Annotated in this window: 41 protein-coding genes and 2 tRNA genes (1 of these 43 cut by a window edge); 10 read left to right on the plus strand and 33 right to left on the minus strand. The window is 39.3% G+C overall.

Annotated features, from left to right (window positions below; genetic code table 11):
- Nucleotides 1-790 carry the 3' portion of a polyprenyl synthetase family protein gene (locus tag LI951_RS07705; protein ID WP_229441773.1) on the plus strand. Its footprint begins 191 nt before the window's first position, so 790 of the gene's 981 nt are visible here — the last part of the coding sequence; the start codon falls outside the window, past its left edge; the stop codon is at nt 788-790.
- A gap of 752 nt (nt 791-1,542) precedes the next feature.
- Here LI951_RS07705 and cydC read toward each other — a convergent pair.
- The 19 genes from cydC to LI951_RS07800 all read right to left on the minus strand — a co-directional run bounded on the left by cydC (nt 1,543) and on the right by LI951_RS07800 (nt 29,411).
- The gene (gene cydC / locus LI951_RS07710) at nt 1,543-3,288 is read right to left on the minus strand and encodes a thiol reductant ABC exporter subunit CydC (protein ID WP_229441774.1); all 1,746 of its coding nucleotides are present in this window, start codon (nt 3,286-3,288) and stop codon (nt 1,543-1,545) included.
- Nucleotides 3,269-5,011: a thiol reductant ABC exporter subunit CydD gene (cydD, locus tag LI951_RS07715; protein ID WP_229441775.1), complete on the minus strand. Its 1,743-nt coding sequence runs from the start codon at nt 5,009-5,011 to the stop codon at nt 3,269-3,271. Before cydD ends, cydC begins: the two co-directional genes overlap by 20 nt.
- Nucleotides 5,008-6,033 carry a cytochrome d ubiquinol oxidase subunit II gene (gene cydB, locus LI951_RS07720; protein ID WP_202067514.1) on the minus strand — a complete coding sequence of 342 codons (1,026 nt, stop codon included), beginning with the start codon at nt 6,031-6,033 and terminating at the stop codon, nt 5,008-5,010. The genes cydD and cydB overlap by 4 nt, the downstream gene beginning before the upstream one ends.
- Entirely contained in the window at nt 6,034-7,443 is a 1,410-nt protein-coding gene (locus tag LI951_RS07725; protein WP_229441776.1) for a cytochrome ubiquinol oxidase subunit I, read from the minus strand.
- Between the two features lie 221 nt (nt 7,444-7,664).
- On the minus strand, nt 7,665-10,226 hold the full coding sequence (locus tag LI951_RS07730; protein ID WP_229441777.1) for a cation-translocating P-type ATPase: 2,562 nt from the start codon (nt 10,224-10,226) through the stop codon (nt 7,665-7,667).
- Nucleotides 10,227-11,011: 785 nt separating this feature from the next.
- Nucleotides 11,012-12,979: a BglG family transcription antiterminator gene (locus tag LI951_RS07735; protein WP_202067517.1), complete on the minus strand. Its 1,968-nt coding sequence runs from the start codon at nt 12,977-12,979 to the stop codon at nt 11,012-11,014.
- 38 nt (nt 12,980-13,017) lie between these two features.
- Complete coding sequence (locus tag LI951_RS07740) at nt 13,018-13,842, minus strand: class II fructose-bisphosphate aldolase (RefSeq protein ID WP_229441778.1); 825 nt, start codon at nt 13,840-13,842, stop codon at nt 13,018-13,020.
- Nucleotides 13,843-13,856: 14 nt separating this feature from the next.
- Complete coding sequence (locus LI951_RS07745; protein WP_229441779.1) at nt 13,857-14,897, minus strand: PTS fructose transporter subunit IIC; 1,041 nt, start codon at nt 14,895-14,897, stop codon at nt 13,857-13,859.
- Between the two features lie 12 nt (nt 14,898-14,909).
- A complete protein-coding gene (locus LI951_RS07750) occupies nt 14,910-15,224 on the minus strand; it encodes a PTS fructose transporter subunit IIB (RefSeq protein ID WP_202067520.1) in 315 nt (104 codons plus the stop codon).
- Nucleotides 15,221-15,694, minus strand: a complete 474-nt coding sequence (locus LI951_RS07755; protein WP_229441780.1) for a PTS sugar transporter subunit IIA — start codon at nt 15,692-15,694, stop codon at nt 15,221-15,223. The genes LI951_RS07750 and LI951_RS07755 overlap by 4 nt, the downstream gene beginning before the upstream one ends.
- Before the next feature lie 729 nt (nt 15,695-16,423).
- The gene (locus tag LI951_RS07760) at nt 16,424-18,508 is read right to left on the minus strand and encodes a DNA topoisomerase III (protein WP_229441781.1); all 2,085 of its coding nucleotides are present in this window, start codon (nt 18,506-18,508) and stop codon (nt 16,424-16,426) included.
- Between the two features lie 211 nt (nt 18,509-18,719).
- The gene (locus tag LI951_RS07765; RefSeq protein WP_202067523.1) at nt 18,720-19,115 is read right to left on the minus strand and encodes a DUF1033 family protein; all 396 of its coding nucleotides are present in this window, start codon (nt 19,113-19,115) and stop codon (nt 18,720-18,722) included.
- Between the two features lie 201 nt (nt 19,116-19,316).
- Complete coding sequence (gene mnmA, locus LI951_RS07770) at nt 19,317-20,438, minus strand: tRNA 2-thiouridine(34) synthase MnmA (RefSeq protein ID WP_229441782.1); 1,122 nt, start codon at nt 20,436-20,438, stop codon at nt 19,317-19,319.
- A gap of 271 nt (nt 20,439-20,709) precedes the next feature.
- The gene (locus LI951_RS07775; protein ID WP_229441783.1) at nt 20,710-22,905 is read right to left on the minus strand and encodes a glycosyl hydrolase family 65 protein; all 2,196 of its coding nucleotides are present in this window, start codon (nt 22,903-22,905) and stop codon (nt 20,710-20,712) included.
- 165 nt (nt 22,906-23,070) lie between these two features.
- Nucleotides 23,071-25,377 carry a glycoside hydrolase family 65 protein gene (locus LI951_RS07780; protein WP_229441784.1) on the minus strand — a complete coding sequence of 769 codons (2,307 nt, stop codon included), beginning with the start codon at nt 25,375-25,377 and terminating at the stop codon, nt 23,071-23,073.
- A 365-nt stretch (nt 25,378-25,742) separates the two neighbouring features.
- A complete protein-coding gene (locus tag LI951_RS07785) occupies nt 25,743-26,084 on the minus strand; it encodes a DUF1831 domain-containing protein (RefSeq protein WP_202067532.1) in 342 nt (113 codons plus the stop codon).
- Nucleotides 26,085-26,166: 82 nt separating this feature from the next.
- The gene (locus tag LI951_RS07790) at nt 26,167-27,312 is read right to left on the minus strand and encodes a cysteine desulfurase family protein (RefSeq protein ID WP_229441785.1); all 1,146 of its coding nucleotides are present in this window, start codon (nt 27,310-27,312) and stop codon (nt 26,167-26,169) included.
- Between the two features lie 73 nt (nt 27,313-27,385).
- Nucleotides 27,386-28,285 (minus strand): EamA family transporter RarD, encoded by a 900-nt coding sequence (gene rarD / locus LI951_RS07795; protein WP_229441786.1) that lies wholly within the window; start codon nt 28,283-28,285, stop codon nt 27,386-27,388.
- 160 nt (nt 28,286-28,445) lie between these two features.
- Nucleotides 28,446-29,411, minus strand: coding sequence for a ribose-phosphate diphosphokinase (locus LI951_RS07800; RefSeq protein ID WP_202067536.1), 966 nt, complete (start codon nt 29,409-29,411; stop codon nt 28,446-28,448).
- 936 nt (nt 29,412-30,347) lie between these two features.
- On the opposite strand from LI951_RS07800, the gene LI951_RS07805 reads away from it, so the two are divergent.
- A tRNA-Thr gene (locus tag LI951_RS07805) sits at nt 30,348-30,418 on the plus strand.
- A 582-nt stretch (nt 30,419-31,000) separates the two neighbouring features.
- On the opposite strand, the gene LI951_RS07810 is transcribed toward LI951_RS07805, so the two are convergent.
- The 4 genes from LI951_RS07810 to chvE form a co-directional block, all read right to left on the minus strand.
- A complete protein-coding gene (locus tag LI951_RS07810) occupies nt 31,001-31,342 on the minus strand; it encodes a PTS sugar transporter subunit IIB (protein WP_202067537.1) in 342 nt (113 codons plus the stop codon).
- Nucleotides 31,343-31,357: 15 nt separating this feature from the next.
- Nucleotides 31,358-32,563, minus strand: a complete 1,206-nt coding sequence (mmsB, locus tag LI951_RS07815) for a multiple monosaccharide ABC transporter permease (protein ID WP_202067538.1) — start codon at nt 32,561-32,563, stop codon at nt 31,358-31,360.
- Between the two features lies 1 nt (nt 32,564).
- On the minus strand, nt 32,565-34,097 hold the full coding sequence (gene mmsA, locus LI951_RS07820; protein ID WP_202067581.1) for a multiple monosaccharide ABC transporter ATP-binding protein: 1,533 nt from the start codon (nt 34,095-34,097) through the stop codon (nt 32,565-32,567).
- Nucleotides 34,098-34,344: 247 nt separating this feature from the next.
- A complete protein-coding gene (chvE, locus tag LI951_RS07825) occupies nt 34,345-35,442 on the minus strand; it encodes a multiple monosaccharide ABC transporter substrate-binding protein (protein ID WP_229441787.1) in 1,098 nt (365 codons plus the stop codon).
- Between the two features lie 281 nt (nt 35,443-35,723).
- Here chvE and LI951_RS07830 point away from each other — a divergent pair, with 281 nt between their 5' ends.
- The 3 genes from LI951_RS07830 to LI951_RS07840 are packed head-to-tail and all read left to right on the plus strand — an operon-like array spanning nt 35,724 to nt 39,698.
- Nucleotides 35,724-36,698, plus strand: a complete 975-nt coding sequence (locus LI951_RS07830) for an ABC transporter substrate-binding protein (RefSeq protein WP_229441788.1) — start codon at nt 35,724-35,726, stop codon at nt 36,696-36,698.
- 11 nt (nt 36,699-36,709) lie between these two features.
- Nucleotides 36,710-38,149, plus strand: a complete 1,440-nt coding sequence (locus LI951_RS07835) for a sensor histidine kinase (protein WP_229441789.1) — start codon at nt 36,710-36,712, stop codon at nt 38,147-38,149.
- Nucleotides 38,142-39,698: a helix-turn-helix domain-containing protein gene (locus tag LI951_RS07840; protein WP_229441790.1), complete on the plus strand. Its 1,557-nt coding sequence runs from the start codon at nt 38,142-38,144 to the stop codon at nt 39,696-39,698. The genes LI951_RS07835 and LI951_RS07840 overlap by 8 nt, the downstream gene beginning before the upstream one ends.
- 1,052 nt (nt 39,699-40,750) lie before the next feature.
- Here LI951_RS07840 and araA read toward each other — a convergent pair.
- The 5 genes from araA to rpoN form a co-directional block, all read right to left on the minus strand.
- Nucleotides 40,751-42,175, minus strand: coding sequence for an L-arabinose isomerase (araA, locus tag LI951_RS07845; protein WP_229441791.1), 1,425 nt, complete (start codon nt 42,173-42,175; stop codon nt 40,751-40,753).
- A gap of 151 nt (nt 42,176-42,326) precedes the next feature.
- The gene (locus tag LI951_RS07850) at nt 42,327-43,022 is read right to left on the minus strand and encodes an L-ribulose-5-phosphate 4-epimerase (protein WP_229441792.1); all 696 of its coding nucleotides are present in this window, start codon (nt 43,020-43,022) and stop codon (nt 42,327-42,329) included.
- Between the two features lie 46 nt (nt 43,023-43,068).
- A complete protein-coding gene (locus tag LI951_RS07855; protein ID WP_229441793.1) occupies nt 43,069-44,670 on the minus strand; it encodes a xylulokinase in 1,602 nt (533 codons plus the stop codon).
- Between the two features lie 232 nt (nt 44,671-44,902).
- Complete coding sequence (locus LI951_RS07860) at nt 44,903-45,988, minus strand: GntR family transcriptional regulator (RefSeq protein WP_229441808.1); 1,086 nt, start codon at nt 45,986-45,988, stop codon at nt 44,903-44,905.
- 194 nt (nt 45,989-46,182) lie between these two features.
- Nucleotides 46,183-47,514, minus strand: a complete 1,332-nt coding sequence (rpoN, locus tag LI951_RS07865; RefSeq protein WP_229441794.1) for an RNA polymerase factor sigma-54 — start codon at nt 47,512-47,514, stop codon at nt 46,183-46,185.
- A gap of 59 nt (nt 47,515-47,573) precedes the next feature.
- Here rpoN and LI951_RS07870 point away from each other — a divergent pair.
- Nucleotides 47,574-47,645: transfer RNA gene (locus LI951_RS07870), tRNA-Arg, on the plus strand.
- Nucleotides 47,646-47,898: 253 nt separating this feature from the next.
- Here LI951_RS07870 and LI951_RS07875 read toward each other — a convergent pair.
- Both LI951_RS07875 and fabI read right to left on the minus strand, forming a co-directional pair.
- On the minus strand, nt 47,899-48,675 hold the full coding sequence (locus LI951_RS07875; protein ID WP_202067547.1) for a nitroreductase family protein: 777 nt from the start codon (nt 48,673-48,675) through the stop codon (nt 47,899-47,901).
- Between the two features lie 655 nt (nt 48,676-49,330).
- The gene (gene fabI / locus LI951_RS07880; protein WP_229441795.1) at nt 49,331-50,083 is read right to left on the minus strand and encodes an enoyl-ACP reductase FabI; all 753 of its coding nucleotides are present in this window, start codon (nt 50,081-50,083) and stop codon (nt 49,331-49,333) included.
- 303 nt (nt 50,084-50,386) lie between these two features.
- Between fabI and fabF the strand changes: the two genes are divergently transcribed.
- Nucleotides 50,387-51,625 carry a beta-ketoacyl-ACP synthase II gene (gene fabF, locus LI951_RS07885; RefSeq protein ID WP_229441796.1) on the plus strand — a complete coding sequence of 413 codons (1,239 nt, stop codon included), beginning with the start codon at nt 50,387-50,389 and terminating at the stop codon, nt 51,623-51,625.
- Nucleotide 51,626: 1 nt separating this feature from the next.
- On the plus strand, nt 51,627-52,061 hold the full coding sequence (gene fabZ / locus LI951_RS07890) for a 3-hydroxyacyl-ACP dehydratase FabZ (protein ID WP_202067551.1): 435 nt from the start codon (nt 51,627-51,629) through the stop codon (nt 52,059-52,061).
- A 737-nt stretch (nt 52,062-52,798) separates the two neighbouring features.
- Here fabZ and LI951_RS07895 read toward each other — a convergent pair.
- From LI951_RS07895 to LI951_RS07905, 3 genes are all read right to left on the minus strand, one after another.
- Nucleotides 52,799-53,767 carry a hypothetical protein gene (locus LI951_RS07895; RefSeq protein ID WP_229441797.1) on the minus strand — a complete coding sequence of 323 codons (969 nt, stop codon included), beginning with the start codon at nt 53,765-53,767 and terminating at the stop codon, nt 52,799-52,801.
- Between the two features lie 94 nt (nt 53,768-53,861).
- Nucleotides 53,862-54,152 carry a hypothetical protein gene (locus tag LI951_RS07900; protein WP_229441798.1) on the minus strand — a complete coding sequence of 97 codons (291 nt, stop codon included), beginning with the start codon at nt 54,150-54,152 and terminating at the stop codon, nt 53,862-53,864.
- Nucleotides 54,153-54,591: 439 nt separating this feature from the next.
- Nucleotides 54,592-55,620, minus strand: a complete 1,029-nt coding sequence (locus tag LI951_RS07905) for a helix-turn-helix transcriptional regulator (protein WP_229441799.1) — start codon at nt 55,618-55,620, stop codon at nt 54,592-54,594.
- A 107-nt stretch (nt 55,621-55,727) separates the two neighbouring features.
- Here LI951_RS07905 and LI951_RS07910 point away from each other — a divergent pair, with 107 nt between their 5' ends.
- Nucleotides 55,728-56,204, plus strand: a complete 477-nt coding sequence (locus LI951_RS07910) for an effector binding domain-containing protein (RefSeq protein WP_229441800.1) — start codon at nt 55,728-55,730, stop codon at nt 56,202-56,204.
- A 288-nt stretch (nt 56,205-56,492) separates the two neighbouring features.
- Nucleotides 56,493-57,386, plus strand: a complete 894-nt coding sequence (locus LI951_RS07915; RefSeq protein ID WP_229441801.1) for a C40 family peptidase — start codon at nt 56,493-56,495, stop codon at nt 57,384-57,386.
- The last annotated feature ends 285 nt before the right edge of the window (nt 57,387-57,671 follow it).

A 57,671-nucleotide genomic window follows, 5' to 3' on the forward strand; every position in this document is an offset into this window, starting at 1 on the left:
ACAAGACCGCCAGCAGCTGATTAAAATTGCTGCTTCACTTGAGATTTTGCATATGGCAACGTTGATTCATGACGACATTATAGATGATTCTCCATTACGTCGGGGAACACAAACCATTCAATCACGTTACGGCAAAGACATTGCAGTATATACAGGGGATCTGCTGTTTACAGAATTCTTTGATTTGCTTGCTGATACTATGAAGGATTCTAAATATCTTCAAATTAACGCCCATTCAATGAAGCGCCTGCTGCTTGGCGAGCTAGACCAGATGCATACCCGCTATAACCAAAATATCACGATTACCGATTACTTACGAAGTGTAAATGGAAAAACGGCTGAGCTTTTTTCATTGAGCTGTCTGGAAGGTGCACACTTTGGTCACGCGTCTAAAGAAATTGAACAGTTGGCTAGACGAATCGGGCGTCATATCGGAATTGCCTTTCAGGTTTACGATGATATTCTTGATTATACAGCGACCACAGAAACGTTACAAAAACCGACAATTGAAGATATTGCTCAAGGTGTTTATACACTGCCGCTGATCTTTACCCTGCAGGAACACCCCGCTCTCCTTGCCCCTTACTTAAATAAAAAGGAGCAGCTGACTGCTGAAGAAGCAGCAGAAGTCGCCTCGATTGTTCAACAACTGGATGGAGTGGAAAAAGCAAAGGAATTCGCTGATCTGATGACCGAAAAAGCCAGACAGGATATTGCCAAGCTGCCAAAAAGCACCAGCCGTAAACAGCTGCAGAAACTGACTGAACTATTACTAGTCCGTAAGTACTGATAATGCCTGATAAAAGCATGAGGTATAAACAACTCTCATGCTTCCAGGATTGAAGCATGGAAGGGCTTTTTCTTTGAATACTCAGCGCATGTATGAACTTGCTCCTACGCTTCTTATCGAATGCTCGAATCATACAAAGACTGGAACACCGTTGATTCGGTTTTAGGGATCTCAGACATACTTTTGTCACAGTCCCTAGTGAGAACCGCAGAGACAAAAACTAACAGAGCTTCTACTGGTCCGCAGTCATTAATATACTTGGTAAATACGCAGAGGGGATGTGACAGCGCTACGTCGCATCCCCTTAAGCATTGACTAGTAGATGATACATGGTACCTGTCTTGTGCTAGAAGCTGGATGCTTATATCTCTGCGATTAGCTGTCTCCTATTTAAGTTTGAAGAATATCTGCACATTCAGCAGATCGTTGTTTCAGATACAACTGTATCTTTGTATCTGAAATAAATTCTGACAAATTTATCCCCATCAGTACTTCGCATACAAGCAGCCTCTTAGCAATGAACATAGCTGTTTGTTCATTTATGCATTGGTATGTCTTATATGCCCCTCAAATATACGATGAGCATTCATAGAAGCGTAGAAGCAAGTGACCCCTTCAGCCAAGCAAAGAGCTGTCACAATCTCTTTTAACTAATGCATTGCTTAATAGATAGATTGCCTGTACCAGCAAAAGAGATGGAAGTTCCATTTCTTTGACTGTAAACGTCGTTATGATTTGAAGCAGTCAGTATACTAATTTAAGCCTTGATCAATTCTATACAGCATTTGGAAATGCCGGTTTCCTGTCATCAATTCTTCAGGTGTTCCGCTCATCATCAACTGACCATCCTCAATAAAAATTATCCGATCCATTTTTTGTACACTCTGCAGGTGATGTGTAATCCAGATGATCGTTTTATCCTCAAGTACATCAAAAAAGGTTGTTAACAGTTTTTGCTCTGTAATTGGATCCAGTCCTGTTGTCGGCTCATCAAGCAGAACAACTGGCGTATCCTGCAGAAGAATCCTGGCCAGTGCAAGTCGATGCCGCTCTCCTCCGGAAAAGCGGAGTCCGGCTTCATCCACCATTGTCTGCAATCCATCAGGCAGCTGCTGAACCATTTTCTTAAGTCCAACTAATTCCAGAACATGCCAGACCTCTTCTTCACTTGCTGATTCCTTACCAATTCTAAGATTATTGAGGATCGTTGTATGGAACAGATACGGTTTTTGTTGAATTACCCCGATATATTCTGTAATAGAATCCCCTAGTTGGTCTGCCGGCACACCGCCAATCAGCATTTCTCCCTGAGTCGGCTGAAGGTCCCCTCTTATTAAAGAGGCCAGCGTACTTTTCCCAGAACCACTGCGCCCTAAAATCGCCAGTTTCTCTTTTTCTGGAATCTCAAGCGACAGATTGCTCAGCACAGTCCGTGAAGCATTCTGATACGTAAAGGTCAGCTGTCTGGCCTCTATCTTTGTTGAATTCGGGTTTGACGCAGCGGCTTCTTTTGCTCCTTCCACTTCCGGAAGCTCATTCAAACGTGAAATGGAATCTTTATAAATTGTCGTTTCCTGAGCCGCATCCGACAATGGAGCAAACGCATCAATCAAAGGAAAAACAGTTAATACAAATGCTGCTATCCAATTAGCGGCACCACCATGATTTCCTGGAAAGCGAGTGCCTGCCCAGATTAGCACAGCAAGTGCAATCATACCAAAGAACAGCTGAAACACAACATCTCTTCTGCGATCAAACCTCTTAATTTCTCTATCAATCTCACGCAGTTCCTTTTCCTTTTCTTCGTAGGAAAGAACAAATTCCGAACCCCGCTGACTGAAAACCCAATCAGAGACGCCCAAAATATTATCCGTCAAAATTTTATACAATTGATTTTTTGTTCCTTTCTGCCGCTCCTGTCTGGCGCCGTTCACCAGTACAGACAATATCGGCAGGAGAACAACCGTTACGCCTAAAAGAAGAAGCATACAAAGAGCAAACCACCAGGAAAAGAAGCCCAAGCCAATCACAATGACTACATACAGCAATCCTGCAATAATCATTGGAAAGATTGTTCTCAAATACAAATTCTGCAAATGATTGATATCTTCTGAAAGCAGCCCCAGAATATCTCCGGTTTGATAATTTGATTTAAGAAACATTGCATCTTTTTCCAAAATCCGATACAGCTTTAAACGCAGATCAGAAGTCATTTTCAATACCCAGTTATGGCTGACCAGGCGCTCAACATAGCGGAAAACAGGACGACTGATACCAAACGCTCTTGTCAAAACAATCGGAATATAAATCAGCAAAATGTTCTCAGGCAATGAAGCTGCCCGGCTGATTAAATAACCTGAATTGAACATCAGAGCACCAGCACTGAAGAAGGTGAGGAAACCTAAAAAAATTGCCAGCATCAGCAGTCCTTTATATTTTTTTAAAAACGGTCGAACCCACTGATCCTGCTGCCCATTGTCAGTCATTGACAGTTTCATTTGCTTCCCCCCTCATTTCTTTAGTCAACGCTACGTAATACCCTTCTTTTTCCATAAGCTCATCCAGCGTTCCTGCTTCAACCAGCATCCCTTCATCCATGACTAAAATATAGTCCATCTCTTTCATCCAGTGAAGACGGTGAGTGGCAAAGAAAACCAGATGATCTTCTATTAACGGCAGCATTTTATCTTTAATCTCAACTTCGGTTTCAATATCCAAATGTGCAGTTGGTTCGTCAAATACCAAAATACGGCGTTCCTGATCCAAAAATGCTCTTGCCAAGGCAATACGCTGCGCCTGACCACCGCTGAACATTCGTCCGCTTTCGCCAATAACCGTCTCTATTCCTTCCGGAAGCTCCGCTACCAACTCTGTCAATCCGACTAAATCAATCACATGCATAATTTCCTGATCAGAAGCTGCCGGTGTATAAAATCGAATGTTATTTGCCAGTGTATCCTGAAAAATATAAGGAGACTGCGGAATATAGAGCATTTGTTTCTGCCAGTCCTTTTGATTTAAATGAGACATCCCTTCTCCATTAATAGCAAAGCAAGAATTGTCCGGAGCAAGAAAGCCGTTCAATAAATTTATAAGTGTAGATTTGCCCGAACCGCTGGAACCGATAATTCCAATTTTTTGAACCCCCCGAACAGAAAATTCTACCTCTTTCAGCGCAGGAAAATCACTCTGTCCATAGGTAAAATTAAGCTTATTGACTGTCAGCTGATCATTCCTTGTCCAAGTTGATAAGTTTAACTGATCTGTATCCATTATTTCAGGAAGATTCATAATCGCTTGAATCGCCTGAAAGGAATTTTTTCCATCAAGAGTTGCATGGTAGTCGCCTGCAAAATCTCTGACCGGAAGAAAAAATTCCGGAGCCAGAATCAGGGTGGTCAATGCAGGGAACAGCAGAATCTGTCCATTAAGCAATGCCAGTCCCAAGAAGACTGCGACCACTGCGACAGAAAGTGTTGTAAAAAAGTCCAGTGCAAAGGTCGATAAAATTGCTATTTTCAAAGTCCCCATTGTTGCTTCCCTAAACCGCTCACTGGTAGCATAGATGCTTCTAGCATAATTCTTGCTCAATCCGAACAGTTTTAATGTATCCAATCCTCTCAGAGAATCGATGAAATGATTAGACAGCAGCTGAAAGGCTTTATATTGCTTATCTGCTTTACTTTGGGCTGCATACCCCAGAATAATCATAAAAATAATGATGATGGGAAAAACAATCAGCAATACAGCAGCTGATCGAAGGTCCAAAGTAAACAGGAAGATCAGGATGATCCATGGAATCATCATCATGTTGATTATTTTCATTAAAATCAGCTGCAGATAATTTTCTGTCTGATGAATACCTTCCAATGCCATGGTTACCATGTTGCCGGTCCCCTCTTCCTGCACAACAACAGGGCCAAGACGAAACACCTTGGATAAAAGTGCTGCTCTTAACTCACTGGAGCGCTTGTAGCTGAACGTATCCAAAAGCTTGTCCCGGAAAAAAGTGATCATATGACGACCGCTGTAAAATAAAAAAAACAGGAGCATGGACAGCCCCTGCTCCTGTAACTGTCCGCCATTCCAAAGCCCAGTAACTGCTTTGGCCAAATAATAAGCCTGCCCAATAATAAACACTGCTTGCAGGAAAGCAGCCCCTGCAAGCAATAGCATTACTTTTTTTATCTCAGGCATTTTTAAAATTGCCTTATCTATCATTCGCCATACCCCGTATGTGTCGGCAGATTGGAAACACGTTTTCTGAAGACATGATACGTCCAACCTGTATACACCAGTACAAATGGCAAAATACTCAACGAAATCCAAGACATGATTTTCAGTGTGTATGGGCTGCTGGATGCTGTTTCAATCAACAGATCGTTGGAAGCTCCTAAAGAGCTGATCATTACTCGAGGGAACAACCCGCTGAATAATAATGCAACAAGAAGGATCATGGTCAAACCGCTGGCAACAAACGCAAGTAGTTCCTTTTGCTTGAAGACACTGATATTTGCAACTACAGTCAAGCTTACAATTCCCACAAGCAAAATCAGTGTAGTCATCAAATGACGGTCAAAAAAGTCTGTATTGAAGTACAGTAATACAGCAAAAACAACTAAGCCGACATAAAGAATCCCATATAAAAACTGTGCATAGTTTCTCGCACGATGTCTGATATCACCATCGGTTTTTAAAGCAATATAGTTCAGTCCATGCAGATAGCACAATAATGTCAATGCAACTCCGCCAACTAAAGAAAATAGATTGATATAATCTGAGAAGCCTGCTGTCATATTGCCTGCTGAATCAATCGGCATTCCCTGAATCATACTGATAAATAGAATACCAAAGAAAAACGGCACAATAAAACTGCCTATCGACAAAGTCCAATTCCAGACATTTCTCATTTTTCCTTCCGGCATCCGATGACGAAATTCAAAAGAGACACCTCGAATAATCAAACCTATTAAAATAATGAATAAAATTAGATAGTAGCCGCTGAACAAAGAGGCATACCAGTATGGAAATGATGCAAACATTGCGCCGCCTGCAGTCAGCAGCCAGACTTCATTTCCATCCCAAACAGGTCCAATAGTCTCAACGATCTGATTTTTTTCTCCATCATTATGTGTCAGAGTCTGAACAGCCATTCCAACTCCAAAGTCAAAGCCTTCCAAAAAGAAGAAGCCTGAGAAAAGTACCCCAATCAGTACATACCATAATAACTGCAAATTACTCATTTAATTAAAAACCTCCTTATCAAAAGGATCAGAAGAAGCTGTTTGTTTTTGCGCCAGCATCTTTTCCTCATAATCAGGTCCCTTTTTCAATTCTCTGATAACCAGATAGATCATTACAGAAGCCAAACCAGCAAACAAAACGAAGTAAACAATATTTGAAATCAGCAGTGAAGTCACTGATACGTTTGGTGAAACACTATCTTCGATTTTAAATAATCCGTAAACTGTCCAAGGATAACGTCCCAGTTCAGTAATCAGCCAACCAGCTGTATTTGCCAAAAACGGTGCAAAGGTGCACAGCCCCATAATCCACAGCATCCAGCGTTTCTCATAGAGAGAGGGTTTCTTTTTACGGGTAAAAAATAGTCCCAGTGCTGACACCAGCAGCATCAGCATACCGAAGCCGGCCATCACACGGAAGCTCCAGAACAGTGTATTCACCGGAGGGAAATAATTGTCTTCCCCATATTCTTCAATCAGCTTCCTATTGACAGTATCCATCCCATCAACTGATCCTGAAGGTTTATTATAAGACAAGATACTCAGCATATATGGAATTTTAATCCCAAAAACCTGCTTGCGGTTGGCTTCATCTGCCCAGCCAATTAACGTCCAGGCTGCCGGATCTCCAGAGTCTTCATACTCTCCTTCCATTGCCGCAAATTTCATCGGCTGATCATCAAGGAGAGCTTTCATCTGCATATCTCCTGTTCCCAGCACAAAAAGAGCACCAAACAATGTGACAACCAATCCTAAACGCATGGAAGGTTTGTGAAACTCGACATCTCTTTTCTTTAAAATCTGAAAAGCAGCCAATCCGGCTACGATCATTCCGCCCATTGTAATTGCTCCCGCAATCACGTGAGTAAACTCATATAAAACCTGATGGCTGGTCAGCAGCGCTCCAAAATCAGTCATTTCTGCACGGCCATTATTAAGTGTATAACCCACAGGATGCTGCATAAAGCTGTTGGCTACCAGTATCCAAAATGCTGACATCATAGAAGAAATGGTTACGAGCCAAATAAACAACAAATGCAGTTTCGGTTTTACTCTATCCCAGGTAAAAATCCACAAGCCTAAAAAGGTTGACTCCATAAAGAAAGCCAGCAACGCTTCAACAGCTAACGGTGCTCCAAAAATATCCCCGACAAAACGAGAGTAATCAGACCAGTTCATACCAAACTGGAATTCCTGAATAATCCCTGTCACCACACCAACTGCAAAGCTTAAGAGAAAAATATTTCCCCAAAATTTTGCCATTTTTCGATAACGTTCATCTTTTTTCCATACATACATTGATTCCATAATTGCCACAACAAGAGCGACCCCAATAGAAAACGGTACAAAGAAAAAGTGAAAAACCGTAGTCATCCCAAATTGAAATCTCGCTAAAGTAACAATATCCATAAAAATCCCCCTCCTAATCTCTGTTTTTCCTTCAATTAAGAAAAACTTTACTAAATAATCATTATAATGATGTCAATTCGAGTATACTCCTTTAAACAGAAAAGTACCAAATATTTGTTAAAAAATTTCAACTTTTTACCTAGTTCTATTCAAGGATTTAAATGGATACGGTCTTTTATAAAAATAAAAGAACCCGACAAGGCTGAAAAAAGTACGCTTTTTTAAAATAAGCGAAAATATTTTTTTACTTCAATATAAACCAGCGGAAAGATTGACAGCCCAAGAACCCAGATCCAGTTAATCAAGCTGATTGTTACAAACCCAAAAATTTGTTGCGTTACAGGGATATTTACCAGAAGAATGATGATCAAAGCTCCTGCAATTGTGGTTGCTGCCAGCAAAGAATTACTTAAAAAATCCATTTTGAAAATAGAGACGGTACTCCGACAGTTATACATGTGTACGATTGTCGACAGCCCCAAAACAATAAATGTCATTGTTCTTGTTATCTCAACCGATTGTGCTTGTCCCACTAAAATGGTAATTAATGTAACCCCTGTAAACACCGCAGAAATTTCAATAATTTTAAGCAGCAAACCATTCGAAAAAATACTCTCATATTTACTTATAGGAGGACACTTCATCCCTTCTTTATCTGCCGGTTCTACACTTAAGCTGAACCCTGGAATACCATCTGCGACTACCTTAATGATTAAAAGTTGAATAGCCGTAACCGGTGCTCCCCAGCCAAGTAATAAAGAAATCAGAACAATGGTCAGTGCCGAAATGTTGCACCCCAGCATTGCATATAAGGATTTCCTGATATTGCTGTATACACGCCGACCTTCCTCAACAGCTGCTACTATCGTTGCAAAATTATCGTCTGCCAAAATCATATCTGAAGCCTCTTTTGCAACCTCTGTTCCTCCCCCCATAGCAATCCCCACATCAGCGGCTTTCAATGCAGGAGCATCATTCACGCCATCCCCAGTCATTGCGACAATTTCATCATTGCTTTGAAAAGCTTTGACAATGCGGATTTTATCTTCGGGAGACGTACGAGCGAAAACCCGGTAGTCTTGAATAACAGCAGCTAATTCCTCATCCCCCAATTTATTTAGGTCTGCACCGGTCATCGCCTTTTTTCCTTCCGCAAGAATCCCCACATCTTCTGCTATCTTCTCAGCTGTTAATAAATGGTCTCCGGTAATCATGACCGTTTCAATTCCTGCTTGTTTTGCTGCAGCAACAGCCTGATAACTCTCTGCTCTTGCAGGGTCCATGATTCCCACAAAGCCGGCAAGATTCAAGCTGCATTCCAACTCATCATCAGAAATACCAGTCGGAAAATTTTCATATATCTTATAGGCTGCTGCCAATACACGGTAGGCTTGTTCAGCTAATTTATCGTGTTCCTGCAAATAAAAGTCCTGCTTGTCATTTATAATATTTAATCGGTCAAAGGCTCCTTTTGTTACTGAAATATACTGCTCTTTAACTTTATATAAAACAGTCATTCTTTTTCTTTTGGAATCAAAGGGGATTTCATAAACTTTTTCAACTGTTGAAGCAGCATTCGTTAATTCTTCCTGCGTGAAAGCTTCAGCTAAAGCTTTACTAATTGCCAATTCAGTGGGATTGCTGCTGACAGTCGCGTTTGCTTCAATGGAACTAGCAAGATAAAATAAGAACAATAAATTTTTTTCCTTATCTTCTGTAATATTAAAAACTGTATTTGATAAGTCTCCCAATGGACTGACACACTTAACTGTCATTCTATTTTCTGTTATTGTCCCTGTTTTGTCTGAACAGATAACAGACACTCCGCCAATGGTTTCGACGGTTGAAGGTGTTCTGACAATTGTTTGTTTTATTGCCATATTGCTCATTCCTACTGCTAGTGAAATAGTCACTACTACAGGCAAAACTTCAGGAATCGCAGCAACAGCCATTGAAATAGCTGTCATAATACTTGTTTCCAAAGGCAAGCCTTTGATCACGCCTATGCCTATCGCAAAGAATCCAGCTAAAATAGCAACAAACCCTAATGCTTTTCCAAGCTTTTGCATTTTAAGCTGCAACGGTGCTGTATTCGCAGCTTCATTATTTATCAAGCTGGAAATTTTGCCAATTTCTGTATGAATACCTGTTTTTTCAACTCTGACTTTCGCTTTTCCTGTTACTACCAACGAGCTTGAAAAAACTAATTCTTTTCGATCCCCCAGTGAATCATGCTCCAAAGGAATATACTCAGGATTCTTTTCACTGGGTTCACTTTCACCTGTCAAAAATGATTCATCAACAAAAAAATTGCTGCAGCTCAAAATTTTTGCATCGGCTGGAATTCGGTCCCCCAGTTCCAGCTGAATGATATCATCTGGAACAATCGCTGTACTTTCAATTTCTTTTATTTGTCCATCCCTAAGAACTTTACTTGTCGAAACGCTCATTTTTTTCAGCTCATTCATTGATTTTTCCGCATTTTTTTGCTGCCGAATGGATAAATAAATGTTAAGCAGAACAACTGAAAAGATAACAATCGGTTCAGAAAAATCATCCGGGTGTACTGTGAAAGCAATGTACCCTGATAGAATCGTTGCAAAAATTAAGATAAGTATCGTGATATCCTTTACCGTTTCTTTTAAATACTCAAAGAACTTTTTTCCAGTCCGGATTTCCAGTTGGTTATAGCCAAATTCTTCTAATCGTCTCTGCACCTCTTCTTTTGAAAGCCCCATTTTTTCGTTAACTTGCACTTCTTTTCCAAAGATTTCTTTTGTCATATGCCTGTACCTCCTATGAAAAAAGGAGCCAGCCAAACGAACCATTAAAGCCTACGGTCCGTTTGTCTGACTCCTGCAAGATTGTTCCGGCGAACAAATCTTAAGTCGTTTCTATTTTGAAGCTATTATTTCACACTTTAAAAAAGAGTTCAAGGGGCAACTTATTTGAATTTACCCATTCCCCACTAAAACTACTATTATATCAGTAGTTACAGAAGCTGCTTTGTAAACAAATGAAATACACTTTAAAATACTGCTAGTTCAATAATTTGGGGTAAATTCAAAATAACTTAAAATAACAAGTAAAGAAAGACTGACTTTTCATTCTCATTTATAAAATCTCGATTTTTCCATATCTGTGATGCTCTTATTCCAGTTCATTAACAATTACTGCAACATTATAACCAATGCAGCTATTCATTTTAGACTAGTCCCAGCATCTATATATCCCAGGCGTTCTTCCCCATAACTAATATCAAATTTTCCTGCTTCTTCAAGCTATCCGAATTATAAACAATAATTTCCCAATTTAATCCATCATTCAAGGACGATTACATATTTTTTTGCCAACACTTTCCACCTGCTAATCCAAAAATGATAAAAAGAATCAAAGCCGCAAATAAAATTCCTGCCACAATAAGAATGTCAGTCTAAAGATTTATAAGCTATAGAAATTATCTAGTGTATTAACCGAATTAAAACTAAGTTAGGCTGCTAATTCAAGAAACGTACAGCCGGCACGGGAGCAAAAACAGCTTTGTGAGTTGCTTTTCATCAGTAACAGTTTAATTTCCTCTTTCAACAAAGAATTCAATCACTTCTTGTTTAGTTTTTAATTGATTCAAAAGAGTAATGCTGCCATCTTCAGTGATCTTTATCAACGTTTTGTAGAAGCCGCGAATCGTTTTTTCAGTGGTAAAATCATTGATCTCAGAAACAACAAGAAAAAAGATATGCTTAACTTTGTCTGCTTCTGTCCATTGAATCGGCTCCTGTAAATTAATATAAACAATGATTGATTTTTTCACTAATTTTGAATTTCCATGAGGAATTGCAACTGCAGAACCAATTTCCGTAGAAACAAAAACTTCCCGTTTAATAACCGATTGTATATAGTTTTTGTAGACGTATCCTTTTCTCTCTAAAAGCCTGCAGATTTCTGTAATAATTGTGTTCTTTTCTTTGGATGGATAGTCCAGAAAAATAAATTCTTCCTTGAGTCCCATTGCTTCATTCATATCTCGTTTTTTATTACCTAATATTTTCTTTTTAATCAATTCTTTAACAGTTGATAAGACCGCAATCTTATCATTTTCAGTTAGAATACGTCCAATATGAATGACTTTTTTTGAGGTATAGTTACTTACATTCATTAAAGGTGAAACAACTATATCATAGACATCCTGATACTCTTCTGTTGTTTGGCAGCTCAAAGAAATTCTCGGATGAAGATTCCTGATTTGCTCATACAATAACTCTGAAAAACTATTCTTACCGTTCACAAGTAAACAAATATTAATATTTTGTTTTCTTTTTTCCTTTGCGATACCCAAATATAAAGCAATATAAGCAATTTCATCTTCATTAATTGTTGCATTATAGTATTGATCGAAAAGCAAGCTACTGGCCCAGGTAGCTTTATAGACCATTGAAAAGTTTTTCTTTACCTCATAAAGAAGCGGGTTATGAATACGAATACTCATAGTCAGCCTTAAGATCGTTCCGCTAAGATGATGGACAATTCCCTTTTTCAGCTGCTTATCTGTACCAATATCAATATTTAATATACCTTCAGTGATGCTTAAAAAGTTATCAATAAACTCGTTAAATCTCTCAGATTTTTCTACCTCAAGTTTCTTTTTATCAAAAGAATTGGAAGTCAGCAGTCCATATAAATCAAGGTAAAGATAGATATAGGAAAGCTCAGTTTTAGATGGCTCTGTTGTATAATTTTCCTTGAAAAACTGTCCCAATTCATTTAAAAACATTTTGGGAAAAGAAGCGATTAGCTCTTTCTGTTGTCGAGTATATGTCAACTTATACCCTAATTTTTCACGAATGATCGCTAAAGAAATATGCAAAAGTACCGTATTTCTGGAAAAGTGATCCAGCTTTAGCTGATTTTTCTTTTCAAAACCCAAAATCAATTGTTCAATCGGATGATAATTAAACTCGCCAAAAACACTTTTAAATGAGTACTCTTGTTTTTCATTAAAGAAGTGCTTCCCAACTGCAACTTGTGTTGGAAACAAATAGGTTTTTAAGAACAATTCGATAATGGCATCACGAATATCGAATTCACTGCCTTCAATGACCAAACCATAATTTTTAACTCGTTTAATCATCACATGGTAGTCATGACAAATTTGATTTAAATCTTCAATTTTATGAGCTAAATAGCTGCGGCTTACATATAATTCTCGTTTTAGTTTCTTTTCTGTAACAATAGTCTTTTTCGGCCCCATGAAAAGTCGTTTTAGCAGGTGAGACACATCATCATCTACAGAGATTTGATAGCAGGCTTCTTCTAGCTTTTGCTTCGAAACAGCGTCTTCAATCAGTAAACGAATTCCAACACCACGACTCTTGATCAGCCTGCCATACTTCCTCTTTTTCAGTTCTTGATCAATTACCGTCAGTTCATTGAGAACAGTCTTGTCAGATAAAGAAAGCGTCTCTGCAATTGCTTTACTAGTTGATTGTTCCTTTTCTAGTAATACTTTAACAATCATCTGTTGCCGTTTCGTCAGCATCTTATCGCACCTTCTCTCCCGTTCTTACTTCTTATATCCTAATTTGAAGCTTTACCTGCTTGACCGGCTAACTTCATATAATAAATAAGTCTATCCTTAAATCCCTTTTGCAAGCGATGATAAATCATATAAGATTCTCCGAGTTGATTGCCTTCATCAATCGCAGCTGTAAACAGATCCGTCGCGATATTGATTTTCGTAATCCCACATTTGATTGCTTTCACTAAGTTGGCATCTCCTGTACCGCTCCCTCCATGTAAGACCAATGGAATTAACAGCTTTTGATTCAATTCATTTAAGAGTTCGAAATTTAAATGAGGTAATCCGTTATACTGTCCGTGAGCAGTTCCCACAGCTACTGCTAAACAATCTATACCCGTTTTTGTGACAAAGCTCTGGGCTTCTTCCACATCAGTATACAGTCCTTTAACAGAATCTCCATACATTTTGCCTTCTCCAACATGTCCAAGCTCTGCCTCAACACTTACATTTACTGCATGAGCCATTTTCACAATTTCCTTTGTTTCCCTAATATTTTGTTCCAGAGGCGCCGTACTGCGATCAACCATTACTGAGGTAAAACCCGCTCGAATTGCCCAAACGGCTTGCTCGAAAGTAGCACCGTGATCCAAGTTTAAAGCGATAGGAACAGAAACTTGATTGGCTAAATATTCAATGATTCTTCCTAAATAGACAATATCCTTATGAAATACAAAACCAAAATCTAAAATCAAAGGAGCATCTAACTCAACAGCAGCTTCGATACAGGCTCGAGCAGTATCTTCATTAATAACATTGGGTGCAATCACCCCATATTTTTGTTCTCTGGCTTTTTCTAAGATTTCCTTCATTGGAACCAGCATGCTTTCATCCCCTACTAATTGAATTTAATTTCAAAATCAATCTCTTCTTCTTTTTCTTCATTTTCAATCGCTTTTGGTTTCAGTATGATCAAACTAATTGCCGTAACCGCTACACCAATAACAAATGCCAGGATAAACATGAACGGTCGTTCAATAAATGGAATAGCAAAAATGCCGCCAGCTGGAATCGGACACAAGCAACCAAAGACAACAGCCAAACTGCCGGATATGGCACTTCCTAAAGTACAGGAAATAATGATTCGAATGGGATCAGTTGCAAGAAACGGAAAAACTCCTTCAGTAATGAAGAATAACCCTAAAGGAAAAGCTGTTTTTGCAGCATTTTGTTCTGCTTGCGTGAATTTTTTTCGGGCTAAAAATACAGCTACTGCAACACCAACCGGAGGTGTCATACCACTAACCATACTAGCCGCTTTGGGTGCATAAATACCTTCTACTAACATGGCATCACAAAATGCACTTGCTGCTTGAGCAAAGGGGCCTCCCATATCAAAACGCATTGCTCCGATAATACCGCCTAGAAGAAATCCAGATTCTCCCTGCAAGCTAAGCAGCCAGTCGGTCATACTGCTTTGAATAAAAGCCAGAGGTCCTCCTAAAGCATATACAAAAACAAGTCCGACAATCAGAGTAGAACTAACAGGAATAATCAAAACCGGCATTAACCCTTGCAATACTTTTGGTGGTTTCACATAGGTTTTCACCATAAGTGCAATATAACCAGCTAGGAATCCACCCACAAGACCACCAAGAAAACCTGCTCCTACAGCATTAGCCAAAGCTCCGGCTGCTAATCCGGGAGCAATCCCCGGCCTTCCCGCAATTGAATAGGCAATTGCCGCAGCAATAACAGGGACCGTAAAAGTAATAGCAGCTACACCAATATCTTGAAGCGAAGCAGCAAAAGTTCCAGGCTGAATATCAATACCACCGAATATTTGAGATAATCCTAGGCAAATCCCCCCAGCAACGACAACAGGAATCATAAATGAAATACCAGTCAATACATGTTTTTTAAATTGAAGCTTCTCCATGAGATTTCCTCCTCACTCTGATTTCAACTTTTCTTCTATCTTTGACAAGAGATTTTTAGGAGATTTCATCGCAATTTTCATTGGAACTTCTAAAATTTTTTTCCCATCAAATCTTTCTCTTCCAGATACTTCAATATCTGCAGAAATAATCACTACATCTGCTTCTTCGATATCGTTGCTTGTTAAAATATCTTCATTTCCAATACTTCCCTGAGTTTCAATTTTTATTTCATGTCCTAATTCTGCAGCTGCATTAATCAGCTTTTCTTTGACTAGATAAGTGTGCGCAATGCCTGCAGTACAGGCAGTAATCCCCACAATTCTCATACTAAATTCTCCTCTCTTTGCGAAAAGATTTCAACGACTTCCTTTGCATTTACGGCCTTCTTCAATTGCTCCTTCAGCTCATCATGTGCCAGTACCTTTGCAACATTCGCCATCATTTTTAAATGACGTTTGCTGCTTCCATATTCCTTAGTAGAGACAGCAAATAGGACAATAACCTTAATTTTTTCATTATCGACACTTTCCCAATAGATAGTTTCTTTGAGAATACCAACAGCTATCGCATCCTTTTCTACCCCGCTTGAAACGCCATGGGGAATTGCTACCCCATCCCCAATGCCTGTCGCTCCTTCTTTTTCTCTAATATAGATATCCATAATAAACTGCTTTTTATCCGATAAAACACCATTATCCTCCAATAGATTTGCTAAAATTTTTACAGCCTCTTTTTTGTCTTTTGCTGAAACATTCATTAAAACAAACTTCTCATCAAGTCTAATTTCTGCAGTCATCCACTCACCTCTTTCTCTACACTTAAATCATAGCATTGATTTTAAAATCAATAATTCTGATATTTACCTTAAAAAAAAAGAAATTTTTGCATTATCTCTTAAAATCTGCCTATTCCTTCAAAGAAGTCAGCTTATTAACCTATTCAAGCTTGAGACTGACAATTCTACTAAAAGTTCACATACTAGTAGAATATCCTTATATCTACAAGTCTCACATTGTTCGGCTCTCGATACAGATGCATCTACTTGAAAAAGCATTGGTGTGTCTTGCAGGACCACTCAGACATACGACAAACATTCGAAGAAACGTAGGAACACGTTCTTACATGACCCTCAGACATGCGACGAGCATTCGAAGAAGCGTAGGAGCACGTTCTTGCAGGAGCCCTCAGAAAAACAAAAACCGATACAACCCTTTTTTGTTCTTTAAATACAGCTTAACAGTCAATTTCATTACACATTATTTAGGACATGTCTGAAAATTCAAGCGGCGAATATTTTGATAATTTTTATCGAACTCCTCGTCATAAATACTCGCTTATGAACCACATAAGCTGTGTTTTCTTCCTTGATTTCAACAAAAATCACTGAAAAATTCGAATTCCACTAACTTTTCAGACATACCCTAGTCTGATTGCTCTCTGCTTTTTTCAACTCTCAAACATGAAAATCGGAAATGGACTCATCAATACGCATGCTGAGTCCATTTCCGATTCTGTTATATTCTTTTTACTTATCTTCACCCAATGCAGCTTTCAGCGCCTGAGCCAACGCACTCTCTTCCGGCTCTTTTTTCTTTGAGTACTGCTTCATTAAACGCTTCTCTTCATGTTTAGTCATTTTTTTACTATGCTGTTTTTTATCAGGAATTTTTTCACTGATCGAACACTGGTTGCATTTAAAATAGGCACCATTTTTCCCTTCAATAATCACCATTTTACGATGACACTGCGGACAGCGATGATTAGAGGTTTTCGGTTCTTTTCTGCGTTTATAGCTGCATTCCTGGTTCGAACAGACATAGAGCTTTCCGTCTCGAGTATTCTTCTCTTTGAGATTTGAACCACAATCCGGACATTTTTTCTGTGTCATTGAAAAATCCTGATAGCTGTTTTCGCTATGTTTAATCTCACTGACCAGACGGCTCGTGTCCGCTTCTATTTCACTTAGGAAAACCTTGCTGTTTTTCTTTCCTTTGGCAATGCCCTCCAACGTTTTCTCCCATTTTTCCGTTAGCTCCGGAGTAACTAGTGAAGCATTTACCAGCTGCAAAAGCTGTTTTCCTTTAGGTGAAACCTTCAATCCCTGTGGTGTTCGTTCCATCAATTCTGACTTAATCAGCTTTTCTATGATTTCTGCCCGAGTTGCCGGTGTTCCTAAGCTATGCTTCTCCATAAAGCCCAGCAGACTACCTTCGTTCAATGGCTTGGGCGGCGAAGTCAGTTCTTTATTAATTGTAAAGTCGGCAGGAACAATCATGTCCTTTTTCCAGGCAACAGTCGAAACTGCTTCATCTTTTTCCTGTTTCCAGCCTGCTTCCTCTACCTTATTTTGTCTAAAAATAAATTGTTCCTTCCCAAACTGAGCTATGATTTTTCGCTGATTCACTCGATGGGGCTGGGCAAAAATTCCCAAAAAGCGATTGACAATCATCAAATAAATTTTCTGTTCGTCATTGCTCAGCTTTTCAAATCTGGGCTGCTGCTCTGTTGGAATCAGTGCATGGTGATCACTGACTTTTTCATTGTTAAATACTTTATTTAAAACAACTTTTCCGCCTGTTTTCAGATACTCTTTTGCTTTTGGAAAGCTTAAACTGATCGCACGAAGCCGCTCTTTCATCGTATCCTTCATGTCTGTTGTCAGATATTTACTATCCGTCCTTGGATACGTGACAATTTTATGAAATTCATAGAGACTTTGAACCAGTGACAGGGTCTTTTTAGCAGAAAACTGATAGCGTTGATTAGCCTCTCTCTGAATCTCAGTTAAATCATACGGAAGAGGTGCTGCTTCTGTCTTAATTTTATCCTGAATATCTGTCACTCTGCCTTTAGTTTTGCTCAGCTCTTTGACAAAGCTTTCCACATCGTTTCTTTCTTTGAATGCAAACTGATTTTTCTGAACCAGCCGTCCTTTTTCTTTTTGATAAAGCAAATCTACAGTAAAATAAGTTTGCGGTCTAAAGGATTCAATCTTTTTTTCCTGATCCCTGACCAGTGCCAGAGTAGGTGTCTGCACACGTCCCGCCGAAAGGTTATCCTGATATTTTACAGTCAAGGCTCTTGTCACATTCAGACCCACCAGCCAGTCTGCTTTCGCTCTTGCCAAAGCAGAATAATAGAGATTATCATATTCTTTTGCCGGTTTTAGTTTTCTAAATCCTTCTTTAATTGCTTTGTCTGTCTGAGAAGAAATCCATAAGCGCTTTACAGGTTTATCAAAACGAATGTATTCCAGAATCCAGCGGGCAACCAGTTCACCCTCTCTCCCAGCATCTGTTGCAATCACCGCTTCACCAACGTCTTTACGACTTGCCAGTTGTTTAATGGCTTTCAGCTGATGACCTGTTTTTGGCAAGGGCTTAATTCCCAGTTGTTTTGGCAGCATAGGGAGAGTTTCCATTTGCCAGTTCTGCCAGTCTTTATTTAAATCTTCGGGCATTTTCAAGCCCAGTAAATGTCCCAATGCCCAGGTAACAATCACATCAGGACCTTCATAGTAGCTTTTGTTTTTATTTTTAGCATTCAAAACACGACTCAAATCTTTCGCTACACTGGGTTTTTCAGCGATAATTAATTGTTTTTTTGCCATAATACTCTCCTTTAATTTTTCTGCAGCACTTTAATTATAACAAAACTGGAAATAATAAATGAATCTTTTTATAAGTGTTTGTACCGCCGTTTATTCGGGGGTAGACACGAAGAGAGTCCAGAACTTTATTTCTGTCCCACTCTCCTGTCTATTTAAAAGAAAAAAGATGGGCCGTTGTCCAATTGACAGTGCACCATCCCTTTTGTGGTTTTCATTGAATTATCTGTATTGCCGACGATTTGCTTACCAGATTTCGTTTGCAGCATTTTGCCTTGCCGCATTTATTTGTCACTTCTGAAAAATCACTGCTGCTTTCATGCGAAACAGCCTGATAATCTTTTAATAAAGCCAAGCCAATATACTGCTGCAAATCTTCATCGCATTCTTCACACCATCGTTCATCGCCATCATTCCAGAAAGCAGCCAGATAGTTGGGTTTAATGTTCGTATATGTATATTTTGAAGAAATTTCTTTCCACTTTTCCAAGTAGTATGTAACTGCTTCATCTAAACTATCGAATTCATATTTTTCAACAATGTCGTCCTGCCATTCTTCAAAAAACCACCATGGTTCATTATCACCGTACATCACGATCACTTGGTACAATCCACTCACCTCTCCAATTCATACAACTGCTATTGTAATCACTTCCAAACGAAGATGCAAGTGTTTGAGATTCTTTTCTCCGCATTTTTCAAAATTCTTTCCATTTTAAAACAGAAGAAGCAAAGAAATTGATACTCTTCAGCCTCTCCTATTCTAATTTAATTTTCTTTTATTTTTTAACATTTTCCAGTCTGCAACTGATTAAACGTATTGAAGTATTTTTTCTTCTTTATAGGCCTGATCAATCAGACCCCCGCCCAAACATTCCATACCATCATAGAAAACCACCGCTTGTCCCGGCGTAATGGCTCGAACTGGTTCATCAAAAATTACCTCAGCCTGATCATTTTCCAGGAGACGTACAGTTACAGGTACATCTTGCTGACGATAACGGAATTTTGCTGTACAACGAAATTCCTTTGGCTTTTCTTCATTCGTCGTAAAATGAATAGCACTGGCATCCAAACGAGTCGCATAAAGTGTTGGATGATGAAATCCCTGTCCAACAATCAGCGTATTGGTTTCCAATTCCTTGCCAATAACAAACCAAGGGTCCTGGGAGGTTCCGCCTCCGCCGATCCCCAAGCCTTGGCGCTGACCAATCGTATAATACATCAATCCGGCATGCTGACCTTTAATTTCGCCATCTTCTGTCACCATGTTGCCTTTTTTAGCCGGAAGATAGTTGCTTAGGAACTCTTTAAAGTTCTTTTCGCCGATAAAACAGACCCCTGTTGAATCCTTTTTCTTGGCTGTCGCCAAGCCCGCACGCTCAGCAATTTCACGTACTTCTGATTTTTCCATTCCACCAAGAGGAAACATTGTTTTTGATAATTGTTCCTGAGAAAGCTGACTGAGGAAATAGGTTTGATCCTTATTATTATCTATCCCTCTCAGCATATGAACCGTACCATCCTCATCTTTTGTTACCTGCGCATAATGTCCGGTTGCCACATAATCTGCACCAAGCTGCATGGCATAGTCGAGAAAAGCTTTAAACTTAATTTCTTTATTGCACATCACATCTGGATTTGGTGTTCTGCCTAAACGATATTCCGCTAAAAAATATTCAAACACCCGATCCCAGTATTCTTTTTCAAAATTAACAGAATAGTAGGGAATCCCAATTTGATCGGCTACCTTGGCAACATCCTTGTAATCCTCTGTTGCTGTACATACACCGTTTTCATCTGTGTCGTCCCAATTCTTCATAAAAATTCCGACAACATCATAGCCTTGTTCCTTGAGCAGTAAAGCAGTGACAGATGAATCCACTCCTCCGCTCATCCCGACAACCACACGTATTTGTCTGTTGTCTGTCATTGTATCACCATCATTTCATATAGATTCTGAAATATCCACGATTTGAAGGTCGCTGTTTCCAGTGTTTCTAATTATACTAGGTTTTTTGGAGATGTAAAGATGTTCGCAAGATGTTGAATAACACAATAGCCCGTACTGCTTTAATTAACAAAAGTCTTTCAAAAAAAATGTTTGTCACAGTCTCTTTAATATGCTTTTAGCGAACGAAGGCTCTTCTGCTTATTAACTAAAGCCGTATCGTTCGCCATTCCATTGCATCTTCAAAAAACTATCAGCTCTTAACCACTTTCATTATCTCGCTTCCTTGTTTGGATATCTCAACTTTATACTGCTGACCTTTCACAAAAATTTTAAATGACAGCTTCTGCCATTTTTCAGGCAGCACCGGATCGACTGTAATAATACCAGCTTCATTTACTTTCAAGCCGCCAAACCCCAGTACCGCTGTCATCCAAGCTCCGCCATTAGCTGCCGGATGAGTTCCGCCAATGTAGATTGTGCCGGCAAATTGCTTGGATTCTCCAGTCAAGTCTACTGAAGCTGTTTTCATAAAATAGGGATAAGCCCACTCAGGATCACCAATATCACAGGCCTGCATCGCATAGATACAAGCACTTAGAGAAGAACCATGCTCTGTTCTGGGTTCATAATAGGTCCAGTTTGCCTCTTTGTCTTTCTGTGAGTACTCTTCTTTGAACAGATTCAGCAGCAGCACAACATCTGCCTGCTTAATAATTTGTGTATCCGAAGCGACTCCATAAGCTCCGCCCCAGTATTCTTTCGGATTAATCAATCGGGAGCGAACTTCCTCGACCGTAGTATCCTCCAAATTAAAATAACCATCAAACTGTTCGATTAAGCCTGTTTTTCTATCTGGTTCAGGTACATAAAGCATTCGCTTCAACCTTATGATTCCTTCAAGGTCCTCCTGATAATTCAGCTTGTCAATCAACGCTTCATAAAAATTCGGTTCTTCTTTCAGCAATTCCAATGTTTCCAAAGCAATTTTAATCGTGTAAACAGCCATTTTATTGGTATAAGCATTGTTATATACGCGCTCATGATATTCATCCGGTCCAATTACATCAATCAATTCAAAACGTTCTTTCTCTTCTTTATAATAGGAGAAAGAGCAATAGAAACGGGCACATTCTAAAATCACTTCTGCTCCTCCATCCAACAAGATTGAGCGATCACCGGTTAGAAGATAAACCTGCCAAATGCCATATGCCACATCCGCGCTGATATGAACCTGCTTGTCTCTAAAATACGTTCTCATCGGCCGATTGGTAAATACATCTGTCACATTATAATCCGAACAGGCATCCTGCCCGTTTTCCTGGCTTTCCCAAGCATAAAAGGCCCCTCGGAATCCATATTCAGCAGCTTTTTTTCTAGCCCCATTTAATGTTTTGATACGGTAATTCATTAGATTTTTCCCAACTTCCGGATCAGTATAAAGGAAAAAGGGCAGCATAAACATCTCAGTATCCCAAAAAACGGCTCCTTTATAGGTTTGTCCTGACAATCCTCTTGCAGGAATTGAAGCAGCCTGAGTATGACGGGGAGCAATACTCAGCAGCTGATAGATACTGTACCGTAAAGCAAATTGTGCCTCCTCATCTCCTTCAATAATAACGTCTGCCGCTTCCCAGTAGTCTGCCCAGATTTTCTCATGCTCTTTTTTCAGCGTATCATATCCTCGCTCAATGGCCGAACAACTTTCTTCAAGTGCCAATGTCAACGGATCTGCAACATCTTCTGACGTATAGACAACTACTGCTTTACTGATTGTATAGGTTTTTCCAGCTTTAGCAGAAAAACTGATTTTTCGAAAAATTCCTTTGTCCTTTTCGATTATTTCCTGTCTGCCTTCAACGTTCATTACCGCAGTTTCTGCTGTGACAACGTGATGATGAAGCTCTCCGGTAATCACCTCTACAGCTAGTGCTGCTCCCTCTTTATGATAAGCATAATCAGCAAAGTGAGGTCCGTTGATATCCCATACATCTCCATCAATTCCGGTAATCAGCTGTACTTCTGCTGAATGAGTAAATGAAAAAGAATAGTTCATAGTCAGCAAATGATAATCTGCTGCACTGGCAAATCGTTCACTTTTAACTTTAACTTCATTGTTTTTACCAGATAAAACGGATTCTCTTAAATGTATAGCAAATCGCATATCAAGTTGTTGATTATGGTCCTTCACATCACAACTCAATAGATCGTATGGTTCGCCATCAGCCAACAATTTTGTATACATGCCATTTGGCGCATTAATCGGCTCCCGCCAGGCAGTTCCCTGCTGATCATAAATTCCTGAAAGAATACATGCAGTAAATTCTTTTTTCCCATATTCCTCCATTGTACCGCGATAACCCAGATAGCCGTTCCCAACTAAAAATTTATTCCCGAAGTCTACTATTTTTTCCTGCTGCAAATTTTTCTCTCCAACAATCCATTTCATTGCTCTGCCTCATTTCTCGTTTAATCAGATCGCAACAGCTATATTCAATTCCTTGAATCTTGCAAAGTATTCTGAATCAGGACTCTTTTAACTGAACAGCAGAAAAATCCAGGCTCTTTTTCACTGCTGAAATTCTTTTCCTGCAGCTTCGTTACTACCTTCCGGTTAGCTAATTCGCTTGTCTTCTGGAATCGTTACTTTCGCTTCTTCAGAATCGACTGTCATTGGACTGCCGTAAATAATGAAATGAATTTTATCCCCTTTCAGCACATTAAGCAATACCTCTTCCTTTGTTACCTTGACTTCCAAAATCGTCTTTCTGTATTCAATTCGGAATGTGTAGCTGTTCCATTGTTTTGGAAGAACAGGATTCAAAATTAATTCCATTCCGTCACTGCGCAACCCGCCAAAGCCATAAACAATATTCATCCAGGCAGCAGCAAGCGACGTCGTATGCAGACCATCTTTGGTATTTCTATTGTAATCATCCAAATCCATCCGTGTTGAAAAGGAGAAAAATGACAATGCCTGATCAAACTTTCCCAGTTCTGCTGCTAAAATAGAGTGCACTGAAGGTGATAAAGAAGATTCGTGAATGGTCCGAGGTTCGTAATATTCATAATTTACCCGTTTTGATTCCTCAGTGAACCATTGATTATGGAGAAATTGAAACATCAGCACATCCGGCTGCTTGATCATGTCATTACGGTAAAGCCGATCATGTGCCCAGTGCTCATAAAGTGGAAACTGGGTTGGCGGAATCAAGTCAGCATCAATATGCGGCAGATCAAAGAATCCTTTATTTTGCTCAATAATTCCTTCCTGACTTTTGTGGAGCCAAGTATTCTTGGCACATTTCCACCAATACTCGCGTTCTGTTTCTGTTACACCAGTTCGTTCTTTTAACTGCGCCAAAATTGCCGGTTTCTTTTCTGAAAGTTCACTTAAAACCATCAAAGTATAGGCAAATGTTTGTTGAGCCATGTAATTGGTGTAAGCATCGTGATTTACCATCATCTGAAATTCATCCGGTCCCATCACGCCATAAAAGCCAAACTGGTGAGATTGCTGCCCCCAATCGCCTCGGGAAGCCAAAAAACGGGAAATTTCCACCAGCATCTCAATTCCCTTTTCATAAAGAAACTCCTTATCACCTGTCAAATTGACATAATGCCAAACACCGTAAGCTACACCGGTGCTGGCTTGAAACTGACCATTGGCATATTCCCAAAATACACAGGCTTCTTTTCCGTTAATTGTCGAAACCGGATAACACGCACCATGACAATCCAACTGAGTTGCTCTAATTCTGGCCTCGTTCAATGTTTCATAACGAAATTCCAAAAGATTTTTTGCTGCTTTCACATTATTAAACAGATAGTAAGGCAGACAGAATATTTCCGTATCCCAAAAGGTATACCCATTGTAAACCTCGCCGGTCAACCCCTTGGCTCCGATATTATGTGTATGATCCTGTCCATGATAGGTCTGCTGCAGCTGGAAAATGCAATAACGGATTCCCTGCTGATTCCTTTCATCGCCTTCAATCTGAATATCATAATGATCCCAGACAGTCTTCCAGTATTCTTCCTGATCTCTCTTTGCCTGATCATAAGTCAGCTGAGTCGCTTCAGTCAGCGTTTCAATTCCATCCTGCCAAAGCCTGTCAGGATTATCTCCATTTTTACGGCTGATATTTGATGCAATTCTTTCGATCTCTGCTGCTTTTTTTTCAGTCAGAGAAAGTGTCATCTGAAAACCAATGAATCGTTCTTTTTCAACCAATTTCTTCTGGTACTCCTGATTCACCTGAATATGGCAGCCGGCAAAAACTTCTTGTCTGGTAGAGGTAGTCTCACAAAGTATGCCTAAATCAGCTCCCATATCTCCCTTCTTTTGTTCTTTCCAAAAGGAAAGGGGATCGTGTCCATCTCTGGTATCGAAATCAATCCCCATCAGCACATTGATTTCGCCGGAAAAATTAAGCGGCTCCAGCGTTATTTTCTGATAACCGTTTGTAGATATTTCCATATGCAAAAAACGTTCAAATGTTAATCTCAGCTCTTTACCAAATTGTGTACGCCAAGTAAAGGTGCGGGTCATTGTCCCTTTTTTCAAATCTAAAACACGAGTAAAATCTTCAAAAAATATCTGGTTTAAATCCAGCTGTTCATTCTCCAGTTCAATTCTGACATACAGCCAGTCAACCGAATTAATCATAAAATGAGGTCTTTTGACAACGCCTCTATAATTTGTATCTCTTTCTGTGCGGCTGTATTCATAAATCCCGTTAAAATAGCTGCCTAATAGTGTTTCACCGGTTGTCCCTTCTTCAAAGTATCCGCGTACACCCATATATTCATTGGCCTGTGAAAAAATTGACTCATCGACTTTTGCATGCTTAGGGTCAAATCCCTCTTCAATAATTTTCCAGGGATCTACTTTCAAATGTTCATCCGCAATTTTTGCCATAATTTAAAACACCGCCTTTTCTTTATTTGACTGTTCCACGCATAAACAACCTCTATCAGATCCTATTCAGTCTCCCTATTCATTCCTGAACACTTTTCCAGCTGCTGCAGCCCTTATCTGTATAAAATGCTCCTTCCCTTTTAGCAGCAGGTCCTTTTACTATTACTTACTGGTCATTATATCGGTAATTCAAAAAAGGATGCAAATGTTCTAACTGATTCAGGTACCATATTTATCAAATCTTTCCTTCTTAATCCCCTCTTTCTTTTAGCAAACTGGATACTTTACCGAAAACAAAAAAAAGATAAAACCAGCATTATCTGCTTGTTTCATCTTTTCATTTACTTACCATAACTTTTCGATAATCAGACTTTTTCCAGCACTCCCCGGCTGATCATGCCGTCCATCAGAAAGTAAAATTTTTCCTGACTCATGTCATGCTGTTCGTTTTTAAAAATATTCATTGATTTCAAGCCGTTTGCTGTGGTTACTGACATTTTCAATGTCTTCAGATCATTGGAAATAGTGATTTTCAGCTTAAAGCCTTCCTTACTCTGAGGCGTTGCATCCAATGAACGAATTAACTGGAAATTGCCTGAATTAGTCTCTGTAAATCCATTATCTCTTAGTGTATATCTTTTTGCAGCGGGATTCACTTTGTAAAAAACATCTGATCCTTCAACTGCTGCCTTTTCTTGAAAAGCCATTTTTTTCACCCCTCTATTTCATTTCACCTTTTATTATAGTAGTTAATTATTTCTTTTTCCAGCCCTATTCAGAAAATCTCCCTCAGGATTTCAAGCGTTCAATACTTTGAATCAGACTATTGATAAATATTTCAATCTCATTTTCCGAATTTCCATATCCGAAACTGATACGGATTGATTCTTTTACTGCCGGACTTTCCTCGCCATACATTGCTGCAAGGACATGCGAAGGCTCAACCGTTCCCGCTGTACAGGCAGATCCTGTAGAAACAGCTGTCCCGTTAAGATCCAAGTGCATCAGCAGCAAATCATTCGGAATCCCCTTGATCCAAATATTCAAAATATGGGACAGCTTTCCGTCCAGCGAGCCGTTTACTTGGTAGTCAATACTGTTTTCTTCCAGCTTCTGAAGGATCACTTTCTGAAAGCGGCTGTTTCTATTCTTTATTTCTTCTTTCACTTCTGGAGTCAGCAACTCCACTGCTTTGCCCATTCCGGAAATCCCAGGTAAGTTCTCTGTTCCTGCCCGCCGTTTTTCTTCCTGTTCACCGCCTCGAATCAGCGGTTCAAAAGGGACACCATCACGCTTATACAAAAAACCAACACCCTTTGGTCCGTTAATCTTATGTGCAGAGACACTAAGAAGATCTACCCCCAGCTTCTCAACATCTACACTTTCAGAGCCATAGACTTGAACAGCGTCTGTATGAAAAAATGCCTGATGATCTTTCAACAGCTCACCAATTTCTTTAATCGGCATCAGCTGCCCAGTTTCATTGTTGCCTGCCATTACAGAAACAAGGATAGTCTCTTCTCTTAATGAAGATTGAACTGCTTCTATTGTAAGCTTTCCTGTCCTATCAACCGGCAGATAAGTAACGTCAAAGCCCAAAGTTTCCAGATACCTCATTGGCTGCAGAACTGCCAAATGTTCAACAGCTGTTGTGATAATGTGGCTGCCTTTATCTTTCCTTTTTATCGCTGTTTCGACGATTGCCGTATTGTCGCCCTCAGTTCCGCCGCTGGTAAAAATAATTTCGTGAGGTGCGGCATTGATACTTCCGGCAATAACCTGACGGACAGCTTCCAGCTTCCGATGAGCCTCTCGTCCAACACCATGGATACTGGATGGATTTCCAAAAATATCCCGCATAACAGCTGTCATTTCTTCAATTACATCCGGATGCATGGGAGTTGTTCCTGCATGATCTAAATAAATGTACTTCATCGGATTACGTCCTTTCTCAACGATTTCATTTTGAATTATTCTAGCATAGAGAAGTGTGTTACTCCAACTATCCTTACTTTTCCATTAATGAATGCTCTTTTTTGTATAGCAGCATCGTACTGTAGGCAAAAACCATAATGCCCAGCCAGATAAAGCTGAACGCTGCAAGCTGAGCCATTGTGTAAGGCTCACGAAACAGGAAAACCGCAAATAGCAGCATAATTGTCGGGTTGATATACTGAATAAAGCCAATAATAATATAAGATATTCTCTTTGCCGCTTCCGCAAACAACAGTAGAGGAATAGCCGTGACAATACCAGCTCCCATCAGCAGAATAGTTGTACTTACTCCATAATTCATGAATCCCTGTTCAGAAAAGAACAGCAGATAAATCAGCGCAATCGGCAGAATTACCAAGGTTTCCAAGGCCAATCCACTATAAGAACTGACATTGATCTGCTTCTTTATCAGTCCGTAAAAACTAAAAGAAAAAGCCATAATCAGTGAAGCATAGGGAATTACTCCTGTTTGAACCGTTAAGAGAATGACACCGGTTAATGCAAGCAGACAGGCAGTAATTCCGGCACGGTTAAGTTTTTCTTTTAAAATCACCGTTCCCAACAGAACATTCACTAATGGATTCATATAATAACCCAGGCTGGCTTCAGTCACTCTTCCCTGACCAACTGAATAAATAAAGGTAAACCAGTTAATAGAAATCAGGATCGCTGCAGTAATGATACCCAGTGTTTTCTTTCGATCGTTCAAAATAACTTTCGTTTCATTTAAAAATATCTTGCCGCGTCTGGTTACCAGAATATATAGTCCCATAAATAGAAATGACCAAAAGATCCGATAGCAGAGAATCGCCAGTGATTCCACTTCTGAAAGAAGCTTCCAGTAAAGAGGAATAATCCCCCACAAAACATAAGCACTGATACCTAAAGTAATTCCCTTTTTCTGTTCGTTCATACAATCTCCCTTCATTTTAAAACAGCAATTAACATATCAGGCAGTCACCTGTATTCTATAGCTGTTCAAAACTCCTATACCTCATTGAAGATAAAAAGAGTAAGGCAGCCGCTGACAAATCGACTTGCCTCACTCTCTTCCTCAGGTCTTGTCTATTTCTTTATTTATTCAAACGGAACAGCGGACTCATTGGTGTATTCTCATGGATACGTTTCAAGGCTTCGCCCATAAGCTCCGCACAGGAAACAACCATCAGCTCTTCCGGTTTTCGTTCTTCAGTAATGGCGACAGAATCAGTCACACAAAGCTGCTGAATGGGTGAATCATCAATCAGCTTCTTGGCTCCTTCAGATAATAACCCATGAGAACCGCAGGCATAAATTTCTGCTGCACCATTTTCAGCCAGTATTTCTGCTGCTGTCGTCAATGTTTCTCCAGTGTTTATAATGTCATCTACCAGAATACAGGTTTTTCCTTCTACTTCTCCAATTACGTAACCTGAGCGTTTTCCACCATCTGTTTCCACCTGATCAACAATAGCCAGAGAAGCATCCAGATACTCTGACAGACTACGGGCACGCTGTACACCGCTGTTTTTAGGTGAAACAACCACAACATCCTCTCCGGTCAATTTTTGATCTAGATAGTGCTGTGCAAACAACGGCATAGTAAATAGATTATCAACTGGAATATCAAAAAATCCCTGAACCTGTACAGTATGCAGATCCAGTGTTAAAAGACGACTCGCTCCGGCTTCCACCAACATATTTGCAACCAATTTAGCCGTAATCGGTTCTCTTGGTTTCGCTGTCCGGTCCTGACGTGCATATCCATAATACGGCAGGATGACATTGATCGTTTTGGCACTGGCTCTTTTCAATGCATCGATCATTATTAACAGCTCCATTAAGTGATCGTTTACAGGTGCATTGGTTGACTGAATCAGGTAGACATGATCTCCCCGAATACTTTCTTCAATGTTGATCTGTATTTCTCCGTCACTAAATTGTCGGACAGTGCTTTTTCCTAATTCCGTTCCAACAACCTCAGCTATCTTTTCTGCTAAAGGCTGATTGGCATTTAAACTAAAAATCCGCAACGTTTCATCCTTATATTTCCGGCCCATAACTTCCTCCATTTTTCTATTTTCTACGGTCTCCATTTTACCACTGATTGACAGAAAAATCATGGAACATCATAAAAATATAAAACAAGAAATTTCTACGGCAAGATTACCTGTCTCTTGTCGAACAATACTCATCAAGTTTTATCTTCCCACTTACCTTTCTAATGCATGCATTTCATTGTATGTCTTTCCTTTCTTGAAGGTAATGATATTAGTATATTCAGCGATCTCGGAAAAGAGTATACGGAAGTTAGCGATACTGTCCTACAAATGAATGTTCCAAACAAAGCGACCGTGATTATGAGATCATTCTTTTTTGATATGTCAGAGGAATCTCAAATGGGAGAAAGTGATCTTTATAAAGTGGTTATTCCAATGAACCGCTCTCTCAAAATAATATGATTGTGATGGAAGTATTTTTTACTTAAAAAGATATTACCAAACTTGAAAAGATTTGTATTCTATCAGAAGAACACATAAAAAATAATCAGTGAAATTATTCAGCCAAGTATAATTGCTGCCAGATTTCAATGACTATCTACTAAAACACTAGCCCAAACAATCAACGCTTATGATAAAAAAATCCATAAATAGATTATTCAGAAAAGAACATTTTAAACTAAAAAGTGAAGAGACTCAGCCCAATTCTTTTATACAAATGAACTTTCAACAGGTTTGAATTCACCTATTCCCACTAAAAACCCTATTATATCAGCAGCTACAGAAGCTATTTTCTAAACAAATGAAATACGCTTCGAAATACTTCTAGTTCAACGTTTTTCTGTATTAGCTTCAAAAATTTTGGGTAAATTCAAATCAACAGATTATTGACAAAGCCTTTTAAATTAGGTATTCTATATCTTGTGCTGAGTGAGCAGTTGTCCTGATTCAAATGCACAAAAAGACAGAAGGTTATCTGATTAAATCTGTTGTTTTGCCTCGATAGTTAAATGGTATAACGCGAGCATGGTAAGCTCGTATTCCGAGTTCAATTCTCGGCCGAGGCTTCATTTTTTTATCACTTAAATTGCTCTGCACTTTGCAAAATTAAGCTGCAAATGAAAATCTTCAATCATTCCACAAACCAAAAGTTCCAATACGATAGCTTCATTTCTGATAATGCCAGCTGCCTCTTGACATATCTCGAAGGACAGTCGCTGAGCATCACGTCTACCTTATTCGTTGTATAGGCTCCTCATCTCTGTTAAACACCGTCCATTCATCTGATAAAAGCTCTTTTAATTCTTCCTAATTCTATGCTAACATCAATTTATTACAAAAATATACTGCATATCCTTTTTTTTCTCACTTTCGCTGATTTATTTGATTACAGCAAAGCATTTTCTGAAAAGCATCAACTTTCTCTGCAATGTGCAAGTAAGGATCATATTTACCCGGATTTCTTTAGTATTTCCAAGCATTCTCCTTTTCTCTACAAAAAAAAACAGGTGCAGAAATACTATCAAACTAGTATTTTTACACCTATTTTGCAAGAAACTCATTTTCAGTCCATTCGGCTGCCATCTCTTTATAATTTATTCTATTTTTAGGGGACTAGAAAATCAAAAGATAATCCGAATGCTGAATAGTTATTTTCCTTTATTCAAAAGAGCCAGGCTTTCTTTCAAAACTGCTTCTCCATCAAGCGTCTCGTAATCCTCAGCTGAGATCAGCTTGTAAGGAACAGCTTTATAATTAAGAAAATCTTTTAAACGATTAACCTCATATTTAGACTGTGGACCAATCAGCAGAGCATCAACCTCCTGTGTTTGAATAATTTGTTCCGCAATAATCGCAGGAGCTGAATACACGTGAACATTGATCTTCTGTTCATCGGCAGCCTGCTGGACATTTTTCACCAGCAGTCCTGTTGTAATTCCTGCAGTACAGATCAGCAGAATGGTCTTTTGTGAATCATTGGCAGTAGTCATAGCTCCTCCCTCCTCTTAAGAAATCTTTTTTTTCTTATTGTAAATATCCAAAACAACTGCCAACAGAAGAATCAAGCCCTTAATTGCCTGCTGCCAGTCAACACCAATTCCCAGAATGGACATCCCGTTGTTCAGAACCCCCATTACAAGACCACCGACAATGGCACCCATAATCGTACCAATACCGCCCGAAGTAGATGCACCACCGAAGTAAACGGCAGCCATCGCATCCAATTCCATAGAAGTTCCTGCCTGAGGTGTCGCTGCATTCAAGCGAGCAGCCAAGATTAATCCGGCTAAAGCGGCCATAACACCCATATTAACAAAAACCAAAAACGTAATTTTTTTCGTTTTAATCCCTGATAGCTCAGCAGCTTTTTTATTTCCGCCGGTTGCATAAATTTGACGACCGGCCACAGTTTTATTTGTCAAAAATCCATATACCGCTACAATCACACCAAGGATAATCAAAATGATGGGATATCCTTGATAGGCAGCAAAGATATAGGTTATACCCACAACAATCAGCCCTGTGAAAACAGCTTTTACAAGAAAAGCATTCATCGAATCCACTTCAAACAGATTTTTCTTGCGTCGTTCACGTGAACGCCATTGTCCCAAAATTAAAGCAGCTGCAATAATAATTCCAAGAAGCATTGAAAGGAAATGGATATGTTCTCCTCCTGCAATATCCGGCAGATAGCCTGTTGAAATTTTCTGGAATGCAACTGGAAATGGTGCCAAAGATTGCCCCCCCAGAACGACCTGTGTCAGTCCACGGAACATCAGTAAGCCGGCAAGCGTGACAATAAAAGCAGGTATGCCCACATAAGCAACCCAGAAGCCCTGCCAGGCACCAATCATTGCACCAATCACTATACAAATAGGGACAGCGAGTACTGGACTCATTCCATTGTTCACCATCAGCATTCCTGCAATTGCACCGACAAACGCCATCACAGAGCCAACAGACAGATCAACATGCCCTAATAGAACAACCAGCAGCATGCCTGCGGCAAGTACTAAAATATGACTGTTTTGCAAAACCAGATTCGTGATATTCAGCGGACGCCAGAAAATGCCGTCTGTCATAATCTGAAAAGCAATCAGCAAAGCTGCAAGTATAATCACCATACTGTAGCGGCTGAAAATATCCATTGCTCTATCTTTAATATTTAAACTATTTTTCTCTTTATCTACTTTATTTGTCGTATTTTCCATGCTAACTCACACCCTTTTCTTCCATCGTCATCAGATTCATCAGGACTTCCTGATTTGCCTCTTTCTTCAGTACTTCACCTGTAATTCGACCTTCATTCATCGTATAAATGCGATCACACATTCCAAGAATCTCAGGGAGTTCAGAAGATATAATACAAATACTTTTTCCGGTCGCAGCCATCTCCTCAATAATTGTATAAATTTCGTATTTGGCTCCCACATCAATTCCGCGAGTTGGTTCATCTAAAAAGAGAATATCCGGCTCTGTCATCAGCCATTTCGATAAAACGACTTTCTGCTGATTTCCACCACTCAAACTGCCGACATTTTGGAAAACAGAATTTGTTTTAATCCTCATTTTCTTCCTATAGCTCTCTGCAGCAACAACTTCTTTTTCTTTATCAATAACACCGTTTCGGCTGATTTTCCCAAGACTGGCTGCTGTTGTATTTTCTCTGATATCCATCAACAGATTCAAGCCGAGTGCTTTCCTGTCCTCCGATACATAGGCCAGTCCATTTTGAATGGCTGCCGGTACGTCCTTAACAGATATCTCTTTGCCGTCTTTATAAACACTTCCGCTGATATTACTTCCATAAGAATGTCCAAACAAACTCATGGCAAATTCTGTGCGTCCTGCACCCATCAAACCGGCAATTCCAACAATCTCGCCCTTACGAATTTCAATGTTCACTTGGTTATTGATCGTTCGAGTCCCGTCAATCGGATGATGAACCGTCCAGTCTTTGACTTCAAAGTATGTATCGCCAATCTGCGGATGACGTTCCGGGTAACGGTTTGTCAGATCACGACCAACCATTCCACGAATAATTCGTTCTTCATTAATGTCATCATTTTCCAGTGTCTCAATTGTCTGACCATCACGTAAAATAGTAATACGATCCGCTACATCCACAATCTCATTCAGCTTATGAGAAATGATAATTGACGTAATCCCCTGTACTTTGAATTCCTTAATCAATTCCAGCAGATTAGCACTTTCTTCTTCATTCAATGCAGCAGTCGGCTCATCCAGAATCAACAGTCGTACTGATTTGGAAAAGGCTTTTGCTATTTCAACCAGCTGCTGCTGTCCGACACCGATTTGGGAAATCAGAGTGTTGGGATTAATGCGCAAGCCAACTGTTTTCAACAAATTATCTGTCTTTTTCTCTGTAAGGTCCCAGTCAATAACGCCATGCTTTGCTTGCTCATTTCCTAAGAATATGTTCTCTTTAATGGATAAGTAAGGACTTAATGCCAGTTCCTGATGAATAATAACAATCCCCTTATTCTCACTGTCACGCAGATCCTTGAATTTACAGGCTTCTCCGTCATAAATAATATCGCCTTCATAGCTTCCGTAGGCATATAAACCGCTGAGTACATTCATCAACGTTGATTTTCCTGCACCATTTTCACCACAAAGTGCATGAATTTCTCCCCGTTTTATTCGCAGATTAACATTATTCAACGCACGCACACTGGAAAATTCTTTAATAATGCCTTTCATTTCCAAAATATAATCCGCCATATTTCCCATCCTTTCTTTGCTTCCAGCTCCCTTAAAACAAGCGATCATTTAAAATAAACTCCAATTCCTTTCTGGATAATGAGAAGGGACCGAATAAATTCCGATCCCCGCCTCTTTTTATAGACAGATACTTCGTACTTCCAGTTGTTGTATGCTCTCAACCATACTGAATAATCTCAAATTTATCTTTTTTACAGAAAGTTTGGATTTTTGCAGTGTGGAGTCTCGAAACTTAATAGAACATATTTTATTTCAAATCTGCTTCTGTATAATAATCTGTATCAATCAATTCCACCTTGTAATTGTCTTTATCAACAGAAATTGGGTTAGCCAGATATGTTGGAACAACTTTCACACCGTTGTCATAAGTCTCTGTATCGTTTACAGGAACCTCTTCATCGTTGTTGATTGCTTCGATCATTTCAATAGTATTTTTAGCCAGAATACGAGTATCTTTAAAGATTGTCTGTGTTTGTTCACCGGCAATAATTGATTTCACACCGGCAACTGTTGCATCCTGCCCTGTAATAACCGGCAGCGGTTTATCCGAAGGCCCATAGCCTACACCCTTTAAAGATGAAATAATTCCCAAGCTGATTGGATCATAAGGTGAAAGAACAGCATCCAATGTTTTGTCTGTATAATTTGCACTTAACAGGTTATCCATACGGGCCTGAGCCGTTGAACCATCCCAGCGCAGTGTAGCAATCTGATTGAAGCTTGTTTGTTTTGAGGGTGCAACTAGTTGTCCGCTGTCAAAATACGGCTGGAAGATTGACATTACACCATTATAGTTAATCAATGCATTATTATCATCTGGGGACCCGCCGAACAATTCAATATTAAATGGCCCTTCACCATCATTCAGTCCAAGTTTTTCTTCTATATAAGAAGCTTGTAAAACTCCAACACCAAAGTTGTCAAATGTTGCATAGTAGTCGACATATTCAGAATTCATCAGCAAACGGTCATAAGCAATTACTTTAATGCCTTCATTATGCGCTTTTTCCAATACGTCCGTTAATGCTGAACCGTCAATTGATGCAATGACCAGTGTGTCCACGCCTTTTGTAATCATGTTCTCAATTTGTGCAACCTGGTTTTCTACCTTATCTTCTCCATATTGCAGATCAGTTTTGTAATCCAGTTTTTCAAGCTCTTCCACCATATTATTTCCATCGGCAATCCAACGCTCTGCTGATTTAGTCGGCATGGCAATTCCAACATATCCTTTCTCGCCGCTGCTGCCATCTGAAGCCGAGCTGCCGCCGCATGCCGCCAGTAATGTTGCTCCTGTCAGCAGTAACGCAGCCAAAGTTACCGTTTTCTTAAAACCAAATTTCATCTTGATCCCTCCAATTTTATAATTGCTTTACATCCAGAAGTATACCGTTTTCAGTGACCGCTTACATTAAATATCTTTCATGTTTTCTGGAAATTCTTTTTGCGCTTTTTTGCACAAACAAATGCATCTGGGAATTTTTTAGTTTTTCTTGGATTTTTTTCGTATGTTGTTTCCAGCAACTAAATCCAGCTGATTTTTGGTAAAATATAGGAAAGAGGCAATGAATAGAAATATTCGACGTCAAAATTTTCAAACACATCCCAAGGAAGAGTGAATAAATCATGAAAAAATTTTTCCCCGCCATTTTTCTTTTATTATTTTTTTTAAGCGCTTGCAATTCTGCTGTTATTTCAGATGAGGAGCAGCAAAGCCTGGTCATTGGTTTTTCACAATCAGGAACTGAGAGCAAATGGCGCAAACGTCATACAGACTCTATTCGCACTGAGCTGGAAAAAAATAATCAGGTCCTTTACCGTAACGGATATATGAATCAGGAACGCCAGATTCAGGATATCCGTACTTTTATTGCCTACAAAGTGGACATGATTGTCTTTACTCCTCTGCAGGAGGATGGATGGGAACCGGTTCTGAAAGAAGCCAAGCAGGCAGCAATTCCGGTTATCATTGTGGATCGGCATATTAATGTGTCTGATCAAAGTCTCTATGTTACACATATCGGGCCCAGCTTTAAAGCCGAAGGGAATCGAGGTGGGCTCTATGTCAGCAACCATTTTTCAACTGTTGAACAGCCGGAAATAAATATTTTGGAGCTCGCCGGACTGCCTGATACCTCTCCTACCACACTTCGGACAGACGGCTTTCAGGAAACCATTTCACGGGATAACCGTATGGAAGTAGTCGATACACTGTACGGAGACTATATTCGGATGAAAGGAAAAGAACAAATGGAAAAATATATTGAGGCTCATGACATTTCAACCATTGATGTTCTTTACAGCCATAATGATGAAATGACACACGGAGCTTTGGAAGCCTTGAAAAAGACAGATATCGTTCCCGGAGAAGACATTGTTATCGTGACCATTGATGCCCAGGAGGACATGATAGAAAAGCTTCGGGCTGGGGAAGTAAACTGTGTGGTGGAATGTAATCCCAACGCAGGCTGGTTTGTAGCAAATGCCATTGAACGCTATTTTGCCAGTGACAATAAAGAGGATTTTGTACGTGAAATCTATATGTTTGAAACAGTCTTTTCCGAAACCAATCTGGATAAAATCCCTACCAGAAATTACTAAAGGAGCCGCTTATGAAAAAGACACTCAGCATTAAACAAATCTTTTCCCATGCAAATAAATTAATGCTTGCTCTGGCGATTGTTCCTTTATTTATCAGTATTTTGCTTTATTCCAGACAAATTTTTCTTTATAAAAACACTGTGACCAATATTCAGAAAGCCAATGAGATAGCAGCAAAGGTAGATGAAGAGGTATTGGAGGATATGTGGGATGTAGTGACCGGGCAGACTGCATTGAACTCTTATATTGGCAACAGCATTGTTGATGAACTGCGGGCGGATATTCATCATATTCAGGAAAACACCAGCACAAACGGGGAACGGAGCATATTGGAGGTGGCGCTGAGAATTATTGATTCTCTGGAAAATTATCAGACAAAGATCTTCGAAAATCTAACTCAGGAAAACTCCTATGAAAAAAATAAAGAAATAATGATTCAGGTCGAATCAGTCACTCAGCTTCTTTCAGACATTCTGCAGGAATTTGTACGAATTGAAATCAATTTAGCCAGTCAGAAAAATAATGAGCTGGCACACTCTCTGGTTATATTGTCTCTCGCAGAGCTGGGGATAGTTATAGTCATTCTTTATTTTGTTCAGAGAAACCGCAAATTTCTGGATGAAAAAATTCAACAGCCGCTGGACAACGTAATTGTTATGTCTCATGAATTGTCAAAAGGTCATTTGGGCTATCGGCTGGAGCTCCCGGATACACCGGAGCTCTCCTCCTTAACAGAAAGTCTTAATAAAATGGCAGACGACCTGACGCAGCTGCTGGAAGAAAATGTGTTAAAGCAATACCATCTGGCGCAAAGTGAAGTACGCGTGCTGCAGGCGCAAATTACTCCTCATTTTGTTTACAACAGTTTAGATGCAATTGTCTCTCTGATTGAACAAAAACACTATGATGAAGCAAAAGAAATGACCTTTGCTCTTTCAGATTTCTTCCGAATTTCTCTAAGTAAAGGAAAAGACTGGATTACTGTAGATACTGAAATCCGACATATCAAGGATTACCTGATTATATTAAAAATTCGGTATGGAGAAATGCTGAGCTTTGAGATCAATGTTCCGGAACAGTTAAAAGATTATGAAATTCTAAAAATGATTTTACAGCCTCTGATCGAAAATGCTGTTTATCACGGAACCAAATTTATTCGACGTACCGGATACATTCAGGTAACCGTCACAGAAACAGAAAACGATCTGATTTTTACTGTTTCAGATAATGGTATCGGCATGCTTCCTGAACGACTTCAGAAGGTTCAGGAAGAACTTGAAAAAGGGATTGATTCTGATTTCAGTACAGGTTACGGTTTGTATAATGTGAACAAACGCCTGCTGCTCTACTATGGCAGAGAGGCCGGCATCCAAGTTGAAAGTCAGTATCGGCATGGAACAGTCATTACAGTGACCGTCCCTAAGCGACAGGAGGAACCGCCCAATGTATAAAGTTTTTATTGTTGAAGATGAGCATTTAATCAGAGAAAGTTTACGAAAACAGATTCTGACACTCAGCGAAACATATCCCATTACTTACGTTGGAGAAGCCGGTGATGGGGAAATGGCTTTAGCCTCAATCCTGGACTTTCAGCCTGACATCATTCTAACGGATATCAAAATGCCTTTCATGGACGGGCTGACATTTGCCAGAGAAGCGAGAAAAGTACTTCCCTGGACCCGTATCATTTTTATCAGCGGCTTTGACGACTTTGATTATATGAAGGGAGCCATACAGGTTCAGGCAGATGAATACTTACTGAAACCAATTAAAACAGATGAGCTGGAAACAACCATCGCACGGGTTGTTCAACGTCTGTCGCAGCAGAAACAGTCCACTGCTCCACAGTCAAATTCAGAGCTGCTGATCACTGAAGTAAAGAAAAATCATTTCCTGAATGGACTTTTCAAAGGCGATTTGGATATACCAACAGCCATTAAAGAGTCTCAGAACTTTCAGCGGACAATTATCGGCAAAAAGCTTACCGTTTTACTTGCGACCAATCAATTTAACAGTAATTTTGAGGACTATGCCCATTTCAGCGAATATCTAAATTATCTTTTTTCCGAAGATGACAGTATCTTGTTTTCCAGTGTCTCCTCTCATTTTATTAAATTTCTAATTTTTGATACACAGAAGGAAGATGTACTCGAAAAAAGTTATCAGCTGGCACAGACGCTGATTCACGAGCTGGAACAAAATTCTCAGGATGATATTGCCGTAGCGATTGGTCCGGTGGTAGAACGAATCAGTGAAATCTCCGGTTCATATCAAAAAGCAAGAGAGATGCTGGCTACCTACGGCTACCTTCGAACAGAAAAAATTATCAGCTACGAAGATGACATGAAGGAAGGAGAGCTCTCACCAACTCATCCGTTTAAAATGGATTTGGCAGATGAAATTTCCGGTCTTACTCAGGAAAATAGTGAAGTACTTGTTCAAAAGCTTTGTCAGCACCAAGACACATTTGAACGTACTCGAATGGTTCGATTCTTTATTTTAACTGAACTGACTGGCCTGGTTAAAAAGAAACAGCAGAATGCACCGGAAAAATTTTCATCTGCAGATGCACTAACTAATTTGATTGAAATATCTTCAAGCAGCGAGCATTATGAAAAAATGATTCGGGAAATGATTAACTATCTGATTGAGGTTAGGATTCATCCCTCTATGTCAAAATACCAAAGCGTCATTAATCATGCTCTAACCTTCATTAATGAAAAGTATACCGATCCTGATATTTCCTTAAATATGGTTGCTGATGAACTTTCCTTAAGTCCCGCTCATTTCAGTACCATTTTTTCACAATCACTAGGCAAAACATTCATAGAATATCTTACTGACCAGAGAATTAATCTTGCAAAATCTTTATTAAAAGAAACGAACCAAAAGCTGTCCGAAATTGCATTTGAAATCGGCTACAATGACCCTAACTATTTCAGCTTTATATTTAAAAAGAAAAAAGGGATTTCTCCTAAAGAGTATCGACAAAAAAATTGAACTTATCCATTAAAATTACCTTGTAACATTAAAAACAGGCGAAGCTCCGATCATTGCTGCTGACCTTCTGGAGCTTCTCCTGCTTTATTTTTTGTTTAAAAATCATTTGTTTGTCAAGCATTTCTCTCAGATACAGAGCGACATTTCCCCACTCCAGATAATCAGTTACACCGGACGGCACTTATATTTCCAGTGTAATTTCCCCATGATGAACAAGCTTTCATCCATACATAACAAATTCCTCTGAACCAAGGTTTGCTGTGAAAATAATGACAGACAGATCAGCTGTGGGCATTCCCCCTTTAACCTTTTCATCAGTAAGAAGGATAATCCAAGCCGTCGATACCACTCGGCTGATCAGCGGACTGAGCAAACAGTTCCACTAACTTTTTCCTCCCATTGAAATCAAGCATCGCTAGCTATTTGCAGCTTATCACTTAGAAATAATGGACAGCGGACCTTCAAAATGAATGCAATCGACCCCTAGGAATTAAAAGTCGCTTGCTCTCTACTTTTAAAAGGAGTGCCATTAGTTCTTGGCAGCTTACCACTTAGAAATAATGGACAGCGGACCTTCAAAATGAATGCAATCGACCCCTAGGAATTAAAAGTCGCTTGCTCTCTACTTTTAAAAGGAGTGCCATTAGTTCTTGGCAGCTTATCACTTAGAAATAATGGACAGCGGACCTTCAAAATGAATGCAATCGACCCCTAGGAATTAAAAGTCGCTTGCTCTCTACTTTTAAAAGGAGTGCCATTAGTTCTTGGCGGCTTATCACTTAGAAATAATGGACAGCGGACCTTCAAAATGAATGCAATCGACCCCTAGGAATTAAAAGTCGCTTGCTCTCTACTTTTAAAAGGAGTGCCATTAGTTCTTGACGGCTTATCACTTAGAAATAATGGACATCGGACCTTCAAAATGAATGCAATCGACCCCTAGGAATTAAAAGTCGCTTGCTCTCTACTTTTAAAAGGAGTGAGACACCTCTTTCCCTCCGGATAGTTGTCTCACTCCTTCCTATTTATTTAAAAACAACAATCGGTTCGTTTTATTTAATTAAAATATAGTCCAGTCCCACCAGCTTCGCCCAGGTAATAATCTGGTCTGAGGTTACGTTCAGTGAAACTACAGTATGATGTCCGCCGCCTGCTTCAATCCATGCTCCAACCCCTTCCTGGAAGTTTGGTTTTACTTCCCACAGCACACGGGCAACCGGCAGCATAGGTGCTTCCTCTGTTGGTTCGAACAACTCTACTTCATTGATCAGCAGCTTATAATGCGTCCCGAAGTCTGCCATTGAAACTACGACACCCGCTCCTGCTTTGCCGTCAAATACCAGACGTGCCGGATCTTCACGATCACCCATTGAAAGAGGTGAAACAACAATTTTGGGTTTATTATTTGCCAGCGTCGGATCAACTTCCATCATATGAGACTGCAGAATGGATTCACAACCGGCTGCCAGTTCATAAGTATAGTCTTCCATAAATCCGGTATTTTCATTACGAGCCATTACTTTCATTAAACGATCAATTGCTGCAGTTTTCCAGTCCCCTTCGCCGGCAAATCCATATCCTTCAGCCATCAAGCGCTGAACAGCCAGCCCTGGCAGCTGCTGCATGCCATACAGATCTTCAAAGTTTGAACTAAACGCATTATAATTGCCTGCTTCAAGGAAATGACGAATGCCGATTTCCTGACGAGCCTGCACTTTTACATGCGCTTCCCATATTTCATGATCATAGTCTCCATAGTCAAAATCATAAAGGTTTTTATATTCTGCAAACAACGCATCAACTTCTTCATCTTTTACCGCATCAATATATCGAACCAAATCGCCAATCCCAAAATAATCGACAACCCAGCCAAATTGAATTTGCGCCTCTACTTTATCCCCTTCTGTTACAGCCACATTCCGCATGTTATCTCCGAAACGGGCAACCTTGATATTGAAGCTTTCATTAAAGGCAACAGCCACGTCCATCCATTCAGCAATCTGCTTTTGAACTTCCTGACGTTTCCAGTAGCCAACGACAATTTTATTTTGTTTTTTCAGACGAGCATTAATAAAGCCGTATTCACGATCTCCGTGAGCAGCCTGATTCAAGTTCATAAAGTCCATATCAATTGTTTGCCATGGAATACTTTCATTGTATTGGGTTGCTAAATGAAGCAGCGGTTTTTGCAGCAATTTCGTTCCACGAATCCACATTTTTGCAGGTGAGAAGGTATGCATCCAGGTAATTACACCGGCTACTTCATCCCGATAGTTAACTTCCTTCATAATACGAGTTATTGCATCTGCTGAAACAGCCAGCTCCTGCAGAACAACAGGATAAGAGAGCTTGCCATTGTCATTTAATTCTTTTACCATTTCTTCTGCATGACTGCGTACCTCCTGCAATGCTTCTTCTCCATACAAATGCTGTGAGCCTACAACAAACCAAAATTCTTTCTTTTCTACTGTTAACATATTATTCGCTCCTTCACTAGTTTAATTGGGCGGTTACATATGTGTATCTACAAGTCTTACTGACATTCAATTTTCAATACAAAGCTTCCAAGTCTTAGATGCTTTGCTCGTTTCACACATTCATACCCATTCCTGTCATTTTTAAATCAGGTTATTTCTGTCCATAATAAGCATCTTTTCCATGCTTTCTTAAATAGTGCTTATCTAAAATCCGCTGCGGCAGTTCTTCCGCAAAGCTGTTCAGCTGGCGGGCAAAAAGATTCATCTTACATACTTCTTCCAGAACCACAGCATTCATTACAGCACCGGCTGCACTTTTCCCCCAAGTGAAAGGTCCGTGCCCGTGAAGTAAGACTCCGGGTACTTCCATCGGGGCAATCCCTCTTTCTTTAAAAGTCTGAACAATAGCGTGCCCGGTTTCTTCCTCGTAGCCTCTGTCAATCTCTTCCTGAGTCAAAAAGCGTGCACAGGGAACTGTTCCGTAAAATGTATCTGCATGAGTTGTTCCCATCGCAGGAACATCCAGTCCTGCCTGAGCCCAGGTCGTTGCCCATGCTGAATGAGTATGAACTATTCCGCCTATATCTTCATATTGACGATACAGCACTGCATGAGTCGGTGTATCAGAAGAAGGATTCAGTTTACCTTCAATCACATTTCCTTCCAGATCGCAGACAATCATATCATCCGGTGTCAGTGTTTCATAATCCACTCCCGAAGGCTTAATCACAAACAACTCCTTGTCCTTGTCAATCCCACTGACATTTCCCCAGGTATATTTAATCAAGCCCTGTTTCGGAAGCTCCAGATTGGCATAATAGACTTCTTCTTTTAATGCTTCAAGCACATATATTTCCCCCCTTCTCTGTTTCCAATGCATTGATTTATGTCGCTTAGTTTAAAAATTCAACAGCCGCTTTTTCAATAGGCAACCCTGTTGCATATCGCTTCGCAAACTGCTCAAAGCCTTTAACATCTTCCAGATCAGGCACAACTTCAATTCCTTCATTGCTGCCAAACACCTGAATATTTAAATAATCGGTTAAATTTTGTCCCTGCTTTGCATACTTCAAATAATCTGCAAGAAGTGCAATTCCCCAGGCTCCGCCTTCTCCGGCAGTTTCCATCAGTGAAACAGGCGTATCCATCGCTGCCGCCAATATTCGCTGCGCCACTCCTTCAGTCTTAAAAATGCCGCCATGTCCCATGACCCTGTCAATATTGACCTGTTCTTCTTCCACCAGTATCTTCATACCGATTTGCAACGCTCCAAATGCTGAATAAAGATGAACCCGCATAAAATTCGCCAAGTTAAACAGACTGTCCGGTGTCCGCACAAACAACGGTCTTCCTTCCGATAGGTGCGTTATATTTTCTCCGGAGAAGTAGCCGTAAGAAAGTAATCCGCCGCAGTCCTTGTCACCTGCCAGCGCTTGTTTGAACAATACTTCATACAAGCGTTCTATACTTATATCAAATCCACTGACATCTGCAAATTCTTTGAACAGCTTCACCCATGCATTAATCTCAGAGGAACAATTATTGGCGTGCACCATTGCTGCAAGATCACCTGCCGGCGTTGTAACCAAATCCAGCTCCGGATGTACGTTCTTCAACTCCTTTTCCAAAACAATCATGGCAAAAACAGAGGTTCCAGCTGAGACATTCCCTGTCCGCAGAGCTACACTGTTTGTTGCTGTCATACCAGTTCCTGCATCTCCTTCCGGCGGGCAAAGAGGAATCCCTGCTTTTAAATCACCTGTCGGATCAAGCAGCTTCGCTCCTGCTTCAGTCAGCTGCCCGGCACTTTCACCTGCCACCAGAACCGTTGGCAGAATATCTTTCAGCTTCCATAAAAATTGCTTTCCCTTCACCTGTTGATCAAATTTTTCAAGCATATCAGAATCATACTCTTTTTTCTGAGGATCTATCGGGAACATCCCTGATGCATCTCCCACTCCCAGAACCTTTTCACCTGTCAGCTGCCAATGTACATAGCCGGCCAGCGTTGTAAAAAATACTGTGTCTTTTACATGCGTCTCATTATTTAGAATCGCCTGATAAAGATGAGCGATACTCCATCGCTGAGGAATATTATAGTCAAATAAAGCAGTCAGCTCTTTTTCTGCCTCTGCTGTGATTGAATTTCTCCAGGTTCGAAACGGCACCAGCAGCTGATCCTCTTTATCAAAAGCCATATAGCCATGCATCATTGCACTAAATCCAATCGCTCCAACCTGAGTCAGCTCTGCATCAAACAATGTCCATACCTCATGTTTCAAGTGCTGATAACTTTCCTGCAGCCCCGACCAAATCTCTTCCAAGCTGTATGTCCAAATACCATCAATCAATTGATTTTCCCACTCGTGACTTCCTGACGCGATGGGTTTTTGCTGTTTGTCAATCAATACTGCCTTGATTCTTGTTGAACCCAATTCAATCCCCAGTGAAGTATTTCCCTGAATAATTGACTCTCTTACTGCCTGCTTATCCATGCCAGCCCTCCTGTATACGTTTTCATTCATTCGAAAAAAAATTTCCATAAAAAATTCTTCTTCTGCTTTTTCAAACGAAGTATACCACATTTGTACGTACATGTAAACGAGTTAATCGAATTTGTACGAACAAAAAAAGAAACGAACTTTATCTGTTCGTTTCCATTCCTACTATTATTTTTCTGCTATCTGTTATTCTGACGAGGCTGTTCTGACGGAAAAAAATATCTTCTCAATAAGACTGCTTTTTCAGTACTGATTGACGTTCAATCACTTCCGGCTCATACACAATACTGTCACTGAGCGTCTTTGTTTCAATCGCTTTAATCATCCACTTAGCTGCATCTATTCCCAGCTTTTCTTTCGGATGACTGATGGTGGTTAAAGCGACCTCACCGGCTGTACTTAATGTCGAGTTATCCTGCCCGATAATGGAAATATCCTGAGGAATCATTTTTCCTGCAGCAATTAACCGCTGAACAAGCAGATTAGCAATCTCATCGTTATAGCAGACGACCCCTTTAACAGCAGACTGCTTCTCTAACAAACGACTGGCAACGGTCTCTGTAATACTTGCTTTTTCCTCTGTGGCATACGTAAAAATATTTTGTGAATCAAATGTCAGCCCATATGTTTCAAAAGCATCAATGAATCCTCTCATCCGAAGTTTCCCCTGTAAATCATCCATCTTCACAATCAAGGCCAGCTCGTTTATACCGTTTTCCAGCATGTAAGAGGTAGCCAGGAAACCAGCCTTTACATCATCCAGGCAAATGGAGGGGAGATCAATTGCTTCATAATATGCATTAATCATTACGACTGGAATCCCAGCCTCCTTAAATGATAAATAATAAGAAAGATTTGGATTATACTGATTGCTTTTGGTTGGCTCGACAATTAGCCCGTCAACTTGTTGCAGGAGCATGTTTTCCAGGCATTTCTTCTCCTGCTCCGGATTGTTATTTGTACTGGCAAGCAGCAAAGAATAACCATTCTTTTGCAGCTCTTCTTCAATCCCCCGAATAATTGAGGGAAAAATATAATCTGATAAATAAGTAGTAATAACACCAATTGTTTTTGTTCTTTTTTCAGAACTGTTTTGATTTTTAAAACGGTCATCTACATAAGTACCGGAGCCTTTTTCTTTTCTTAAAAACCCTTCATTAACCAAAACGGCAATCGCCTGCCGGATGGTGTGACGACTTACTTGATAACTGTCCATCAGCTTAAGTTCCGGGGGTATCACTGAACCGACAGGATATTCCTCGCTTACTATTTTCGAGCGGAGCTCCTCCGCAATGACATTATACTTAGACACCATGATAGTCCTCCAACGTAAATTTGTACGTACAATTTTATCATATGATGATTTGGCAAAAATAGCAAGTCAGGAATGATTGAGAAGTAGAACGAAAATCAAAAATACAGCGTTTTCCCAACCTAAGCTGTTACTTATATAGAAAGAGCCCCAAAACCTGAAGTCGGATTCAGCATTTCGGAACTCCCCTCTTTTTAATAATCATACCTCTTGCGTTTAGATGAAGCTGGAATGTTTAAGGCCTCACGATATTTGGCCACCGTTCTTCTGGCAATCTCAATCTTCTTCTCCTTCAGCAGTTCGACTAGTTTTTGATCAGAAATTGGTTTAGCTTTATCTTCCTCATCAATCAGCTGCTGAATAAATTTTTTCACGTCAATTGCTGACATCTCTTCTTTACCGTCAGCTCCGCGAGACAAGCCCTGGGAGAAAAAGGAACGAAGCTCGAATGAGCCGAAGTTTGTTTCAAGATATTTCCCATTCACAGTTCGACTGACAGTAGACTCATGAATATCCAAATCCTGTGCAATTTCCTTTAAGGTCATTGGTTTAATCGGTCGTCCAGGTTTCAAAAAGAAATCCTTCTGTCTAGCAACAATTTCTTTTCCAACACGCAGAATGGTATCGCCTCTTTGAGCAACTGTTTTCTGCAGCCATTCAAAATCTTTCTTTTTCTCTGAAATATATTCCTGAACTTCCTTGTCTTTTGTTTCTTCCATTTTCTTAAAATAAGCTTCCTGAAAACGAATTTGAGGTGCCCCTTCTTTGTTTGAGATCACGATTAACTGATCTCCTTCAATTTTTACTTTTAAATCAGGACGAATATAAATACCTAAAGTCGAACCAAAAATACTTCCCGGTGAAGGAGTCAGTGTTTGTATATAATCAAAAATTTCCTGAACCTCTGTTAGTTCGATTTCAAACTTTTTACTGATATCTGCCCATTTCCGATTGGCAAGAGCTGTAAACTCTTCTTCCAGTACAATATAAGCAAGAACAGGTGCCTGATCATCCCGCTCAGTTTGCAGCATAAGACACTCCCTCAAATCTCTGGCCCCAATGCCGGCAGGGTCCAGCTGTTGAAGCAGGGTCAATGCATCCAGCATTTCTATTTCCTCAGCACCTGCATTTTCTGCAGCTTCTTCAAGAGAAATGGTCAGGTAGCCATTTAAATCAATAAACTCTGTTAAAAACATCACTAATGTCCGCAAATATGTATCACGATAATTGAGATGAATCTGATCAATTAAATATTCAAATAAGGAAATCGAGCTGTCAGGAATCTGATTCATCAGATTGGACTCTTTTTCATTATTGTATTGTGTACTTCGACTGCCTGAGTATGTATAGTCGCTATGATTGGGCTGCAGCTCAATCAGGGGATTTTCCAACGCTTTATTTTCAATAAATGTCTGCAGCTCTTCTGTGTTGTACTGCAGTACTTGGATAGATTGCTGAAGCTGCTGTGTCATGGCTAATTTTTGAACTTGTTTTTGCTGTTGAGACAAGTGCTGCTCAAATTTCATAAATTTCAATCTCCCACTTGTTTTTTTTGAAAATATCCGCTAAACTAGTATTCGTGCCTGCGCCCTTAGTGTAGTGGATATCACGTAAGATTCCGGTTCTTGAGACGGGGGTTCGATTCCCTCAGGGCGCGTAATTTATAAAAGTATTTGTTATACTCTTGTTTACAACGTTCTTTAAATATTGACTTCATAAAGGATTATAACATATTTTCAATTACATTTTAATTCATAGTTTTTAGGTGAATGTATGTAAAAAATCAAAACCGACAGTGAAGTTTCTGAAAAGAATTCACTGCCGGTTTTCTTTGTTCTTTCTATCTGCACCTATGGTAAATCCCTGCTGAAGCTGCTTAAGTACTTTATACTCTTTTTGTTCAGATTTCTTCAGACACTTTTCCATTCATCCAGCATCAGCTTCACAGAGCGAGTCATTTCATCAGAAAATTCAGTACCTGTCTTTCTGAAATAGTTGAACTGACCAAAGTTTTCTGCATTAAATTTATTCTTGGAATTAAACTCTTTTTCCTTATCTGCCATCATTTCCTGAAGCTCTGCATCAGAAAGATGATGATAGGTTTCCTCAGATACGATAAACTTGCTGTCAAAGCGTGTATTAACTGAACGTTTGTAATTATCAGGATAATATCCCAGACACAGCATTCCCACTGGCAGAACCCACTTGGGAAGCTTCAACAGCTCTTTGTGTATTTCATAATTCTCAACGATGTCACCAATATAGCAGCTGCCGATCCCGCAAGCCTCAGCAGCTACGGTCGCAAAGCTTGAGGCAATTAATGTGTCCATTGCTGCCAGCAAAAATTCCCCCTCTTCCGGAAGATGAAAAGCCGTTTCTCTTTCCAGACAAACTTCAGGAACTCCCGACAGCTGATAGTAGTCATACCATCGTTGAAAATCTGCACAAAAAATCAATAAACTAGGTGCACGAGCTATGAACGGCTGATTGTCACAGCTTTTAGCCAGTTTTTTCTTGGTTTCATCCTTTTCAACTTTAATAACAGAATACAGCATCATGTTTCCGGCAGTTGGTGCTCTCATTGCACTTTTCAAAATAAAATCCATGTCTTCCAGTGTAATCGGACGATCCGCATACCTTCTTAGAGAAACTCTCTTCTGAAGCAACTCGTTTAACTGCTCTTTCATTTTTCTTCCTCCTATATCCTATACGTATTTCAAAATATATTCTAAAAAATGCTCTAAAAACTTAACAGCAGTGCAGTTTACGCCCGTTTTTTCCGCTCTCCCCTTGTATCAAAGCAGACCTGTTATCTAAGTGGATGAAGCGAACACCTTACAGTGAGCATCATTGAGCTAAGATTTCTGTTCTAATGCACTTTCTTACTGTTCTTTTTATCGTCAGAACGCTTGATGTTAGAGGCTCGCTGTCAAGTGTATCAGTTATTTATCATAGAGTTTTCACAGATTATTTTGAGCTATCATCCGTACATTTCATTGCTTTGTAAAAAGTATATCATATTTTTTGAAGGCTGATGTTGATTTCGATAAATAATCCTGTTTATTATTAAGATCAGCTAATGAAAACAGGCGGACTTTCAAAAAAACAGAAGCTGCAAGGATAGCTTATTTCCCCTGCGGTATCTTTTATAAATTACTTCTATCTCTGACATTCTTCTGCCCTCTTCATTTTCTTTTTGTCATTTTTCCATCTCAAAGTTATTGAATCCAGCAGAAGCCCCTCTCACTACCATAATTCCAGCACATCAAAGAATCACAGCAAGCAGACTTCCCTAACCCGCTCACTGTGATTATATAGATAATTATCTATGAGAATAAAAATTTATGTTAAATGGACTCCTTTATCCACATAAATAATATCTCCGATTATTCCGGCTGATAATTCACTGACCAAAAATGCACAGGCATTTCCCACTTCCTCAATTGTCACACCAATCTTATCCGGTGTACGATCATCTGACATTTTAATAAGCTGGTCATAATTTTTAACACCTGTCACGGCCAATGTCTTAATAGCTCCAGCTGAAATACCATTTACCCGTATTTTTTCAGAGGCAAGTTCTGCAGCCAGGTATCTGACAGCCGCCTCCAGTGAAGCCTTGGCAATTCCCATCATGTTATAATTTGGAATTGCCCGTTCTGAGCCTAAATAAGTCATGGTCACAATTCCGGAACCAGGATTCAATAACGGCTTTGCATGATGTGTCACTGCTAATAATGAATAACTGCTAATATCCTGTGCCAACGCGTAGCCTGATCTGCTAATATCACTGACGTTGCCATCCAGCTCCTCCTTATTCGCAAAAGCAACCGCATGAACCAAACCATCAATTTTTCCGATTTTTTCTTCAATTTCTTTAAAAGCAGCAGCGATCGATTCATCCGATGCCACATCACATTCAACGAGCAGCTCACCCTCGTCTGTTAATTTAAGAATCTGCTTTTTCATTCGCTCATTTTGATACGTATAAATAATTTCTGCTCCCTGATTCTTTAATGCACTTGCACAGCCCCAGGCAATGCTTTTTTTATTGGCTACACCCATTACTACAATTTTTTTATTTGCTAAAAACATAAATCCCATCCATTTCTATAATTATTTTACTTCGTGAATACACCATCATTCTTCTCCATTCAAGGGAAATATGAATAACTATGAGTTGACGAATAAAAAGACAACTGGTATCATCTGTTTGAGAATGATACAATCATTCCCTAATTGAGAATACAAAAAGAAACGACAGACATTCCCGGATGTCTGCATTATTAACTAAAATACTTTGAAAGTCAAACTATTTTATCTGTTTTTTTAAAAAAAGTTTAATTTAATAAGTGTTTTATTCGTTTGAAGGTCAAAATAACTAGTAGGAGGAACCAAATGAAACGTGTAGTAATTACCGGCCTGGGGGCAGTAACCCCACTGGGCAATACCGTTAAAGAATACTGGCAGAAACTTGTAAATGGTGAATTAGGCATCAGAAAAATTACCAAATTTGCATCCGATGATATTAATGTAACATTGGCAGGCGAAGTAAAAGATTTCGATCCCAGTCAAGTATTAGATCGAAAAGAACAGAAACGAATGGATCTTTTTTCACAGTACGGCTTAGCAGCTGCTCTGGAGGCCTGGGAAATGAGCGGACTGTCTGATGCTGAAATCAATCATAAACGTTTCGGAGTGATTGTAGGAAGCGGAATAGGCGGTATGACTACCCTGCAGGATCAAGTGCGTGTGATGGATAAAAAGGGGGCCAATCGTGTGACTCCTTTCTTTGTCCCCATGGTCATTGCAAATATGGCTTCGGGCAACATCTCTATCCGACTTGGCGCAAAAGGAACTTCTCAGACAATTGTGACAGCCTGCGCTTCAGCCACCAATGCAATTGGTGAAGCATTTCGGGCTATAAAATCTGGAGCAGCAGATATCATGATATCCGGAGGTACAGAAGCTACCATCTGCGAAATCGGTATTGCCGGGTTTGCAGCTTTGAATGCACTAAATACAACAAATGACCCAAAACGAGCTTCCATTCCTTTTGATAAAGAACGTAAAGGATTTGTGATGGGCGAAGGTGCTGGAATGCTCGTTCTGGAAGAACTGGAGCATGCGCAAAAACGCGGTGCAGTTATTTTAGGGGAGATTGTCGGCTATGGAAGCAACTGTGATGCAAGTCATATGACCGCACCATTGAAAGACGGCAGCGGTGCAGCTGACGCAATAGCAATGGCATTGGAGGAAGCGAAAATCCAGCCTGAAGACATAGGCTATATCAATGCCCACGGGACTTCTACACCTGCAAATGATGCTGCAGAAACAACAGCAATCAAGCATGTCTTTGGAGCATACGCGAAAAAGATTCCCATCTCAAGCACCAAAAGTATGACTGGTCATCTCTTGGGGGCTGCCGGAGGAATAGAAGCTGTTGCCAGCGTTAAAACACTGCAGGAAGATCTTGCTCATCCAACAGTCGGCTATAAAGTTTCCGATCCTGAATGTGATTTGGATTATCTGACAGAAGGCGTCCGCTCAATACATGCAGAATATGCCATCAGCAATTCATTTGGCTTTGGCGGACACAATGCTGTTATTTGTTTAAAGAAATGGAGAGATCAATAATATGGAAAAAGTAATGACTGTAACAGAAATAATGGATTTAATCCCAAACAGATACCCCATTTGTTTTATTGATTATGTTGATGAAATAATTGAAGATAAAAAAATAATTGCAACAAAAAATGTGACTATCAATGAAGAATTTTTCCAGGGACATTTCCCGGGAAACCCAACAATGCCGGGTGTTCTGATTATTGAAGCCTTAGCTCAGGTTGGATCTATTCTGATTTTAAAAATGGATCAGTTTAAAGGAGAAACAGCCTATATCGGCGGTATTAATAAAGCAAAATTCCGTCAAAAAGTAGTTCCTGGAGATGTTCTAAAGCTTCATTTTGAAATAGTAAAGCTGCGGGACTTCGTAGGAATTGGACAGGCAACTGCGTATGTGGATGATAAAAAAGTCTGTGAATGCGAGCTGACATTTATTGTAGGAAGATAAATAGATTCTTTTTTAAAACTGACTCAAGCTTAGAAATAACTAATTGCATTAAAATGAATAAATCCTAACATGTTGAATATTAATCAGAGAACTGCTAAAAAATTAGGGAACTGTGACATTAGTATGTCTGAGTAATAAACGGTGCTCCAGCCTTTGTATGATCCGAGCATTCATAGGAGCACGTTCTTATATGCCACTCAGACATATTTCGAGGATCGAAACGAAGTGTCGTGTCGTATAGTGAGAACCGTAGATGCAGAAAAACGGATACAGCGTAATGTTTTGTCTCGAGAATTGTTAGACTCGCAGAGACAGCAGTTCTTCTACGTAATGTTTTGTCTCGAGAATCGTTAGACTCGCAGAGACAGTAGTTCTTCTACGCTTCACTACGCATACAGCTCTACTACATCAAGTGAGCTGGTTTCATTCAAGGAATACTTATCAAAACTATGCATACCATTCTGCTAAAGTGCGAATATAAGCAGAAGCGGCAAAGTAGAACCAGCACTTGTCGGTCCTAATCTGTGCCGAGTAATCGCAGGCAACCTCTCGGAAATAAGGCGGAATTTACAACTCAAGGACAACTTGGAGAAGAACCTTAAAAAGTGATCGACCTACTAGCCGCATCTGTCCTCTTTAGCATGACAGAAAATGGCTGATAGGTCGACCTCTTTTGTTTTCATTCTGTTTGGTGAGGGCAGCCCTGCCCTCATGAGTATTTGGCACATCCTCTGAATTTAAATAACAAAATTTTCCAGTTCAAACCGTATTGTACGCTGTATTTCCTGAATTCTGGCTGCTTCTTCCGTTGCCAGCTCATCCTTATAACACACTGCTGCCTGATCATTATAGGACTTTATACAACAAATCGCCCAAAGCTTTGGATCTTTGATTATTTTATCTGCAAAAGGATAGAGCAAAGCAAAATGCAGTCGAATTTCCTCCTGTAAATCAAGCAATAGGACATGATGATTGTTCAACAATTCTTTTTCCAAAAAAAGCACAATTCGCTGGTAAGCCATACTGTCCAGCGGCGCTCCTGCTGAAGCAGGCACAATATCATAAACTTGATTGTCCCGCCAAAGAAATTGCACCTCTTTCCGATAATGGATTCGACATAATTCTTCCAGTGCCCATGAACGGACAAGGTTATGGATATCTTTGTTTGTCAAAATCTCTCTGCTGACTTCTATAAATTCTTCCTGTGGAAGGCTCATTGCTTTTTTCACAAGATACATCTGCTCATAGTAGCTGCAGCTGCCCAGTTTGGACAATTCATTTTTAATCTTTTCTATTTTCTTTACTTCAAATTGCTGATAAAGCAGTTCTGCTTGCCTTACTTTCTTTTTTAGAGCAACCAGTACTCGCATCTCTCCGCTGTTTTCTTTCAAAATACGATCATTAATCACACCATGCGCTGTCAGGAAACGATGATTTAGAATTAATGTCTGTATATAAGTTTCGATATATTCCAAACAAGAAAGATACTCTGTTCTCATTTCCTCAATCATGGATAGAGCCTGTGTCTTTTCGCCGCTTTTTAAATAACTGCCGACCAATAAATAGTTCAATGAAAATTCTTGCCTGATTGCATATGCCTCCTGAAAATAATCGATTGCTTCAATCACATTTTCTTTTTTCATTGATTCTTTTCCAAGTGAGATGAATCGATCATAGTTTTTTGGAAACTGTATCTGATTCGACATAAAAAACGCCGCCTTTCTATACTATCCAAACCTGCTAATCATTAAAATGAATCCAACAAAAAACAGATTTACTCCCCCTGTGCTTAATCAAAAATTAATATAAATTTCTGATAATGATTACTGTTTCTTCTTCTCCGTCTGCACCCATTTTCTCTGCCTTTTCAATGAGAGAATATCCTTTAAACTGTTCCTTTGTCAATTCATCCTCAACAGTAAAAGCCTTTACAGTTTCAACAGAAACCGCCTCAGAATCTATTTCCTGAACACTGTCCCAGCCAGTATCTATAAATAATTTTGTTTTGTCATTAACGTGCTGGTTTTTTTCTAATTTCGACACAACATCTTTCAGTTCTTTAAATGTCATTGTTTGTACCTCGTGTTCCATCTGCTCGCCCCTTTTCCTATTGGCTTGTATGCAAGTGCTTCTTTTAACATCATACCCCAAATTACTCCGATAGAGAATAGAAACCCTAAAAAAGAATACTTAATTATAAAAGTCCGTCCAATTCCCTGTCGAAGCATTTTCAACCTTTATCTGCTTTAAAATTAAACCACAATAATAAATGATCATTTCATAAATCTGTTTTCATTAATAATTTCTAACAGCCAGCTCTTGTCAGTCTCAGTACTATTCCTTTTTATATCCAAAAAGCTTAGTTAGTTTTTAATATCAGTCATTTCTGAAATGCTTTTGTGACTTTTGCATTTAAATGGTAATTTCTCCAGCAGCTTCAACTACGTCAACGGTTATAACTATTAGATTGTTTATCTCCAAAACCCGGTCAATCTGTGTGGATAATCAATGAATCAATCTAAAATTACCTCTAGTTATCTTTATAAATAGTAGTAATTGCTTCATGATCAGAGAAGTCTTCTAAATTCAAATCCACACCCATTAAAAAGTCTTGCATCCGTTGTCTCAATACCAATTTAATAGTTTCGGGAATTTGTTCTATCTGGCAATCCGGACCAAGAAAAAGCAGCCAATTAATAAAAGAATGAACTTCTTGTATATCTGCAATATTGACCTTTGTTTGAAAAATTGCCGTTGATTGATACGCATCTGTATAGATTAATGAATAATTATATGGATGATACTTTTTAAATTGTTGAACAGCGTATTGTTTCAATACTAAGCGTACATTCATATCCTTTTTTTTATTTAATATGGTTTTTAAAATTCGTTTTTTTGTCCACTTTTTTAATGGACTTGGGTTAATTTTTATCTTTGAGATTTGTTCAATAGAAATAATTTCTGTCTTTTCAGTTTCCAGATCAAAATATTCTAAATTCCAAATAGCTTTTTCATTATATAAACGTAATGTATATATAGCATGAGAAACTTTTTCTTGCTCAGAAAAATAAAGTAATAGAAATTGATCTTCCAGACAGCTCTTAATAAGTATGTTTAGGTTGGAATGTGGCTGATCATTTAAATCTAATATATCTGAATTATGCAGATTCGTTCCTTCAAAAAAAAGAAATTGATTAAGAAAAATCAGCTCCTCTTGTTGTTTTTCTGAAATAAGTCCTAAAATTTTTTCTGTTAATGATTGCCTGCTGCTTAAATAAGGAAGCTGCAGATTCTTTGTAGCCATAAAAGCAATAAACAACGCTTTTACTTCAGTGTCAGTAAATCGAATTTTGGGAAGAACTGCGTTTGGCAATACAGAGTAGCCCCCTGAACGTCCTACCTCAGCTTCTAAAGGGATACCCAGTTGTTCTACTTCTTGCAGATCACGAATTGCTGTAGAACGCGAAATATTGAATTCTTGCATCAATTCTGAAATAGTGAAATGTGCTCGATTATTGATATAGTGAATCATGGTATTGACTCTTTCTACTTTTTTCATTATTTGCTCCTAAACAGTATCTATTTTTGACACCTTTTAATGTTATTATAAATATACACAGTTAAGAATACAAGCTGTGATAAAAACGCAGAGAGAAGGAATGCCCCATGAGTAGCTATCAGTTAGTAGATAAAGAAGCCTTTACTGTTGCTGGTATTGGAACAGAATTGATAAGTGAGTATACAGATTTTGAAGGTTTGAATCGCGAAAAGCATGCATTTTTGGAAAAAGTAATGCATGATGGTACACTAAAAAAATTAAGACAAGTGGCAACGAATATGGATATTTATATTGTTAATGAAGCTGTCAATAATAAAAAGATGTTTTATATAGGTGTATTAGCCAATACAGTTATGGATGAAGCCCGTATGATTCAATTTCCTAAAAGTAAATATTTAGTTTCTAAGGATAAGGCAAATGATATCTTAACGTTAAATGATTCTTTAACCAACTTGGCTTTTGGACACATTCTACCTAAAGCAAATGATTTTGCTTATGTAGGAGGTCCCAACGGTATTGTGATTACTGAGGAAACGAAACAAGACATTTGTGGAGAATTATTGATACCTGTTGTAGACAAATAGCATCTCCCTTTCCAACTATTTTGAGCAGTAGATATACTTCTGTAATGAAGTCATCTACTGCTTTTTTTATATTTTGTCAAATGACTAAATAAGTTTGTATCATTTAAATACAAAAATTACATACTGTTGACATTTTTCCAATCTTTTTGCTATTTAAAAATAAAAAGACATTATTTTGTCTTTTAAGAAATAAAGACTTAATCTTTTTATTACAGACTCTGCCTCTCTATTATGCTTTAATATTCCTTAGTGTTAAATTTGTATTTTAATAATGTAAGGAGTTTTTTTGTGAAGCAACAAACCTTTTTTAGTCAATCATTACTATTCCTCTTGATACTTGCTGTTACGTTTGCGGGAGGGATCTCCGCTTGGGCAGAAGAATCGGAAGAGAAGCCTGCAGCCCTCTCTTCTCGATTTGACTTGATTCAGGAAGAAAAGAAAGCGGAAGGTGTAAAGTTACGCAGCCTTCAATCTGATAAAGAAATAGTCACTGAAAAAATAAAAGAAGCTCAAGCCTCAATTACAAAAATTCGTTTGCTTAATGAGTCACTGACTGTTTCACAAAAGCTGATAAATCAGACTGGGACTAAAGCGAAAGAAACAGCTACGTTAACTCTGTTGCCTGTTCCGGCATCTAATCCAACAAAAGACAATGAAGAAACAGTCTATTTAAATGAACTGAACAGTTTAAAAGAAGAATTAGCTGCAATTAAAGAAGCTGAAAAAGAGAAACTCGCTGAAGCTGCTGATCTTTTGGCAGAAGAAAAAAGAATATTACTGGAACTATCAGTATTGGAAGAACGGCTGGATAAGGAAAATGTATCATCAGATCTGCGTTCTCAAATTGTTTCTGCAGCTCAGAAAGAATTAGGAAAGCCTTATGTATATGGCGCATCCGGTCCAAATGCTTTTGATTGTTCCGGTTTGGTACAATATGTATTTAATTCTGTTGGTTTGTCTATCGGTCGAACAACAGTAAATCAGGAAACAGCAGGAAATATAATCTCTGTAAGTGAGGCTATGGCTGGCGACCTTGTCTTTTGGGGCGGTCATGGAGAAACCTACCATGTGGGAATTTCACTGGGGAATGGATCTTTTATTCATGCTCCGGTACCGGGTGACGTTGTTCAGGTGACTTCAGTTTCCTCTTATTCTCCTAATTTTGCAGTACGTGTTTTATAATTAGAAAATCAAAGGGGCTGTGATAGAAGTATGTCTAAGACCCCTAAAGCTAAATAAACGGTGTTCCAGTCTTTGTATGATTCGAACATTCGTAAGAAGCGTAGGATCAAGTTCTTATATGCCCCTCAGACATGCTTCGAGGATCGGAACGAAGTCCTTCAATTCTTAGCGGCTCTGCCGTTTAGAAATTGATGAGATCGAAACGAAGTGTAGTGTAGTGAGAACCGTAGACGCAGAAAAATGGCTGCAGCGTAATATTTTGTCTCGAGGATCGTTAGACTCGTA

Source organism: Enterococcus sp. BWT-B8 (assembly GCF_020567625.1).
Classification (GTDB): domain Bacteria; phylum Bacillota; class Bacilli; order Lactobacillales; family Enterococcaceae; genus Enterococcus_L.

Excerpts from the sequence above, each read along its gene's own strand:
- fabI (WP_229441795.1), bottom strand. The coding sequence starts at position 50,083 with ATGTTTTTAGCAAATAAAAAAATTGTAGTAATGGGTGTAGCCAATAAA.
- LI951_RS07875 (WP_202067547.1), bottom strand. The coding sequence starts at position 48,675 with ATGAAAGAGCAGTTAAACGAGTTGCTTCAGAAGAGAGTTTCTCTAAGA.
- cydC (WP_229441774.1), bottom strand. The coding sequence starts at position 3,288 with ATGAAACTGTCAATGACTGACAATGGGCAGCAGGATCAGTGGGTTCGA.
- mmsB (WP_202067538.1), bottom strand. The coding sequence starts at position 32,563 with ATGGAAAATACGACAAATAAAGTAGATAAAGAGAAAAATAGTTTAAAT.
- cydB (WP_202067514.1), bottom strand. The coding sequence starts at position 6,033 with ATGAGTAATTTGCAGTTATTATGGTATGTACTGATTGGGGTACTTTTC.
- rpoN (WP_229441794.1), bottom strand. The coding sequence starts at position 47,514 with ATGAAATTTGAGCAGCACTTGTCTCAACAGCAAAAACAAGTTCAAAAA.
- LI951_RS07725 (WP_229441776.1), bottom strand. The coding sequence starts at position 7,443 with ATGGATATTGTTACTTTAGCGAGATTTCAATTTGGGATGACTACGGTT.
- LI951_RS07735 (WP_202067517.1), bottom strand. The coding sequence starts at position 12,979 with ATGCTGACGAAACGGCAACAGATGATTGTTAAAGTATTACTAGAAAAG.
- LI951_RS07905 (WP_229441799.1), bottom strand. The coding sequence starts at position 55,620 with ATGAAAAAAGTAGAAAGAGTCAATACCATGATTCACTATATCAATAAT.
- araA (WP_229441791.1), bottom strand. The coding sequence starts at position 42,175 with ATGTTAACAGTAGAAAAGAAAGAATTTTGGTTTGTTGTAGGCTCACAG.
- LI951_RS07810 (WP_202067537.1), bottom strand. The coding sequence starts at position 31,342 with ATGACTACTGCCAATGATTCACAAAAGACCATTCTGCTGATCTGTACT.
- LI951_RS07785 (WP_202067532.1), bottom strand. The coding sequence starts at position 26,084 with ATGGCTTTTCAAGAAAAGGCAGCAGTTGAAGGATCAGATGTTTTTTAC.
- cydD (WP_229441775.1), bottom strand. The coding sequence starts at position 5,011 with ATGATAGATAAGGCAATTTTAAAAATGCCTGAGATAAAAAAAGTAATG.
- mmsA (WP_202067581.1), bottom strand. The coding sequence starts at position 34,097 with ATGGCGGATTATATTTTGGAAATGAAAGGCATTATTAAAGAATTTTCC.
- rarD (WP_229441786.1), bottom strand. The coding sequence starts at position 28,285 with ATGAACGAACAGAAAAAGGGAATTACTTTAGGTATCAGTGCTTATGTT.
- fabZ (WP_202067551.1), top strand. The coding sequence starts at position 51,627 with ATGGAAAAAGTAATGACTGTAACAGAAATAATGGATTTAATCCCAAAC.
- LI951_RS07775 (WP_229441783.1), bottom strand. The coding sequence starts at position 22,905 with ATGAAATGGATTGTTGGAGAGAAAAATTTGCAGCAGGAAAAAATAGTA.
- LI951_RS07760 (WP_229441781.1), bottom strand. The coding sequence starts at position 18,508 with ATGGCAAAAAAACAATTAATTATCGCTGAAAAACCCAGTGTAGCGAAA.
- LI951_RS07790 (WP_229441785.1), bottom strand. The coding sequence starts at position 27,312 with ATGAAGTACATTTATTTAGATCATGCAGGAACAACTCCCATGCATCCG.
- LI951_RS07750 (WP_202067520.1), bottom strand. The coding sequence starts at position 15,224 with ATGAGAATTGTGGGGATTACTGCCTGTACTGCAGGCATTGCGCACACT.
- LI951_RS07745 (WP_229441779.1), bottom strand. The coding sequence starts at position 14,897 with ATGGAGAAGCTTCAATTTAAAAAACATGTATTGACTGGTATTTCATTT.
- chvE (WP_229441787.1), bottom strand. The coding sequence starts at position 35,442 with ATGAAATTTGGTTTTAAGAAAACGGTAACTTTGGCTGCGTTACTGCTG.
- fabF (WP_229441796.1), top strand. The coding sequence starts at position 50,387 with ATGAAACGTGTAGTAATTACCGGCCTGGGGGCAGTAACCCCACTGGGC.
- LI951_RS07800 (WP_202067536.1), bottom strand. The coding sequence starts at position 29,411 with ATGGGCCGGAAATATAAGGATGAAACGTTGCGGATTTTTAGTTTAAAT.
- LI951_RS07840 (WP_229441790.1), top strand. The coding sequence starts at position 38,142 with ATGTATAAAGTTTTTATTGTTGAAGATGAGCATTTAATCAGAGAAAGT.
- LI951_RS07900 (WP_229441798.1), bottom strand. The coding sequence starts at position 54,152 with ATGGAACACGAGGTACAAACAATGACATTTAAAGAACTGAAAGATGTT.
- LI951_RS07830 (WP_229441788.1), top strand. The coding sequence starts at position 35,724 with ATGAAAAAATTTTTCCCCGCCATTTTTCTTTTATTATTTTTTTTAAGC.
- LI951_RS07910 (WP_229441800.1), top strand. The coding sequence starts at position 55,728 with ATGAGTAGCTATCAGTTAGTAGATAAAGAAGCCTTTACTGTTGCTGGT.
- LI951_RS07855 (WP_229441793.1), bottom strand. The coding sequence starts at position 44,670 with ATGGATAAGCAGGCAGTAAGAGAGTCAATTATTCAGGGAAATACTTCA.
- LI951_RS07730 (WP_229441777.1), bottom strand. The coding sequence starts at position 10,226 with ATGACAAAAGAAATCTTTGGAAAAGAAGTGCAAGTTAACGAAAAAATG.
- LI951_RS07895 (WP_229441797.1), bottom strand. The coding sequence starts at position 53,767 with ATGTCGAATCAGATACAGTTTCCAAAAAACTATGATCGATTCATCTCA.
- LI951_RS07835 (WP_229441789.1), top strand. The coding sequence starts at position 36,710 with ATGAAAAAGACACTCAGCATTAAACAAATCTTTTCCCATGCAAATAAA.
- LI951_RS07740 (WP_229441778.1), bottom strand. The coding sequence starts at position 13,842 with ATGCTGGTTCCAATGAAGGAAATCTTAGAAAAAGCCAGAGAACAAAAA.
- LI951_RS07780 (WP_229441784.1), bottom strand. The coding sequence starts at position 25,377 with ATGGCAAAAATTGCGGATGAACATTTGAAAGTAGATCCCTGGAAAATT.
- LI951_RS07755 (WP_229441780.1), bottom strand. The coding sequence starts at position 15,694 with ATGACTGCAGAAATTAGACTTGATGAGAAGTTTGTTTTAATGAATGTT.
- mnmA (WP_229441782.1), bottom strand. The coding sequence starts at position 20,438 with ATGACAGACAACAGACAAATACGTGTGGTTGTCGGGATGAGCGGAGGA.